This window comes from Sodalis sp. RH22 (genome assembly GCF_047324165.1).
GTDB lineage: Bacteria > Pseudomonadota > Gammaproteobacteria > Enterobacterales > Enterobacteriaceae > Acerihabitans.
In genome coordinates this window covers 460,017-515,695 of the sequence record NZ_CP178731.1, presented here as the reverse complement: position 1 = coordinate 515,695, position 55,679 = coordinate 460,017, and the positions used below count along the sequence as shown (strand labels likewise).

Here is a 55,679-nt window from a genome sequence, read left to right as displayed (position 1 = left end):
CCTCAAAAGCGCCGTAGGCAGTACCGATGCGGTCTCGGCCATCGAGCAGGCCGAATCCAGCAAGGGCAACAGCGGCGTGCCCTGGGTGGGCGGCAGCAACGCCGGCGGCTCCGGCCAGAACGCCATCAAGGTGGCCAGCGACGTTACCCGCGCCGGCTACAACCTGCTCAATGGCCGCAGCGTCACCGACACCGCGTCCATCAGCCAGGACGACTGCGGCGAACGGCTCACCTGCCAGGCCTGGACCTCCCCGCAAGCCGCCGCCGACTGGGCCAACCGGGTGCTGGGCGAGCGCGAACAACAAACCTGCGAATCCTGCACCAAGACCCAGACCACGCCCGGCGTGGGCCTGACACCGCTTATTCAAGAAGAATTCGAGACCAAGCTGCAAGCCCTGCAAGAGTTGGTCTCGGGCGCCAAACCCACGACCGCCGAGAACCTGGACGCCGCCGGCAGCAACTCGCTGCCGATCACCCGCGGCGTGATCGAGGCACTGCGCGACGAACCCGATCAGGACCTGCTGGGTAAGCGCCTGGCCTCGGAAGCGGCGCTGTCAAGCGTGCTGGAAAAAGCCCTGCTGCTGCAACGCACTCTGCTGACCGGCAGGCAAGAACCCAACATCGCGGCCAATGAACTGGCGGTCAAGGCGGTAGAGCAGGAAAACAACACACTGGAGCAGGAGATAAACAACCTCAAGACCGAGCTGGAACTGCGGCAAACACTGGCCAACAACTCAGCCATGGCCATTATCCAGCGTCATGGTTCGAGGGCCGCGGGCTCACGCGGCATCTTCGAAGACGACACCTTGCGTAACCGCCTCGATGAAGTTCAGAAATCGCGCAGCGAGACACAATGAGCGTCCCAGCAAGGACATGGATTTTGCGGCTGTTCAGCCACCGGATCATTCTGGCGCTGGTGGGTTTGCTGCTCGTTATCGGTACCGCCCTGTCCATCCACTTTTCCGGTGGCCGCATCGTAGATAACATTGCTGATGGCGAGCGCTGGTTGTGGGCTTATTCCGGTTATTTTTTCGTCTGGCGCCTGCTTCTCTATATGGTTATAGCCACAGGCTGGCGACGGTTACGTACATGCCTGCGACAGCAGGACCCTTCAAAGGAATTCTCCCAACGCATAGGGAGAATTGAAATTTTCACAGTGATGACGATTATTTTACTGGAAAGCCGGTATTCGCTTTCTTAACGCGAATACTTTCTAAACGGTAGTACTCGCTGCCTGCTGCCAAAAGGAGATGCACAAAGGGCCTGGAAAGGGCAAGGGAATAGGGTTCAAGGGGAACGGGCCTACCTGGAAATAATTGATTTTCTCCAAAAGAAAAAGGAAAAGGCTCACCGCTAATCGTACTTTCAGGGGGGGTTATGCTTGCTCTGTTCCACCGAAAATCCGCCACACGGGTCACAGCATCCACGGCGGCAAACAGCAAAGGGCTGATGCGGCCGGAGCCAGCCGACACGCTGCTGGCATCCCCTCGCCGGAAGAAGTTACTGGAGCATATCTGGCAACGCACGTCACTCTCGCGCAAGCAGTTCGCGGCACTGTATTTGGTCCCGTTGGAACGCTATGCCGAACTGGTCCAGCTTTTCCCGGCCTCGGAAAGCCACCACCATGCCTATCCGGGCGGTATGCTTGACCACGGTCTGGAAACGATTGCCTACGCGCTCAAACTGAGGCAGTCCCATCTGTTACCTTCCGGCGCAACGCCAGAAGACCAAGTCGCACAAGCCGAAGCGTGGACGGCCGCCACGGCCTACGCCGCGCTGTTGCACGATATCGGCAAAGTGGCCGTGGACCTGCTCGTTGAGCAGGCCGACGGCAGCATCTGGCATCCCTGGCATGGCTCGTTGCAGCAGCATTATCGCTTTCGCTACCGGCCAGAGCGCGAGTACCGGTTGCATAGCGCGGCCTCCGGCCTGCTCTACAACCGCCTGATTGATAACTCGGCCCTTGACTGGCTCAGCAACTTTCCTGCGCTTTGGTCGGCGCTCATCTACGTTCTGGCAGGGCAATATGAGCATGCTGGCGTACTCGGTGAGCTGGTAATTCAAGCTGACCGCGCGTCCGTATCACAGGCGATGGGAGGCGATCCGGCCAAGGCACTGGCAGTACCGAAACACGCGTTGCAACGCAAACTCCTGGAGGGTTTGCGCTATCTGCTTAAGGAAGAGTTTAAACTAAATCAACCCGGTCCCTCGGATGGCTGGTTAACCGCTGATGCCCTTTGGTTAGTGAGCAAAACCGTTGCCGACAAGCTACGCGCCCATCTCCTGTCCCAGGGCATCGAGGGCATACCCAGCAACAATACGGCGGTATTCGACGTGCTTCAGGACCACGGTATCGTCCAAGCGACGCCCGATGGCAAGGCCATCTGGCGGGCGACGGTTTCCAGCAACAGCGGCTGGTCGAATCCCTTCACCTTTCTCAAAATGTCACCTTCGCTCATCTGGGAGCCGGCAAACCTACCCGCACCGTTCGAGGGCTCGGTCGAGACTGAACCGGTGGTTGAAAACGCCCCCCAGACGATTTTGGCAAGCGAAACGCCAGTGGCCGACAGCGCAATAACTACGGCTCCCCAACCCTCCAGCGAGACGATAGACAATCTCCTCGATCTGCTTGGCACGCCTAAGCCCGACATTATCGCGCCGACTGAGGAAGCCATTGTCCCTGTGGCTTCAGTACATCACCAGGACGCGCCACCGCTTGCTGAAATAGCATCAGAAAAAGGCGCTTACGACATGTCCCTTGCGCCCTCCGGTCAGCATTTCGTCGCATGGTTACAGCAGGCCATCCAGTCGCATAAACTGATTATCAACGATGCCAAGGCGCTGGTGCATACCGTGAACGATACGGTCTACCTTGTCAGCCCGGGGATATTCCAGCGCTATGTGCAGGAGTATCCCCAGATCGCAACCTTTGCCAAGCAGGATCATCTGGCCGCCTGGCAATGGGTGCAAAAGCGCTTCGAAAAGCTGCAACTGCACCGTAAGCAAGACAATGGCCTGAACATCTGGACCTGTGAGGTAATTGGACCACGCAAATCCCGGCGTTTGCACGGTTACCTACTTCAGGATCCTTTTACAGTGTTCGCCGATAAACCGCTCAACAACCCTTACCTCACGCTCACCCGTGACCAATGAAATGGCGGGCTAACCAACATCTTTTGACTCAACGGCGAAGCACTGGTGGCCTGTCGATTTAGTTATACTTATTTAGTTTTCGCTTTCATTATCAGAGTGATGATGACAAATCACGCTAAGCCTGGCGCTGACCTAGCATGGGCAGGCTGCGGGAAGGTGATTACACACGGGGAATGTTAGATTTATTTCAGAATTGAAGGATATAAACACGATCAATCTTGGTATTATTTATTGTGCATCACTCTGTACAGTATTTTCTGACTCGTATTCGGCCCGATTGGAATAACAACGCGAACATTTTCCAGCAAAGGTAAGCTTAATAGCCTATCAAAAAGATGATATAGCATATTCCAGGCAACCTGGATAATCAATAAATTTCAAATTATCACCTGAGTGATTAACACGTATATTTTATCAACATTAACACTCATTATTGTTTATTTTTTAGAATAGTGTTACCTTTATTTATTTTAATAAATTTGAGTAAACCAACATAATAGCAAATTCGCTTTATCCACTTGATTTTTGAAAAAAATATTTAGACCATCACCGGCCTAAAAAAATAATTTAATATTTATCTATTACTTTTTTTAATTCCCCGATGGAATAAAATTAATTTATTCCAGCATATAAGTTCTGATACATTACAAAATTTAACCATTTTAAGCACGCAATGCTAATTAATAACCCCTAAAAAGGGTTTAAAACAATCAAAATTGCATTTAATTTATGATAACAACAGGTGATAGCTTTGGTCAAAAAAATAGGATTAGGGAAAAGCGTCCTTGAGGCTGCCCAAGAGAGGATAACTTGGGTTTTCGATACATTTCAGCGCATTAGCGTGTCCTTCTCTGGGGGTAAAGATTCAACGGTCTTACTGCATCTGGTGGCTGAAATCGCGCGTCGAAAAAAACGGTCATTTAGTGTGCTATTTATTGACTGGGAGGTGCAGTTTACTCTTACTATCAATCATATAGAGAAAATGAAAGCCCTGTATGATGATTGTATCGATCGCTTTTACTGGGTGGCCCTTCCCATGACTACCGTGAATGGGGTCTCTCAATATCAACCCGAATGGGTGGCATGGCAACCGGACACTGACTGGGTGCGCCAACCCCCTCCCGATGCGATCACCGACCCTGCGTTTTTCCCTTTTTACCGGCACGCCATGACCTTTGAAGAATTTGTACCCGCTTTTGCCAGTTGGTTTGCGCAAAAAAAGAGTGCAGCGATTTTAATCGGCATCCGTACCGATGAATCGCTTAATCGCTTTGCCGCGATCAGTTCTTATTCTAAACTTCGCTACGCAGATGATAAACCCTGGACAACGGCATCATCAGAAGGTTTTGTTTATAATGCCTATCCTATTTACGACTGGAAAGTGAATGACATTTGGCTTTTTTTTGCCAAATTTAAGCGTATTTATAATCCACTTTATGATCTTATGTACCAGGCCGGCGTGCCGTTGAGCTCGATGCGCATTTGCGAACCCTTCGGCCCCGAACAACGCAAGGGATTATGGCTTTACCACGTGCTTGAGCCGGAAACATGGGAGAAAGCTTGCCGACGAGTGGCGGGAGCGAATTCCGGCGCACTGTATGCCGACCAAACCGGGAATTTTTACGCCAATCGGAAAATAACCAAACCGGTTCAGCATAACTGGAAAAGCTACGCTTTGTTCTTATTGGACAGCATGCCATTGAAAACAGCGGAACATTACCGCAATAAGATTGCCATTTATTTAAAATGGTACCAAAGCCGGGGTTTCCCTGTAGATATCCCCGACGAACAGGACAAGGATTTAGGCGCAAGAGATATTCCTTCCTGGCGCCGTATCTGCAAGACACTAATTCGTAATGATTTCTGGTGTCATACGTTATCATTCAGCCCCAATAAGGCTCACCATTACAAAAAATACCTGCATCGTATGCAGGAGAAACGTAAAGAATGGAGGATTTTATGAATATCGAGGAATTATTTAAGCCCATTTCTGAAGCGCTCAGCGCTATGACCTTCGACGAACAGATCGCAGCCATCAATTCACTAAAAAAGTTTTTACATGAGCAAAGCCCTTTCCGAGAAGAGCCGGTGGACTGTGTCCTCTGGATAAAAGCTGAAAACGTGCTGGCAAATGATTATAACCCCAATAATATGGCGCCCGCCGAAAAAAGATTACTGCTTACCTCCCTGGATAAGGATGGCTATACCCAACCTGTGGTGGTGTGCCAAGAAAAGGAGCGCTATATTGTGGTAGATGGGTTTCACCGAAGCCTGTTGGGGAAAGAAAAAAAGATCCTTCGCAGCCGTTTAAAAAATTATCTTCCTGTTACCTGTATTAGAAACAGCCAGTCAGGAAAAACCGATCGCATCGCGGCCACTATTCGCCATAACCGCGCCCGTGGGAAACATCAAATCATGGCCATGTCAGATATCGTGAGGGACCTGGCGCGATTAGGCTGGAAGGACGAGAAAATAGCCAAGGAATTGGGTATGGATGCGGATGAAGTGCTTAGGCTCAAGCAGATCACCGGATTAACGGAATTATTTGCAGATAGTCACTTTTCTGAAGCATGGACGGTGAAGTAGACTCGTTTTTACAAAATCATGTCCCACCACCGCATCAATAATTATTTATGAGGAGGTTGATATTCCATGGTGGTTCTCATAGAACACGAGGCTTGATATCGAAAAGCGTCCGCCACGCTTCCGATGTCCCGTGGGACCTCAGTAAGGGCCGGATTAGTGAGCAAACGCAACAAGATATTCATCGCATTGCTGGTGTAATGAGAGAGGATATCTAGTGCGCGGTTAGATAGGCAGCTTTTGTGCGGTCAGGTTTAGCTGTAATGAAATGAGGTCGGTAGCATGTCATGGGGTAATACCCTATAAACTTAAAATTTTCCCTGAAATGTGGGTGCTTAGCGTGCGCCCGTGGGCCAGTTTATGCCCAGGCGTACGGCCAGGATGGCCAAACGTCTGTCCAACGTCCACAACCGAGCGTTGGGAGTGATCAGGGTGGAGGCCAGTAGGGTCATATCAACCAGACCGCAACCTTGGCCATAAAGGCCCTCCTGCTCAATCAAGTTCCTGACCTCGGTCTGGTTGGCAGAATGACAGGTACGTAGCAGAGCTAAATCGCCCAGCGTTCTCCCGCGGGGCGCAGGGGGGGTGCCGCACGCTAATTCCGTCAGTACAAACGGGTGGATAAGCACTCTATCCTGCATCATCAAATCAACCAATTCGGTTTTATTTTGGCGAAAATGCTCAATCCAGACACTGGTATCGACCAACACGTCCTGAACAACGGGCATCAGCGGCTCGAATCTTGACGACGGCGCGGCACATTTGACATAGTCGGCGCGCTACCGCCGAGGGCGGCAAGACGTTTGGCGGCCTGAACACGGACAAAGGTGTGGATGGCCTCGCGGAAAAGGTCTGCTTTGTCCATGTCCGGACCAGCCAGTTCCAGCGCCTGCTCATACAAATTGTCATCAATGGTGACGGTGGTACGCATTTTATGACCTCTTTGCGGTGACGCATCTAAATTGATTCTATTTAACATCAATTCACGCATCAAAGCAACACATCAGCACAATTTTGATACCGTTTTTCTTAGAAATGGTTTTGTTTATAGCAGCCTGGATGACCAGAGGCAGCCGAGAAAAACTATATGGGGCGCATCCGTTTCGCATTGTTCATCGCCTTTTCATCGTTGCTGAGATGAACTCGAACGATGTTAATCTGGCGTGGAGAAACGTCTATGCTCTCCTTTAGTTCTGAAATACGCACCAGGCAAAGGCCTTTACTGCTGTTGCTGGGGATATTGGTTCTACTGTTCTTTGCCGCACTGGTTGCCAACCTGCTGGGCATTTACCTGTGCGGCGGTATCGCCGATTGGCAGCAGTGGCTCAATGCCCATAGCGTCCATTTCCTCGTCTGGCGCCTGTGCCTGTATCTGACCTTGCTGGCCGTCTGGCCCTGGGCGCGGCGGCGCAGGCTCCAGCGCGACCCAAATTCAGCCCGGGCGCTCCACATCCTCGAAGCCCTGAGCGTGGGAGCCATCGTGTTCTCCGAAGCCTGCCAGTGGCTGCGCGTAGTATAGGAGACGGTGATGACCTTGCAGACCACCGACTATCTGGAATACTACCTGACGCTGGTCGCCTGGCTCGTTAACAACGGCGTCTGGAACATCCTCGTTGCCAGCGGCCTGTTCGCCCTGCCCTTTGCCGGGATTTTCATTCAGGAATGGCTGCGGGCGCGAACTGAGGGGGCCGACGAGGGCAATAAAGGCGTGTTGTCCTCGATGCGTATCGAGAACCGTATCTGGATGGCGATAGTGGCCATCCTGTTTGGTTGTGTGCCGTATATCGACGTCGACCTGTCCACCATCAAATTTGACACTACACGCTCTACGCAATGCCAGGTCAGCGTACCACTGCCCACGGAGACCGGTTGGGAAAAATCATTTACCTCGCTCAATAACCAGAGCGCGAAAATCCCCCTCTGGTGGTTTTTCATGCATGCCATCTCCAAAGCCGTAACCAGCGCGGCGGTAGCCGCCATCCCCTGCGGTACTGACCTGCGGCAAATGCGCATGGAAATAGACAGCACGCGTATCGACGACCCGGTCCTAGCACAGGAGGTTGCCGATTTCACACACGATTGCTACGGCCCGGCGCGGGCAAAACTGTTTATGGGACGCCCAGAGCTCAGCGAGGCTCAGATGTATGACGTCACCTGGATAGGCTCAAATTTCTTTCTCAATACCAGCGGTTACTATGACAGTTATCACTCAAAAACACCGCGCACAGCCTGGCCCTATGATGCCACACGCGACGCGGGCCTGGCGCAAGTGGACAGCGGAGGCGGCTACCCAACGTGTCGACAATGGTGGTCAGATGCGGACACTGGACTGCGCGCCCGACTGCTGGCCGTGGTCAATCTAGACCTGATGACCCGGATAGCAAAGTGGGCAGGATTCATCTCACGTACTGAACTGGACGATTCGGTGATCCGCGCGATTGCCGCGCCGCGCCAGCAGAAGATGAACCAAGGGGCCGTCTATGCGGACTACGGCGGGCAGGTCGATATGACGTTGCCCAACGTCGTCACCCGCGCCGTGGCGGACGCCGGCGTGACCGTGGGTGCCCTTGCCTATTTCCCGGCGATGGATGCGGTGCGACAGGCCCTCCCAATGGTACTGTCACTGCTGAAGATGGCACTGATCATCTGCATCCCCCTGGTATTGATGCTGGCGACCTACGATCTGAAGGCTTTCGTGACGGTCAGCTGCGTGTTCTTCGCGCTGTATTTTGTGGAATTCTGGTTCCAATTGGCCCGCTGGCTGGACTCTACGATCTTGGATGCGCTTTACGGCTGGGGGCTGGGTGCGGATCGGCCACAGGTGAACTTCGATCCGTTGCTGGGGCTCAACAACGCCTTCGGCGATATGCTACTGAACTTCGTTATGGCGACGATGTTTCTTGTGTTGCCAACATTTTGGGTTACAGCATTAGGATGGGCCGGTGTTCGGGCAGGAAACATGCTACAAGGCTTGACGAATGGCTCCCGGGACGTGGGACAAGCCGGGAGCAAAGGCTCAGGTATACTGATCAGCACAGCAAAGAAGTAGCCTTGGTTTCAGTCGTCCTCGAACCGAGGGTCGGGGTCATCGTTGTAGTTGTACGGATTATAAGAGAGGCTATCGCGATGATCCAGTTCTTCTGCCTTACGCCCCAAGAAGTCGGATTCATCTTGCCCCATTGAATGTTCGGCCACCCAAGCTGCGGCTACCGCAAACACCAGTAGCAAAGCCAACCAGAACGCAGCATACAGAAGCAACCCAAGCAGTACGAGTTTGATGAGCCAAATCAACACACTGGCGCCCACCGCAGGAACCCCCCGTGAAATGATCCAGTCAGCTACATGACGCTCGCGAGACACATACCCACGCCAGGTCCGTCCCATGCTCCGGCCAAGTCGGTAAGTCCATCGTTTCGTGTGTGCGTGTGTAATCATAGCCATACCTCGTGCCTCAATTCTCCATTAAATGGATAGCTGCTCCCAAGGTGTGTCCTGCAATTAATGTTGTTCGAGTTCCATCGCATCATGCAGAACACGGCCAACGGCCATCAAATCCTCAGCGTCTATCCGATAAATGAGAAAATGACGCGGCCGATGAACAACCCCATCCTTCGATTTGGCGCGCTCAGCACTTAACTTAAGATGCCATTACCTCGCGCCTTTGCCGAGTTCTTTTCGCGCCACACTACCGAGCCGACCAGGGTCCGAAGCTACGTCCCGCAACGCTTTAGCTCATAACGCCTACCTGCAGCCTCACCGAACTGAATATGAGTCCATTTAAGTATATTAATTATATCCGATTGGGCGACGGCCGATAGGCGATAGCGCATCATTTGCGATGTTGATTCTGCTCACTGCCAGCGGCGCGAACGCCTAACTCACCGATGAAATCTTCGAGCTTGTCATTCTGGACATCTGTAAAACGGCCATCATCGATTTCTCTCCAGCCTACTTGCGCGGCCGCTTTCAGGGCATCAAGTTTGGCCTCCTCAACGTCCTCTCGTTGCTCGAGCAGGCGTAACCCGTCACGCAACACTTCGCTCGCATTCTGATAACGGCCTGAATTAACAAGCCTTTCGACCATCTCGTGCTGATGGTCAGTCAGTACCACATTGCGTGTGTGCATGGCTTCAACTCCCCAAATAACAGTCTGTTCTCAGGATATCATCATTGGCAGATTATGCCAATGATGCCAGTGGACGTCCACAACTGCGGTTTCATGGCTCCATCGAAAGAACTACCGCCTCACGGTTCAGGCGGTTCCACCTTTTCCAGCCGACTCATTAACCCTGCGCGAAGGATTCCTGATCGTAAGGCTGTCCTCCAGGATCCGCCCGTGGCTCAGGTCCTCGGTGTACAAGATCTGGCAACCAGCCGTCGCCGCGGCTGCGAAGATACAAGCATCATTAAACGAGATCTGGTGCCGTTCCGCAATCTGTTGTGCGCGGCCATGAACATCCACCGTCAGCGGTACGACATTGCAGAAGCTACGTACCAGCACCAGAAAAGGTCCAATATCTTCCCAGCTCATCGCAAGCTTGCAACGACACACGCTCGTCACCTCATTAAGGACCTGTACACTGATCACTGGATTGGTTTTCAACAATGCTTCAGCATTGTCAGCTTTAGCTTTAGCTGAATCTGCAGACAGCAGACAGCAGACAGCAGACAGCAGATAATAGGCCAGGAGTGTCCACGATCCTAAAGACAGTCCAACATAAGCTATGGCCGTGCATTAACGCCATGCGTGTTCGCCTGCTGCGGCTAACGAGCTGGGTTATGCGTTCGCGGGTGCTCCACTCGAATTATCGGCAAGACCAAAACGGAAGCTCGATACCGTAATGCTGCCAAACATGGTGTCGTCGTTATAAACGCACGTCCCGGGCTCATCGAGCCCGGCACCGACGGCAACCATCAGTGGCACAAGGTGGTCTTCACATGGATGTGCGATACGGGCAGCCGGCGCGTCGGCCCAGTGTGTCAGTTGCTTTTCGCGCTCGGCGGGGGAACTGGCGGTCAATGTCTTTTGCAGCCAGGCATCGAACAGACGTGATGGAATCGTTCCCTCGGGACTGAGTTTTCCGAAGTTGTGGAAGCTGACACCGCTGCCAATGATGAGGATACCCTCGTCACGCAACGGTGCGAGCAGTCGGCCGAGGGCAATGTGCGCCGCAGGGTCGTAGCCGTGTCGCAGCGACAACTGCACGACAGGGATGTCGGCTTCCGGGAAAGCAACAGCGGCGACCGTAAAGGTGCCGTGGTCAAAGCCACGGTTCGGATCAAGCTTCGCGGCGATGCCACCCGCGGTCAGTAATGCACACACGCGCTCCGCCAGTTCGGGGGAACCCGGTGCCGGGTACTTTACGCGATAGGTGTGTTCCGGAAAACCTTCGTAGTCATAGTACATGGGGGGATTGGGGCTTGAGGACAGGGTGAATTCGGGATTTTCCCAATGCCCGGAAATCATCAAGATTGCCTTTGGACGTTCCGGCAGACTTGACGCCAACTCCTGAAGCGACTTCTCGAGCCGGTCAAACATCGGCCCGAAGCGATCTTTCATCCACGGCCATGGACCGCCTCCGTGAGACAGGTAAAAAGTGGGCATGCGTTTCATTTTAATTGCCTCCAAACGTAGACATCAGCGCGGCAAAATGGGGGCCTTGCGGGCACGCCCCCACAGCACGAACAGTGAAAGCGACAGCATGACGACGTTCCGGGGGATCACTGACGCCTCGCCGCGCGAAACATGGAAGACCATCGCGAACACCTGAAGCACTGAGCAGCATAGCGCCGCCAGCACGGTAAGCCGCGGCAATATCCGGGTCAGAGAAGGGAGCAATAGGCCAAGCCCGCCCGCCAGATCTATGAAGCCCATGATGCGCACGAACGTCTCCGGGAGAACCCCTGTCCACGGCATCATCTTCGCCAGTTCGGGGATGGGCGTGAGGAGCTTCATGTAGGCAGAAAAGAAGAAAAGTACGGCCAGAAGACCCTTAGCCACCCATACGCCGACCCGCAGGGAGCGACTCGCCGTGGGATTGGGAAGGACACTTGTCATGATGGTTTCCTCATTGCTGATTAAACGTTGGTCTGCGCGTTGCGCGACCGAATTACTGCCCGATAACCTCAACCAAGATCAATAATGGAATCTATTACGCGAGGTTAGGGTTGATGCCCCATTGAATACCGTCATGCTGGTCGTGAAGTCGCCATCACACCACGGTCAGCGTTGTGTTTTTGTTGCACTATGAAGCGCCTAAGGAAAACATGGTTGAAATTGCGGAGCTAAGGCAGCACAGATGAGATTTCCTGGACTGCCTCAGTACCGCTTCTGCTCGGCGACTGCCGGTCACCACAAAATGAGGATGAACCGACTACTGGCATCACGCATGGAGAGCCGCGATCTTCTCTTCAGCTTGTGTGATGGCAACCTCTCGTGCCTCGGGTCCAACCGCGATACCTTCAACTGCCACTACATCGATGTTGTCGATACCGAAGAAAGCAAAGATGCCCCGTAGGTAGCTCTCGGCATGCTCAAACGACGCAATGGCCGTACCCGGACCATAAAAACCACCGCGTGCAATGGCAATGACCACGCGCTTCCCACCGGCAAGCCCGACTGGCCCTTGCTCGGTATACCGGAAGGTCTTGCCGGCAATTGCCAGCCGATCGACCCACGCCTTAAGCTGGCTTGGAATGCCGAAGTTGTAGAAACCAACGCCCAACACAACGGTGTCGGCCCCCAGGAACTCCTCGAGCACCTCACTCCCCAGCGCGAGATCGGCTTGCAGCGCGGTATCGTGCTGTATTTCGCCCACCTGGCCGGCCGCCAGGTAGGCGCCGGACAAATGCGGGATCGGTACGGCGGCCAGGTCGCGATAAGTGACCTGTATTGCAGGATTGGTCTCTGTGAGACGGGCGACAACGGAAGCGGAAAGCTCGCGGCTGACCGAATTCGCGCCAAGGATGCTTGAATCAAGGTGAAGTAGTTTCATGGACGTCATCTTCCTGTTGGTATAAAGTAGGTACCAGCTATTCTTTAGTAACTGAGATGACTCGTCAAGACGGCACAATTTTGTTGCATAGGAACAAAGAGGGAACCATGGCTGCTATGTCGCTACTGAACGAACCGGAGCGCTCGATGGCGCTGGACTGCCCGCGGGTCAGTACACTGCTCTCGCGTATTGGCGACAAGTGGACCGTGCTGGTGGTGATGCTCCTGCGAGAAGGTCCACGGCGATTCAGCGAACTCAAGCGCGAGATTGGCGGCATCTCGCAGCGCATGCTCACGCTGACGCTCCGTGGCCTCGAGCGCGATGGCCTGGTGGTCCGCACCGTGTATCCCACAACACCTCCGCGTGTGGACTACGAGCTCACGCGACTCGGCCATGAGTTGCGTGAGCCGGTCGAGGCGCTCGGAAAGTGGGCACTCGCTCATCTCGATGTTATCGATCAAGCCAGGCACGATTTCGACGCCCGGGCTGAGGCGAGTACAACGACGACGCCCCCGCAGGCGTCTCACGCGTCGTCAGCCAGATCGGTGGGCCGCGGCTGAAAAATTGCAGACCTTGCGAGTCTGTACATAAGATTGTGTAATCGCCTGATTTTGATATGTTCAATCCATCATTAGAATTAGGTGAATTTATGGACGAAAAATTGCTACAGGCTCTCGCAACTGAGCTGGCTAAAAGTCTCAAAACCCCTGAGGATCTGAGCCAATTTGATCGGTTTTAAAAAAAATTAAGTGTTGAGGCTGCCCTTAAAGCTGAACTGACCCACCATTTGGGGTATGAGAAAAATCAGCTCAAATCGGGTTCCAACTGATCTCTTCCCATTAAGCAAGACCAAGCTAAACTAGAGTTTCCTGTCGCCCGTCGGCACGCCAAAAAAGTGCAATAGAGACGCAAACGCACCGACTGCGTTAAAACTTTATCGTTGATGACGGATTAGCAGGCTTGTGAAAAAAATATAATAAATTGATATTTAACAACTTTTAAGAAAAATTGTTATTCAGGCATGTTTATTGCCTAATCCTAAGTATGGTTCGGCGTTTTGTAGACCCTCTGAAGTGGAAGGCAGGACGTCATAACACATGAATCTGGCAAAGATGCCCTATCAACTGTTGTAATGGTTGATGGGGCTTTTTTTTACCCAATGAGAGAGTGAGAATGATCAATCAACCGGTTTGCGTCGCGGCAATTCAGTTTGAACCTACACAATTCCGTAAAGAAGACAATATCCTCAGGCTGCTAGCCCTGGCCGGGGAGGCCGCGGCCGGCGGCGCGCGCCTGATCGTCATGCCCGAGATGGGCACCACCGGCTATTGCTGGATGGATCGTGAAGAGGTCGCCGATTACGTCGAGACGGTGCCCGGCGCCACCACCGATCGTTTCGTCCTGCTGGCGGCGCGCTATCAATGTTACCTGGTGGTCGGTTTGCCTGAAGTGGATGCGCGCAGCGGGCTATATTACAACAGCGCGGTGCTGATCGGCCCCGACGGCGTGATCGGCAAACACCGTAAAACCCATCCGTATATCTCGGAGCCAAAATGGGCGGCGAACGGCGATTTGGGGCATCAGGTATTCCCTACCCCGCTTGGCAATATTGCGCTGCTGATTTGCATGGATATCCATTTTATCGAAACCGCCCGCCTGGCCGGCTTACAGGGCGCGGACGTCATTTGCCATATCAGCAACTGGCTGGCCGAGCGCACTCCCGCGCCTTACTGGATTAATCGCGCCTATGAAAACGACTGCTACCTGATTGAAAGCAATCGCTGGGGGCGGGAACGCGGCGTCCAGTTCAGCGGCGGCAGTTGCATTATCGAACCCAACGGCCATATCCAGGCCTGGCGCGATACCGGCGACGGCATCGTTTCCGGGGTTTTGCATACCGGCGCCCGCCGCCGCGTGCTGGCAGAGCGCAGGCCGGAGCTGTACAAGGAATTGATGACAAATACCTTTATGTGGAATCCGCTGGATTTCTTCGGCCTGTACGCCACCAAACCCCTGCCGGAGGGCAAACGCTCGCATATTGCCGTCGGGCAATTCGAACCCGACGATGATATCAACGTCAATCTCAGGCATATCGGACAACTGGCCGCCAGGGCAAAAGCGCAGGGCGCGGAGCTGCTGACGCTGCCCGAGCTTTGCCTCACCGGCAAATACCGGGCCCCCGCCGGCGCCATCACCCCGCGGCACGCCGCCGTCAGCGCCCTGATGGATCTGTGCGCCCGCCTGCGGCTCTACCTGGTGGCGGGCATGGTGGAGGACGGCGGCGACGGCAACCGCTATAACTCGGCGGTATTGATCGGCCCGGACGGCCTGCAGGGGATGTATCGCAAAATTCATTTAACCGCGGAAGACAAGACCTGGGCGACGCCCGGCAGCGCCTGGACCACCGTTGATATTCCCTGCGGGCGCATCGGCCTGCTGATCGGCCATGACCTTGAATTTCCCGAGGCGGGACGGATCCTCGCAATGCGCGGCTGCGATATTATCGCCTGTCCGGCGGCGCTGGATCTGCCGGGGCCGATCGATCATCCCGGCACCGCCGTGCCCCACGACTACCCTATTGCCACCGGAGCATCCCGCCACCACTGGCTGTTAACCCGGGTACGGGCCGGGGAAAACAATGTCTACCTGAGTTATGCCAATGCCAATCTTTCGGGGCTAAGCGGTATTTTCGGGCCGGATACCTTTGTCTGGCCCAGGCGCGAGGCGCTGGTCACCGAGGTCCAGGGCCTGGCCGTGCTGGACATCGATACCAGCAACCTGGACTGCGCCTATCCCACCAATGTGGTGCGGCGCAAAGATCTGGTCGCCATGCGCCAGCCCCATTATTACCAGCCGTTGATCCAGGTTGCCGGCGGCGAATGAGGTAACACGAGGTGAATATGTTTTCAGCAGATAACCGCCTGATCCCGGGCGGGAGCCGCTCCAAGGCCATCATTCCGGTGGGCGTGCTGTATTCGGTATCCGGTCATTATGGCGGCATCGGGCGGGAAATGCTCAACGGCATTATGCTGGCCATCGAGGAAGTAAATGCCAGCAAAAGTTTTAACTTTACCCTGGCGCCGGTTATCTACGATCCCGGCTGCAACCTGGATAATTATTATCGCCATTGCCATGACCTGCTGTACCAGCACGGGGTAAAACATATCGTCGGCTGTTATACCTCCGCCTCGCGCAAGCTGATTTTGCCGCTGGTCGAGGGCGCCAACGCCCTGCTCTGGCATAGCGCGCGCTACGAGGGCTTTGAAAGCAGCAATAACGTCATGTACCTGGGCGCCGCGCCCAACCAGCATGTGCTGCCGATGCTCGACTATGTCATCAATCACTATCCGGCCGAGATATACCATGTCGGCTCTAACTATATCTGGTCGGAAGAGATCGATCGCATTATCCGCGACGCGCTGGACGCCCGGGGCGGCACCCTGGTACAAAGCCGGTTCCTGGCGCTCGGCGACACCGGCGTGGAACAGGTCATACTGGATATCATCCGCCGCCGCCCGCCGGTGGTCATGGTCACGCTGGTCGGCATTTCGGCATACCGTTTTTACCGCGTCTGGAAAACCATGGAGCAAGAGCATGAATTCCTGCGTTCGTCATCTGTCGTGCGGCTTAGCCTGACCCTGTGCGAGTCGGAGGTGGCGATGGTGGGCGCGGACGCGCTGGAGGGATATCTGGTTTCCGCCGTGTATTTCCAAAATATCGACAACGAGCAGAATCGGCGGTTTATCCAGCGCTACCGCAGCCGCTTCGGCGAAAACGCCACCACCACGGTGGACGCCGAGGCCGCCTGGATGTGCGGACACTTTTTAGCCAAGGGAATTAATCGGTGCGGCAGCGACGAGACGTCGGCGGTGCGGGAGGCGGTGTACGCCGAAAGCCTGTCGGCGCCGAACGGCATCACCCGCATCAACCGGGAAAATAACCATGCCAGCCTGACGCCGCGCCTGGCGCGACTCGGCGAGGATGGGCGCTTTCATCTCCTTTGGCAGTCCCCCGGCCCGGTAATCCCAGACCCCTGGTTAACCTGGTCCGATTTTTCGTTATAGCGAGCCGTGCGAGGTGTTAAGTGCAAGAGGCTAAAAAACGACTGATGGTGCGAGGGATGAAAATTGCGCTGTTCGGCTGTGCGCCTCGTGACGAAAAGAACCTGCTGCTGCAGTTTCTGCGTCTCGGCGTCCAGGGCCACAGCTTTGTGGATTTTCATGATGACGTATTCCGCGATCGTTATGACAGCGTGATTTTTGATTCCGACAACAGCGTCCTGATCAAACAAATCAGCCAGGGCACCTGGCCGTCTTTGCCTAAAATTGCCCTGATGGGACTGGAGACCCCGTCCCGCTTGTCCTGGGTCATCGATCAGGAAGTGGACGGCTGCCTGCGCAAGCCGGTAAAGACCGACGGCATTTTATCCACCATCATCCTGGCCCGGCATCATTTTGAACGCCATCAGGCGCATCTGGCGGCGCTCAGGCAACAGGACATTCGCATTCGTTCGCGTCGTTTCCTGTTGTCGGCGCAGCTATTATTGATCCAGGAATTCAACTACAGCGAGCAGCAATCCTATGAATTATTGCGGCGGCTGGCGACGGAACAACAGCAAACGGTGGAGGAATTCTGTATCGTTTTTTTATCGCGCCAGCAGGAATGGTTACACATGTTGAAAACGCGCCATATGCAATAGATGCATTACGCGGCCCTCCCGGCATACATCAGCCCGGGGCCGATTAAGACAACGCGCACCACGTTGGTGACCGGACTGCACTTAAACAGCACAAGAAGGTAATAAGCTCGGGACGAGCGGAGGCACCGGTAACAAAGGTAAAATTCAATAGGCTGTTTTATAACAGTAAAAACACAAGTCACACATTGGCATCTATATTGCTTAACAAGATTATCATGTGAATGTTATTTTTCCGCCGTCCAGGCCCGTTGATATTCATTATTGTTAGTGTAGTAGAGTAAACATAACGCCGGCAAAGATGCCCCCGCAGCTCGCAAGAGTTGCAGGGGCTTTTTTTTTTGCGCGGTATTTCCCGCGGCCCACGCGCGTTACCAGGCGTAAGGGCCGCAAAACAAAGCAAGAGGAAAGACAATGAGCGATATTTTGGAGCCAACCGCGCCACCCAATATTCCAACGTTACGGATTAAAGCCATTCAGTCCTTATTGATTGAAAAAGGCTACCTCAAGGCGGAAGCGGTGGATGAAATCATCGATATCTTTGAACATCGCTTCGGTCCGAAGAACGGCGCCAGGGTGGTAGCCAAAGCCTGGAGCGATCCGTCCTATAAGCAACGCCTGCTGGATGATGCCACCGCGGCCATTGCCGAACTGGGTTTTACCGGCCTGGAAGGCGCCCATATGTTCGTGGCCGAAAATACCGCGACGGTCCACAACATGGTGGTGTGCACGCTGTGCTCCTGCTATCCCTGGCCTACCCTGGGCCTGCCGCCCACGTGGTACAAAGCGCCGCAGTATCGCTCGCGGGCGGTCATGGAGCCCCGCGCGGTGCTGGAGGAGTTTAACGTGCGGCTGCCGGATAGCGTTGAAATCCGGGTGTGGGACAGCAACGCCGAGATCCGCTATATGATCCTGCCGCTGCGGCCGGCCGGCAGCGAAGGCATGAGCGAGGACCAGTTGGCCGCCCTGGTCAGCCGCGACTCGATGATCGGCACCGCGGTGCTGCCCCCCGTAGGCCAGGCCTGATAACCCAAGCACGAACAGGAGAGAACGATGAATTCAATTCATGATGTAGGCGGCATGCATAACCTCGGCCCGGTGGCGATCAACCCCGGCGAACCGGTCTTCAAAGCCGAATGGGAAAAGCAGGTCTTTTCCACCATCGGCCTGTATTTTGCCGGCGGCCTGTGTCCCATCGACGAATTCCGTCACGCCATCGAGGTGATGGATCCCGCTGAATACCTCAGCACGCCCTACTACGTGCACTGGTATCACGCGATGGAAACGTTGGGCATCGAAAACGGTTTATTTACCCAGGAAGAACTGGAAGACAAGGTACGGCAGTTAGCGCAGCAGGAGAAAGCATCATGAAGATCCTGGAAAAAGAGCAGGTTTACGCCGCGGTGACAACCAACCCGGTCTATGTGCGTCCTACCGATCTGCCGATCCGTTTCGCCGCCGGCGATCGGGTTCAGGCAAAAAACATTCATCCCCTGGGCCATACCCGCCTGCCGCGCTATGTTCGCGGCAAGACGGGTACGGTGGTGCGCCACCACGGCTCGTTTGTGTTCCCCGATACCTTTGCCCACGGCAAGGGAGAAAAACCGCAGCACGTCTACAGCGTGCGCTTCGAGGCGCGGGAACTGTGGGGCGAGGAGGCCGGGGGGCATTCCGCCGTCTATCTCGATCTTTGGGATGACTATATTATTCCGGCCACCTGAGGGGAGCGCAGCATGACGACGATAACCACATCCTCCCCCGCCACGACGGCCGGGGACGAGCCGGAAATGGCGTTCGGCGAGCCCTGGCAGGCCGAAGCTTTCGCCACCGCGCTGCAGCTGTCGCGCAACGGACTCTACCGCTGGAGCGAATGGGTAGAGGTGTTTGCGCGCATCATCAGGGAACAGCCGCAGCGGCCGGACGAAAACCCGGGGGAAGCCTATTATCGCCAGTGGCTGGGCGCGCTGGAAACGCTGCTGCAAGGCAAATCGCTGCTGTCCGGCGAGGATGTCGACGCGCGCCAGGCATTGTGGCACCTGGCCTACTTGCATACGCCGCACGGGCAGCCGGTATCGCTGCAGCGCGTAGCGCATATCATCGATCCGTGCGCCGCCCTGGATCGGGTCGCCGACCCGCATGCGGCGCATCACCATCACAGCCACGCGCATGGGGGCCGCCCGATCCCCACGCCGATTACGGTGGTCCCGGGAGCAGGCTGACCAGGACATAACGCCAGGGAACGGCGTAAACCGCATGGAAAACACGATGGCACAGAGGACACCTTGGCGCGGGCACGATGCTCCTGCCGGCCGTCCCGGCTGACCATCCGGCCCCAACACACACAGGACGCTCGACTATGAGTGATGTATCGCAGGGTCTTCCCCGGAAGCCCCCGGGCTCCCCTCGGCCCGGAAAAGGTCAACTCCCGGCGCTGCGCGGCGCGGCGCTGGCGATGGTGGTGTATATGATCATGTATCTGCTGTATGGCTGGTCGGAGCCCGGTGCGTTCAGCGCCTACGCCGTCGCTGACCTGATCAATAACGCCGCCCCGCTGGCGCTGGCCGCCGCCGGGCAAACGCTGGTGGTGCTGACCAGGGGATTCGATTTATCCCTGGTGGGCGTCATTTCCATTGCCAACGTACTCACCGCCATTGCCCCGTTCGACGGGCCGGGCGGCGCGCTGTTCAGCCTGCTGCTCTGCGTGGGGGCCGGCGCGCTGATCGGCCTGCTCAACGGCTATCTGGTGGCCTATAGGGGCATCCAGAGCATCGCCGCGACGCTTGGCACCATGATTATCGGCCAGGGTATCGCCCTGCTCCTGCTGCCGGTGCCCGGCGGCTCGGTATCGGAGTTTATCAGCGACGGCCTGACGGGCATGCTGTGGCAAATCCTGCCAGTGTCCGCCCTGGTGCTGGCGTTTTTTGCCCTGATCTGGCTGCTGATCAAACGTACCGACACCGGCGTCGCTTTTTATGCGGTGGGCGCCGATGAAACCGCCGCCGGGCTGTCCGGCATCTCCGTCAAGTGGAAGCGCTGCCAGGCGTTTATCCTGGCCGGCTGTTTCTACGGCGCGGCGGGATTTATGCTTAGCGCCCAAACCGCCACCGGCGATCCCAACTCGGGCCTGCCGTTTCTGCTGCTCTCCTTTGCCTCGGTGGCGCTGGGCGGCACCAGCCTCAGCGGCGGGCGCGGCGGCGCGTTCGGCTCGATGGTGGGCGCGGCGGTGCTGCTGTTAATGCAAAAAATGCTGTTCGCCATTGGCGTCTCCTCGTTCTATATCGGCTTTTTCCAGGGCGTACTGCTGGTGCTGTCCATCGTATGCGAGAAGGTGCTTAACCGTTCGCCACGCACAGGAGCACATTCATGAACAAAATCTCCCTGGCGGCGCCGGAAGCCGGACGTATCGACCGGCGCGCCAACGGCCGGATGAGTCCCGAGGCGGTCGCGCCGGTATTATTACTGGGCCTGACGGTGATAATGATCCTGGCCTCCCGCCTGATAAGCCCGTCCCTGGGGTCCTGGTCGCAGGTGCTGATGATCGTGACCCTGGGCTCATTCCTGCTGGTGGTGGCGTTCGGCCAGGGGCTGGTGGTTCTGTCCGGCGGCATGGATCTGTCAGTGGCCTCGCTGTTTATGTACGGCGGCGTGATGTCGGCGGGCATGATAGGTGCCGGCGGCGACAATATTGCCTATATGCTGCCGTTGATCCTGCTGTCCGCCGCGGCCATCGGCGCGTTCAGCGGTCTGGGAATCACCCTGCTGCGCATCCCGCCGTTTATCATGACCATGGGCACCGGCATCATCGTCGCGTCGCTGGCGCTCGGCGCCACCGGCGGCAGCACGCTCGGCGCGTCGCCCCAGCTGTTGGCTGACATCGTCAAGGGCAGCGTATTCGGCATCCCCTGCATCGTTCTGTTCACCCTGGTTTTCAGCGTGCTGGGGATCGTGATCCAGACGCGCACGGTGTTTGGACGCAACCTGTACGCGCTGGGATGCAGCCCGGGCGCGGCCAAGGTCGGCGGCATCCCGGTCGGCGCGGCCACCGTTGCCGCCTATGCCCTGAGCGGGCTGTGCGCGGCCCTGGGCGGCGCGCTGCTCACCGGCTATTCCGACGGCGCCACCCTGCGCATGGGCGACCCCTACATGCTGCCCTCCATTGCCGCGGTGGTGGTAGGCGGCTCCTCGATACTGGGCGGCAAAGGCACGTTTATCGGCACCATCGCCGGGTCGCTGTTTTTAACCACCGTGGACTCGGTGATTGCCGCCACCAGCCTCGGCCAGGGCTGGCGGCTGATTGTCTCCGGGGCGATTATTACCGTCGCCCTGTTATGCCAGTCCGGCTCGGCGAATTCACTTATTTTATTATCAGGAAAGACCAGGGCTTTATTTAAACGTTAATTAACGCCAAACATGTGAAATCAACTTAACAAATCGATCGGGAGTGACTATGTTAATGCAAACACGTCTTAAAAGATGTGCGGCCGCAGCCGTCATTTTAATGGGGTTATCAGGTTATTTTTCAGCGGCGCAGGCGGAAGACGCACCGAAAAAATATAAAATATTCCTGAGCCTGAGTTATAGCGGAAATAACTGGATGAGCGAGACGGCGAATATTATCAAGTCGCTGGCGAAAACGCCGCCCTATGACAAAATGGTGGATTTGCAAGAGGTGATTTCCGGTACCGATCCGCAGGCGCAGATATCGGCTTATGAAAGTATGATTGCCGCCAAAGCGGACGGAATCATCAGTTTCCCGATATCGCCCACCGCCTTGAACCGGGTGATCCGGCGCGGCTGCAGCCAGGGCGTGAAATTTTTCATGTTTGATTCCACGGTAACGGAAAAATGCGCCTACAACATCAGTTATATTTCAGCCGGCGCGGGGGAAAACATGGCCCAGCAATTAGTGAATGAACTGGGCGGCAAAGGAAAAATATTTATGAATCGCGGCGTGCCCGGCACCTCGGTGGATAAACGCCATTTCGACGGCGCCATGCATATATTCAAACAGTATCCGGGGATTTCGGTGGTCTCGGAATATTATGGCTATTGGGACGACCGCATCAGCCAACGGGAAACCGCCAAGGCCCTGGCGGCCCATCCGGATGTGGACGGCATCTGGTCCGAGCTGGGCGAAGCCGGCGTGTTAAACGCCGTAGCCGACCGTAAAGGCCGGATGATGCCCATCATGGGGGAAAACATGAACGGCTTTCGTCTTGGTTTCCTGGATGCCGATTACCGCAAGCGCGGCCTGAGCGGCGTCTCCGCCGGCTCGCCACCCGCCACCGCCGGCTACGCATTTAAGCTGATGATGGAGGTCTTGACCGGTAAACGCCAACTGGAACCGACCAATATCGAATATCCGCTCCCCTGGGTCACCGCCGACCAGATGAAACTGTGCCAGGGCGGCGTCATTGCCGACGGCTGTAATGTGTTCGCGGCCAATCTGGTGCCGGAGGGTTTCTCAACCGAGATCTATCACCCGGAATTCCTGCCGGAAATCACCCTGGATTCGGCGCTCAAGGGCGTGCCCACGCCGGGAACGACCATCCAGCCTTTGCCGGCGGAAATAATCAGGGCCGCGGATGAACCCGGCATCAACTGCGAACGCTGCCAGGCGGCGCCGGACCAGTACAAGCTGACCAAGGTCCAGCCCACGGTCAAGCCCTAAGACGTCCCGGGCGTAACCCCGGCGTGTCAACGGGAGTCCGCACCGGCTCCTCGCGTAAACACGGCGTGTTGCGCCCGGGTGGCGGCAAGATTGGCCAGCACCTTCATACCATTTTACCGGTGGCCGCGCGCCATCGGGACAGGAGACCGCAATCCATGCAACCATCCCTCACTCAACCGGCAGCAGGCGCGCAAGGCATGCGCCTGTCCTCGGTATCAAAATCCTATGGCGCCACCGTGGCGCTGGAGAGCGTCTCATTGACTATCGAACCCGGGCAGGTACAGGCCATCCTGGGGGAAAACGGCGCCGGGAAATCAACGCTGGTAAAAATCCTCTCGGGGGTGGTGACGCCCAATACCGGCACCATGAGCCTGGAGGGACGGGACTATGCGCCGAGTTCACTGCTCCAGGCCCGTCATATCGGCGTCAGCACCGCGTTCCAAGAGCTCAGCCTGTTGCCTAATCTCAGCGTCGCCCAGAATTTTTTCCTGCCGAGCTCCCTGAAACAACGGTTTTTTCTCACTTCGTCAAAACTGATGGCGCGCCGCGCCGAAGCCATTTTGGCCGATCACGACGTACAGGATATTTCGCCGCATGCCAACGTTGAAACGCTCTCCCTGGCCGCGCGCCAGCGGGTGGAAATCGTTCGCGCCATGCACTATCGCCCCCGGCTGCTGCTGCTGGACGAGCCCACCGGCGCCCTGGCCGACGTAGACTGGCTGTTTCGCCTGGTGCGCCGGCTCACCGCCATGGGCACCGCCGTACTCTATATTTCGCACCGGCTGGCGGAAATCCGGGAAATCGCCAGCCATGCCATGGTACTGCGCAGCGGTAAAACCATCTCGACGGTGGATCTGAAACAGGTGACCAACGCCGATATTTTCGAGATGATGGTGGGGCGCCGGGCGACGCACGAGCGCGCGCGCGGGCGCGCCGCGCCGTCGCACCCGCAGAGCGCGGCGCTTACGGCCAACGATTTGGGCGGGCAGAATTTCAGCGATATTTCTTTTGAACTGCGGCGAGGGGAAATTCTCGGCGTGGCGGGCCTGGAAGGCCAGGGACAGAGGGAACTGTTCCGCACCCTGGCGGGCCTAATGCGCCACAGTGCGGGACAAATGCTGCTGCGCGACCGCGAGGTGATATTGCGCAGCCCACGCGATGCGCTGCGTAAATACGGCGGCATTGCCTTTGTGCCGGAGGATCGCAAAAGCGAAGGCATTTTTCCTACCCTGTCGGCCGGCGCCAATATCACCCAATCCGTGCTGCACCGTTTTAGCCGGCTGGGGCTTATCCGCCGGGACCAGGAGCGCCAGGCGGTCGGGCGCGTGGCGCCGCAGGTGGAACTGGACGAGCGGTATTTATCCTTTAAAATCAGCGCGCTCTCCGGCGGAAACCAGCAAAAAGCCTTGATTGCCCGCGCCCTGCTGACCGGCGCCAGCACGCTGCTGCTGTTTGATCCCACGCGCGGGGTGGACGTGGGTACCAAAGAGGTGATCTACCAGGCCATTAAGGCGTTCGCGGACCAAGGCGGCGCAATCCTGATCTACTCCACGGATCTGGCCGAGCTGCAAACGCTGGTCGATCGGAGCCTGGTTATGTATCGTGGCCGTATCGTGGCGGATTTGCCGCGCGACCAGCTGGATGAAGGCGAGATGGTCGGGCTGATGACGGGCAACGCCGCCGGATAAACCGGCGCTATGCCGGTCCGATGGGCTGAAAACCCGCGACGTCGCCAGGGTCGCGTTATTTTTTTAACCAGAAGAAAAATATTCATGCATAATACGCCCATGAGTAATGATATAACATCACAATTAAACCTGGGCACTCCGCTGCTTGAGCTGCAGGACGTTACCGCCGGAGCCCACGGCTGCCCGGCGGCGCTGCGGGGCGTGAGCCTGACGCTTAACCATCATCACTGCCTGGCGGTGATCGGCCCCAACGGCAGCGGCAAATCCACGCTGCTGCGCGCCATTATCGGCGAAATCGGGTTGGCGTCCGGGCAGATCCTGCTCGATGGTCGGCCGCTGGGCAGCTTGTCCAGGCAGGCGCGCGCACGCAGCATCGCGCTGCTGGCGCAAAACGATACGCCCGACCTGCGGCTAACGGTGGCCGAATACGTCGGGCTGGGGCGATTGCCGCACTATGCGGATTTTAGCGCGCGGCAACATGAGGAGATCGTTAACCAGGCCATAGAAGACACCGGTTTACCCACGCTGCGCCGCCGGCTGCTGGGCACCCTGTCGGGCGGGGAGCTTCAGCGGGCCGGACTGGCGCGCGCGTTCGCGCAAACGCCCCGGGTGCTGCTGCTTGATGAGCCGACCAATCATCTCGATCCGCTGGCCCGGGCCCAGCTGCTCGGCCTGGTGCGCGCACGGGGCATCGCCACCATCGCCGTGCTGCACGATCTTACGCTGATTGAATCCTTTGCCGAGCGGGTGGCGGTGCTGCAGCACGGACGCCTGGTGTGCTGCGATACGCCGGAACGGGCGCTGGTATCGTCTTGTATCGAACCGGTGTTCGGCATGCGCAGTTTTACGGTGGCGCACCCCGCCACCGGACAGCCGTTAAAAATTTTCGAAGCATCATTACGCGCGTAACCGCCTGGTTAACCTGAGGACAACTCTGTATGAAGAAGTATCCGAACAAGTCTCTGCTTTCGGCCGCGTTGAGCCTGCTGGTGACGGCGGCGGCGCAGGCCTCGGGTTTCCCGGTCACGGTCTCCAGCTGCGGACAACCGCTGACCTTTACGCAGGCCCCGCAGCGTGCGGTCATTCATGATTTGAATATGACGGAAATGGCGTTTGCCCTGGAATTGCAACCGCACATCCGCGGCGTGACGGGGATTACCGGCTGGTATAAGGCGACGCCGGAATTCACCCGCCAGCTGGGCGGCATTCCGGAGCTGGCGCCCAAATACCCTACCCTGGAAAACCTGCTGGCGGTCAATCCCGACTTCTTTTTTGCCGGCTGGAATTATGGTATGAAGGTAGGCGGCGAGGTGACGCCGCAATCGCTGGCCCGTTTCGGCGTGCCGACGCTGGTGTTGACCGAAAGCTGCGTGCATATCGGCCGGCAAAAACAGAAAGCCACGATGGATCTGTTGTACGGCGATATACTGAACCTGGGCAAGATTTTTGGCCAGGCGGAGCGCGCGCAAACGCTGGTCGACGGCTGGAAAGCGCAGCTCGCCGCGCTGCGGCAAACTATCGGCCAGCGCCCGCCGTTAAAGGTGTTCGTGTATGATTCCGGCGAGGATAAACCGTTTACCAGCGGTCGTTATGCCATGCCTACCGCGCTGATCGAGGCCGCGGGCGGACGTAATGTGATGGATACCCTGGACACCAACTGGGGCACCACCTCCTGGGAAAGCGTGGCCACCGCCGAGCCGGACCTGATCGTTCTGCTGGATTACCAAACGGGCGGCGGCGCGCAGACGCTGCGGGACTTCCTCGAGCGCCACCCCCTGATGAAGCACACCCCGGCGGTGATGAACCACCGCTACCTGAAGTTGCAATATGCGCAGCTGACGCCGGGACCGGCCAACATCGAAGCCATCAGCCAATTGGCCCGGGCGCTGTATCCCGACCGTTTTCAGTGAGAAATGGCGTTTTATGCGAGACAGTATTTAATGAGAGACAGTATTTGATGAAGGATAGCCGTTCATGAAGCAACGGAGCCGCGGATTTGCGCTAATCATGACGGCGGCATTGCTGACCTTGGTCATCATGGGCATGGCCAACGTGGTGTTTGGTAGTACTTCGCTCACGCCGGATGAAATACTGTCGGCGCTGGGAGCGGGAACGGGACGGGCCGAGCCGATGGTGTCGCGGATCGTGCTGGAAATCCGCCTGCCCAGGAGCCTGCTGGCGATGTTAACCGGCGCCGGCCTCGCCATGGTCGGCGCGTTATTGCAAACCACCACCCGCAACGATCTGGCCGATCCCTTTTTGTTCGGCCTCTCCTCCGGCGCCTCCGCCGGCGCGGTGGCGGTAATGACCCGCCTGGGCGATCGGCTGGGAGACTGGGCATTGCCGGTGGCGGCCTTTGTTGGCGGCATCGTGTCGGCGTTGGCCGTCATCTTGTTGTTTTTACAGCAGAAGTCGCGCGGCGCGGCGCGGCTGGTGCTCTCCGGCCTGGCGGTCTCGTTCCTGTTCGGCGCCCTCACCAACTTCCTGGTGTTCTCAGGCGACCAGCGGGCGGCCAGTTCCATCCTGTTCTGGTCCCTGGGCGGGCTGGGGCTGGCCCGCTGGGACAATATCGGTTTTGCGCTGGCGGGGTTATGCCTGCTGGGCGCGCTGGCCGCCCTGCGCTGGCGCTCGCTGGACGCCCTGCTGGCCGGGGAACAAAGCGCGGTGTCGATGGGCATCAACGTCACCGTATTGCGCATCGAAGTATTTCTATGCTGCGCGTTCGCCACGGCCCTGTTTGTCGCCCTGACCGGCGTCATCGGGTTTATCGGCCTGATGGTGCCCCACCTGGCAAGGCCGCTGGCGGGCGTGCGCCACCGGTGTCTATTGCCCCTGGTGGCAGTGCTGGGCGCGGTGCTGATGTCGGCGGGCGATTTGCTCAGCCGCTGTCTGTTAGCGCCCCAAGAGCTGCCTATCGGTATTATTACCGCCGGCGTCGGCGCGGTGTTTGTGCTCGCGCTGCTACTCAGGAGTGATTAAAAGTCCTAAAGATCCCGTGCAATCGATGACGGAATCCTTAAAAAAATGTTTTATTGATAAATAGTGTTAATTTGTATCAGTTATGTTTAAATTGCCTAAGAAGAATGGAAGCAACGTATTAGATGGGACAAGATAAAAAGATAATTCTTCATGGCCGAAATATCTACATTGCGAAAGTTTACAAAAAGAACGGTGATTTACTTTAGATTGAGCAATAATCATTCCTTTGGTTAGCCTTCCTGATGTGCAAACGGCAATCACTGATTCTTTTAACAAAATAAATAAATTTATTACTGATGACCATTCTACTAACCATATGCCTCGTTTTTTTGAAAACATCAGTAAAGTCGAAGCTGTATTAAACTTGCCATAAATGACTGTAATAATGATTTTTGCTTTTCGGATGAAAAGCCATTTTTCTTCTAAATTTTTCTACTAAGTTACCAATAATTCGACGAATTGCCTACAGAGAAAAAGATTGATTTAAAAATATTGTACTTTTTTTTATAAATATCGCAAAACTAAAATCATTTGACCTGGGGGCTTTAATCGGGGATTAATACAAAACCTGATGAATAAATTTCCATATTAAACAATATTTTAACATCACCATCAATTCCGGGACCACCTCTCATGCAATATCGCAGAGTATACCGCAAAAAAAATAGCGGCGCTCATAAATCCAATCTGGCCGTCCCAGGTGACCGTCCCGATGCGACCCGGTGCCCAGCGTCTGGATGACGTTGCTTATTGCCCCGACTTTGATGATCTGAACGCAAAAACCGCGCTTTCTCCATGTAATCGCTCGCTATAGTACACCACATATTTTTTGCCGGTCTTGCTGACCATGGCTTTTGCATGTTCGAATTGTTCAAGCGTGGTCACTGGTGCTTTATCCGTAAAGTAATCCCTGCCTATCGTAATCCTTGCCTATCGCCATGACTTTCAGACCCAGCTCATATCTCTATAACGGAATTACCGCAGCGGCAACAAGCTTAATTTTTCATCGGCAAAGATCTGCGCCAGCAATTCAGCGGCCTCGATCTGCGGATAATGCCTCACAATTTTTTTACTTTCTCCGCACCAGGATTGTAAACATATTTGAGGGCCGAGCTCGCCTCAATTAAGCCATTTCTCATACCGTAAACATGTCCGTATACTAATGCAGCGACGACAAATACGAATTCTCCCGCTTTGACAACCGTCTGTGCTATTCCACCAGGGACATAATTCATTCAATCATTCTTTTGTATTTTCTTAACCTGCTATGTTATCTAACTCTGCAATAATTCCTATCTGTGATACCGGGGCAGGCCTATTTTTATCAGCCAGTATTTACCAAGTGCCATCAACATTGGTTCCATATTACCCGTATAGCACTAAAAGATACCGTACGACTTCCTTGCTCATTTTCTTCTGAATATTCCAGAAAAGATGAGTACAGAAAAAAAGACAAAGCGAATCTGTATGTTCCCACGTTCGCGGACCGCGCTACTCTGGATTCCTTCTTCAAGGGATGGCGACAGAGACAAGCGTGGCTGCCGTCCGTCTCATCGCTGGATGAGCCAGATGAGTGTCCAGATCATCTTTATAGAGGCCCCAGGTGATACAAGTACAGATTAGATGTGTTTTGCGACCCTATATCCAGCGCCATTACTGGGTTAAATAACTCGCACCATGATTTCATCTGAACCCTTTTTCTTTATCACGACACCGGTATCAGGTTACTCAGGTCAACTTCAGGCTTTCAGAAGGACAGTATTGCCCAACCGCCTGAACACAATATATCTAACAAATTCCTCAAGAAAAGGGCTTTGATATGCACAATTTTTTCCATCCAGGGAAGAATATTCAGATTGGTGGTTTATCCTTGCCTTACGTCACCGTACACTACCTTATTAGAGAGAATCAATTTATGATGAGTTGAGTTAAGGAAAAATATGCCACCTTCACAGAACCAGGAACTAACTGAAGAGGTTGCCGGTTTTTTAGCTCATTTTTCATTTTTGCCCTGGTGGCGCTGAATTTAGCACGGCAGGATGGGCGCGCGGGTAATGCCCTCACGGACCATCTTTTTTTGATGCGCTGGCTTGACGGCGCGCAGCGACAAAAACGCTTCCCCAGGGGGTCGCCGCCGAAATACTGTTGCTGCAAAATTTAGGCAAAAAAAATGGCCCGATGTCCAATCTGCCTAAAAAATTGCAAAACTTATGGGAAATTTGTTCTGACTTTGGACCGGAACTCAGCGATGTAGCCCGTCTGAATGCGGCCATTGCGCAATTAAAAAAACCGGCTGGCACAATGAATTACTCAGCCTAGTGGAGTGGCGCCAGGGTATTCCGACGGATATTGTTCATGCAGGCATCAATGCCATCCTGGCCGAACGCTTGGCGATTGAATCGGCGTTCAATGAAAATGGTGTTCTTAAATCATCACTGGAGTTTTTGATTTTTGGTGACGATACTGCAGCCACCGCTGCTTTTGCTGATGCTTCATTGATATTATGTGCCACCTCAGAACCACAAAAATTTCAACTATTACCATCTGGAAACTATTACCGTCTGGAGTAGTAGCAAAGACAGCGTGAAGCAATTAGGTCGTTTTATCGCTATGCAATGTTAATCAAATAAAAATTGCCTGTTTTGAGAATCGAGCGAATGCCAAAAACGGCTATAACAATAGATAAGCCAAGGTATCACAGCCATATAACCAATCAATACCTAAAGCTCAATAAACACCTGAGCTCGCGCATTCATAAAAGGTTGAAGCTACCATTCACTTGGAAATTGCGTCATACCGGACCCCTGAAATTCATTAGGGCGACGGTTGAATCCATATCGAGTATAAAACGCATCTTTCCCCAGCGCCGCCATTAACCCTATCACGGAGCCTGACTGCGCCGTGCCATGTAAGAACACCATGACTTCATCCATTAATCGTTTTCCGTATCCTTGTCCGCGCAGACGTTCAGTAACTATCACATCCTGGATATAAAAGGCTAGGCCACCGTCACCGATCACACGTGCCATACCGACCAGTTGCCCGGACTGCCGCAAAGTGACCGAGAAAAGCGAACGTTGTAAAGCTAAGATGGTTATATCTGGCGCTGAACTTCCCCACCCCAGAGCTATCCGCAAGGCATTGTATTCATCTGCGCCAGGAATTTCATGGTGGAGTGTGACCTTCATTTATCGACTCCTTATAATACTGATTTTTTCTGAGGAAATTAATACTCATTATTTTTATTTGTTGTCTTATATAACATAGTGGGAGTTACCCTCCTTTCGGACCCTACGGTTGAGGCATTGTTCTTTACTTCACACATCATATGATGGGGGTAAAAAATAACGCACCCAGATTATCGCTGTCAATACTCCCTTTTGATATTGCATCTATAAAGAAAGCATTAGTTAACGATTTATTCTCGCCGACTGGGCCTGTGACTACCCCGCATACTCCCGCAGCGGCAACTGGAAACCTTGGGCCATAATGAAATGAGTAATCATCAACGACCGATCGCCGCAATGAGATAATCTGGTTGGGTTCAGGCGAAAACCGCTTGTTTACAGTGCATGTCCCGTGTCAGATTGCCTGCAGGATACAGATCATGAATATCAATATGCCTCAGTTATGATAATGTGTTTTGATGTCACCTTGTCGATATGGCCGGAAAGCATCGATTTTTTCCAATAAAACAAAACCCACAGATATCTTCGTATCGGCTGGCGCTACCCGGGCCGGTGCTGTTTCATGTTTTCCGCTGGTTATTCTTAACGCCGGGACACGCGGCCGGTGCAAGGGAAACGCAGTAGGCGACTCATGAGGTGCCACCGGCGCCGTGAGTTGAATAGGCAGGCTTATAAGCTGTACGGCCTTAGTTTTGCAAGCAACTCATATTCAGTTGTCTGCAAAGCCCGGAAGCCTAAAGGCCGTGACATGGCGCCATGATTCCGTTATCCGCCATAAAACGACACCTGAAACAAGCGAGGCAACAATGCTACTACCCCTCTCTACCGCCCCAGCCGATGCATTTCGCTCGGTACGTTTCATCCTGACTGATATGGATGAAACGTTGATTTACCGGGGCAGGCTAGCCGCAACGCCCTATGCGGCGCTCGAACGATTACAGGCGATGGGGGTAAAAGTTATACCCGTCACCACGGCGCCTGCGGGCTAGTGCGATCAGATGGCCAGGATGTGGTCGGTCGATTGCGTGATCGGTGAGAACGGTAGCCTATTTTCCCAGCGCGCATCGAATGGCCATGGCGTAATGCGCGAATTCTGGCACGCAGCGGAAGACCTGCCGGGCATACGCACCCGGCTGGACGACATAGCCTTAAAGGTGAAGGATGCAATACCGGATGTCACTTTCGCCGACGATCAGCTATTTCGGTTGACCGGCCTGGCGTTTGCGCGGCCGGGTGACAAGGCTACTGCCCACCGTCTGGCCGATCGCTTGCGGGCCGTAGGTACGCATACCACGATCAACAATCTGTGGATACTGGGCTGGCTGGGTGACTATGACAAGCTGGCCATGACACGACGCATACTGGCCGACATGTCCGGCGTGGACATCGACTCCCGGCCGGAGACGGTTCTCTACACGGAAGATTCCACCAACGACGCCCTCATGTTCAGTTTCTTCCCACATTCGGTGGGCATCAGCACCGTGCGCCAATACCTGCATGAGATCCCCACGCCCAGCACCGGATCACTGAGGGGCCTGGAGGCGCCGGTTATATCGAAGCAGCTGACGCTGTCATTGCTGCATATGAACATTGAATTCAACAGGAACCAGGCTGAAGGTCGACTGGCCGGAAATCTCATTGGCTGTGCGCTAAATCGGGGACTGCGCTAGCGTTGGCCAATTCATTTTGATTTGATACTGTTGGCTTGCTAAAAGCTTGATATAAAGGAATTACAGGTACTTATGCAAGACCTTCAACAAAGCGGGAAACTGGCAAAAACCATCCCGATCCCTGAAATGTCCCGCCGCAGGAAAGCTATAAAGCTCGGCAGAGAGTTCGCGGCTCAGTGACAGTGTGAAGTCAGGCGGGACCATATCATCATTCATCGACCGCAACGTAATAAGATGGTGAACGTTCTCTTTGAGTTGCCTATAATCAATTCTTTGCCGGGTAAAATCATTCAGTTCAGGCAATAAAGGAACCGGTTCGGCAAACCCCGCCACCAGGATGGCTCCCCCAACGACTCTCCCTTCGTTTAAAGAAGCAAGATAATGCATCAAGGGAATACACCCCAGGCTATGGGCGATAAACCAGGTATGGCATGTGGGTGTAGGGACACTGTGTGTTAAATGGGACAACCATTGTTCTGGCTTGGGTGTCCGGGGAGCAGGCATTCGAGGCAGGATAACCTGGGTTCCCTGGTTTTCGAATTGCGCTTTCAGCCAGCGAAACCAGTGATGGCGAGGCGTTGACAGGAATCCATGAACAATCACCAGCCGATCAGGCATTTTCATTAATTTTTCCTCACTCAGAGCCTTTTATTACGGCCAACCGAACCAGAAACGCGAAGAAACAAAGGGTAACCCCAGCGGATGTCACGCTGTTTACAACGCATCCCGGAGTGAGACACGGATGGTGATCATCACATCTTTTACCGTACTGCAAAAAATCGATGATAACAATCCACCACAACCCCACCTGTTCTATGAGAAAGGAGCCAATTGTTTCCGTACTGGGACCGGTTGCCGCCGCCTATCGTCTAACTGGCCATGTTCCCGAACGGCGTGGCAACCGCTCGCCGAACAATGCGCCGCGCAACATCTACCTGACACGGGATGATCGATGGGTCGTCATTTCAGTGTCCACGCCCGTGATGGCCGAAAAATTTTTCCGTATCTTCGGGCTCGGGCATCTTCTTGAAGACGATCGGTTCGCCAGCCATGAAGCGCGTGTGGAAAACGGCGATGCGATTGACGCCATTGTGGCCGACAAACTCGTTTCATTCACTTTAGCTGAACTTATGGGCACCTTCGAGACCGAGGGGATTGCCGGCGCGCCGGTCTATGACATCGCCCAACTGCTCACCGATCCGCACGTAACCGGGCGTGGCGTGATGGAAAGTGTGGAGGACCCGGAACTCGGCACTTATCCGATGCATGCCGTCGTCCCGCGTTTTTCCCGTACGCCCGGTCGTATACGGCGTATTGGGCCGCGTGCGGATCAGGATCGTGACGATATACTTGGCGAGATTGCGGCTGAAACTGCTTTATCACAATCGACGAAAATTGAGCGGAGGGCCTGATGAAAAAAGCGGAAGAACTGCAACACACCGCCTGGCGTACGGGGATCACGGATTTTGGCAATGGCCGCCTGGCTGTTCGCGGCGTGCCTATAGAAACGTTGATGCAATGGGGTTCTTTTGGCGAGGTTGTCTATCTCCTTTTCACCGGACATCGTCCGTCCCCGGCGGAAGCCGCGCTGTTCAATGCCATTATTATATCCACCTGCGACCATGGTCCCACATCGCCATCAATGTTGACCGCCCGCGTCATTGCGAGCGGCAATCGCCGTGCGCCGGAGGCGGCGGTGGGGGGCGGTTTGCTCGCTATAGGTGACGCTCACGGCGGAGCAGGGGAAGCGTCCATGGTGATGCTGGCGGACACCTTCAAAGACGTGACATCGCCGGACGATATGGCAAAGCGGGCCGCCGGGCTGGTCGCGCAATCAAAGCGGGAAAAACGCCGGCTTCCCGGTCTTGGACATCGCTTTCATACCGAAGATCCCAGAACGCGTGAGCTTTGGCGTCAGGCGGAGACGCTGGGTATTTGCGGCCAGGAGATCGCCATGATGCGTGCGCTTAAACGGGCGCTGGAAGCCGAGCATGGCCGCAAATTTCCGGTCAATGTTGACGGTGCTATCGCGGCGATACTGTTGGGCATGGGCTTTGAGCCATTGATCGGCAGGCTGATCTTTATCATCGGCCGTTGCGCCGGGGTTGCCGCCCATGTACGTGAGGAATTGACGCGCGAGAAACCCATGCGGATCCGTTTTCCTTTTGCTTATGATGGGCCGTTCACTTCACCAGCCGCTATCGATGAGGCTGTCAAATGACGCTACTTGATATGCATCTCTTGCCGGAGGAACGCCGGCCACGATTAAAGCACAGTCTTACTTCCGGTCATACGCTGCGCTTCATGGAATGCCATAACCCGCTCTCCGCGCTGGTGGCATCGGAAGCAGCAGTGGAAATAGCCTCCGGCAAGACTGCGCGTTTCGACGGACTATAGATTTCGGGATTCAGCATTGCGACTTCCCGGGCGCTTCCCGACATTGAACTGGGTCAGTTGGAAAAGCGTCTTGAAACGGTTGAGGAAATAGCATCGGCGACAATGTTACCTTTGATCGTTGATGTTGATACGGGCGGAGAGCCTGTTGCCTGCCAGCATTTTTGTGCCCGGTTGGAAGCGTTAGGGGTGTCGGCGGTCGTCATCGAAGATAAGGTTTTTCCCAAGCGTTCAAGCCTTGCCGCCAGTGTCAGCCATAATCTGGAAGATCTTGAGGTGTTCGTTGCGAAAATTGCTGCCACTAAACGAGCGATTCAAAGCCCCGATTTCATGATAATTGCACGAACTGAGGCGCTGATCGCCGGCGCGGGAATGGCGGAAGCAGTGAGACGAGCCTAACGTTACTTGCACTCTGAATCCGATGCCATTTTGGTACATTCGAAAATGTCTTCCGGGCAGGAGGTGCTTGAATTCGCAGCGCATTACAGCGAGCTTAGCGCTTCATCTGGGATCTTGAAACCGTTATATGCCATTCCGACCGCCTACCCGCACCTGACGGAAGACGAACTGGGGCTGGCCGGGATCACAGATGTCATCGATGATAACCACCAGATAAGGGCGGCCCATGCGGCAATGACGAAGGTATGTAACATCATTCTTCGTACCGGGCGATTCCTGGAAGCGGGCCAGCATATATTCCGTGTCGAAGACATATTCCAAATGTTGGCTACAGGGTGTTTAAACAACAGATAGCCCAATGGCAGAAAAATAATTTAATGATTCATTTCATGTTATTTCCGGCCGAATTCATCCATGACTGAAAGAGGAAACTTATGAGATCCAGTGAGTAGGTCAAAGACAATTCCGCCCCATTTTTTCGATTGTAACGCTGATTTTAGCAAAAATATCAATCACCAAATGCGTGAATTCGCATTGATCAATTGCTTATTTGGTAATTAACGCATTAGGATCGCCATTAATTTCGCTAAAAATTACTTTACCTCAACTGTCTGGGGCATTTGATGCCATTACCGCCTATTTTAAGCGCTGAGCAGGATCGGCAGATGTTCAGACACACGGCATTGCGGATTTCTCGTCTTAAATTTGAATACTTTTAATTTATACACTGGTTAGATAATGATATAAATCACTGCTCAGAACGCCTTATCGTACGCGTGCGCGCCAAATTACAGCAAGCATTCATTCAGTAACCAATTCCAGTTTTACGATATTGATCCAATAGCCGATCCCGAACGACAGGATATCGTCATTAAAATCGAAGCGCGGCGTGTGGACGTGATGAAACGTGCCGTCGGCCTCTACGCCATTGCCTATCAGCATAAACGCTCCCGGCCGCTCCTCCAGCATGTAGGCGAAGTCCTCTCCTGCGGTGATGGCCGGATAAAGCGCTTCGACCCGCTCCTCACCCACCGTGCGTACGGCGGCGGCGGCGGCGAGTTGCGTTTGCTCCGTGGCATTGATTAGAGCGGGATATCCCCGCTCATAGCTGACCACAGCCGTGCATTCATGCGCGGCCGCCAGATTGACCGCCAGTTCGGAGAGACGCCGTTCCAGTATATTTCTGACCGATGGCTCATAGGAGCGCGCGGTGCCTCGTACCACTATCTCACTGGGGATGACATTCGTGGAGCGTACATGACCCGCCGCGATATAACCGGTACTGATAACCGCGGTCTCGCGGGCAGGAACGTTACGGCCGATGATGGTCTGCAGGCCAAGCAGAAAATGCGCCAGCGGTAGGCTGGGATCCACGGCGCGATGTGGCACCGCGCCGTGCCCTCCGGTGCCTGCGAACCTGACAGCCCAGGTATCGACATTGGCCAGCATTGGACCCGGCCGGATGCCAAACCGGCCGGCCGGCAGTCCCGGCTCGTTATGCAAGCCATAAACGGCGTCGCAAGGAAAGCGCTCGAACAGGCCTTCTTCGATCATCTTGCGCCCTCCCCCTCCCTCCTCCTCCGCCGGTTGAAAGATGAGGTGGACCGTACCCGCAAAGTCGGGATCCCCGGCAAGATAACGGGCTGCGCCCAATAGCATGGCCGTATGACCGTCATGGCCGCAGGCGTGCATCTTGCCTGGGTATCCTGAGGAATAGGCCAGGCCGGTCGCTTCCTCAATATTGAGGGCATCCATATCCGCCCTGAGTCCTATACTGCGTATCCCGGGCCGACGCCCACGGATTGTGCCAACCAGGCCCGTACCGGCGATCCCGCGCGTCACGGCGATCCCCCAGCCTTCAAGCGTTTTGGCGACCAGCGCTGAGGTTCGCCGCTCTTCGAACGCCGTTTCAGGGTGCTGGTGAATATCCCGCCGGATGGCGATCAATTGGGGAAGGTACTCGCCGATCTTTTTAAATAGGGTGTTCTTCATTACCGTATATTCCAAATCTTGTTTAATCATTGAGCGCTGTATGCCGCGTTTCACGCATCATCAGCATGGCAACCACGGCGACGGCATTGGCGCCGACCAGGTACCAGGCCGGCGTCATCGGATTGCCGGTGACGGCGATAAGCCAGGTGACCACAAACTGCGCCGTTCCGCCGAAGATCGTGACGGCGACGGCATAGGAAAAAGACAGGCCGATGCTGCGCACCCGGCTCGGAAAGGATTCCGGGATCATGCCAAGCATCACGCCGGCATTGAGGGAATGCAACGTCACGAGCAGCGCGACCATCAGGAGCAGCATGGTCCCCGTTTGTTCCCGCGTAATCAGCATGAAGGCGGGATAGGCCGCTAGGACCAGCAGCATGCGCGGGATGATCATGACCGCTTTGCGGCCAAACCGATCCGACAGCCATCCTCCCAGCAGGCTCATTATCGCCATGGTCGCGCCGGTCACCAGTGTCGCAAGCATCGAGACCCCGGCAGGAAGCCTGAGCGTTGTCATCGCATAGGTGGTCATATAGCTCGAAATGTACATGGTGACGGCGCCGCCCGCGATGGCGAGGCCCGCCAATATCACTGTACGGCCATGGCCGGCGAGCAAGTCGGTAAGAACTTCCCTGGTCGAACCGTACGTCCGCCCGCTTTCCAATGTTTCGGGAAGGCGATTACGGATATACATGCCGACCGGGGCGATCAGGACGCCCAGCAGGAACGGCAGCCGCCATCCCCAGGCCTCCAGGCTCTCTTTCGGCAGGATTTGCGTCATCAGATAACCGATGATGCCGGCTAGCAGGAATGACAGACCCTGACTGGCTGACTGCCAGCTGGTATATAGCCCCCGCCGGTCGGCAGGCGCCCGTTCCAGCAGATAGGTGGTGGCCGGTCCCATTTCGCCGCCGGCGGAAAAGCCCTGGATGAGGCGGGCCAGTACCACCAGACAGGGCGCGGCGATGCCAATAGCCGCATAGGGTGGAATAACGGCGAGCAGACCCGTACTCAGCGCCATCAGGGCGATGGTCAGGGTCATTGCGGCTTTCCTTCCCTTGCGGTCGGCATAAGCTCCAATCAGTATCCCTCCCAGTGGACGCGTCAGGAAACCGACACCGAACACCCCCACCGACAGCATCAGGCTACCCAGCAGCGTATCTGCCGGAAAAAATTGCCGGGCGATGATAGCGGCAAAAATGCTGTAGAGGGTGAAATCATAAAATTCAAGCGCATTGCCGAGCGTTACTGCCGCAATACTTGCCGCTTTCCCTGGCGTGCCGGTCTTAGCTTCATCCTGTTCGCCGGCGGATACTGCCGTCGTGCTTCTTGCCATTTCCCTCCCCCCCTGGTGCCGATTGGTTTGTTGATTACGGGACCAGCGTAGCGAAATTACCTCGTTGGAGAAAATGCATTAATAATGCGCAATACGTACAAAAAATGTATTCTATCCATTGCCTGTCACCGTGATAAATCCGGGAAATGCGTGTCCTATTCGATCAAGCAGCTGCGCTACGTTGTGGCGGTAAAACAGACTGGCTCGCTCGCTAAAGCGTCCGAGCGCATGTCGGTCTCGGTCTCCTCGATACGGGAGGCCATTCGCCTTATTGAGGACCGGCTCCATATCAGCCTGTTTGTCGGCGAACCGGCCAAGGGCATGAAACTAACTCGGGACGGTGAGCGTTTTACGGCGCTTACCGAAGAGTTTCTCGGGGCCTACCGCGGCTTTGAACAAGCAGCGGCACATATTCCCTTGGATTGGGCGCGCGACATTTCGCTGGGTGTGCTTGCCAGCGCGGGCGCGCTCATTATGCCGTCTCTGATAGCGCGGTTGTCCCAATCCATGCTGAACGGGCATATCCAGCTCGTTGAAGAGAGCTCGCAGGGGCTGTCGGCAGCGGTCCGCGCCGGAAAACTGTCGGCGGCATTCACATTCAATGACGATATTCATCCCTCGCTGGAGTTTATTGAACTGTTCAAGTCACCTCTCCACATCGGCTTGCATCCCACTCATCATCTTGCGGGAAAGAAGGAAGTTCATTTATCAGAACTGAAGGAAGAGCCGTATATCCTGCTCGATTTCGATGGCGCCCGGCGTTATTACGCCGGCCTTTTCGATCATCATGGCGTCAGGCCGCGTGTCGGCTATACGGTCGGTTCGCGCGAAATGGCGTACAACATGGTCGCCGCCGGTCTCGGTTATTCTGTCTTTAACCTTTATCCGCTCCCGACTAAGGGTGGACTACCCCCCGCAGATATTGTGCGTATCCCACTTGTATCGGATTACTGGAGCCCTGCCTTCGGCATGATCCATGTACGCGGCAGGGCCGGCGGCCTGATTGACGGACTGCGTCAGGCCTGTCGTTCAATATCGCTCGACGCCGCCTTGGACATTCCCCCTGCTCAAGCGGACGTAAGATCATCATCAGACGAGTCATCAACGTAAACGATCTTGTTTTGCGGAGCGACACCATCGTGCACGTCTGTCACACCCCGAAGATAAATGGTACTGCCGTTGGCTACTTTAACGGGTAACAGACCGAGTTGAGCAAGGGACGAAGGAGTACTTTTTAACTACATGTATATTCGAGCTCACCCATTTTTTTCTGGCGACCATTGGACCCTAGATTATGGGCTGCCGAGCGTAGCGGTAACGTCCCGCACGGAAAAACCTATTAACTGCGGCTCAAATGAATTCATGTCGAATCTGCACCTACACTATTGAACCGCCATAAGGCATTGGAATTATCGCTCCTGATACCGTAATATCGAACCTCAAATCCGTGACAGCTGCGCCAGCATCACGCGCGTGAATGCCGATAAGGGCTTGCCAGCACCAATCCATTCTATCAAATACTTAGTTATCAAAGGCCGGCTTCGTGGATATCATGCATACTGATGGAGCCGATAAGCCGAGAGTCAACAGAGAGAACGGGGGCAGCTGATATTTTCTTTTCGTGAAACAAAGCCAACGCTTCAGACGCCAGCTGCGTTGCGCTCAGACTGACTCCTCCTGCCGTCATCGCATACGACACCGCCTCGTTGAGTTGACCGCCTTTTAACAGCCAGCGGCGCAAATCGCCATCAGTAAAAACGCCGCAAAGCGCCTCATCACTGTTGATCACAGCTACCAGCCCTAGCCCGGTTCGGGTCAGCTCAAACAAGGCATCAGTAACCGTGGCATTGTCCTTGACCTGAGGAATTTTATCATTGGTCCGCATGATGTCGCCTACACGGCTGAGAAGACGCGTGCCCAGGCTACCAGCGGGGTGGGTGCGCGCAAAATCCAGTTCACTGAAATTTCGTGCCTTCATTAGCGCAATCGCCATGGCATCACCCATCATGAGGGTACAGACTGCGGAAGAAGTGGGGGCAAGGCCTAGCGGGCAGGCTTCTTGCGTGACGTATGTTGTGATAACGTGATCTGCACTGCAGGCCAGGGGTGAATCAGGATTACCGGTAAAAGCGATAACGCCGACAGGCAATGCACGTAACAGCGGCATCATTCGACGGAATTCAGCCGCATGTCCTGAATAGGATATCAGTATCACCACGTCGCCCGCCGCTATCATACCCAGATCGCCATGCAGCGCCTCAGCCGGATGAACATAAAAAGCGGGCGTACCGGTGCTGGCCAGCGTGGCCGCAATTTTTTTGCCGATATGGCCTGATTTACCGATCCCACTGACGATCACTTTTCCACGACACGTCAGTATCAGTTTACAGGCATCAACGAAGGGATCATCAACTCGTTCAGACAGGCAAATGATTTCATTAATCTCAGTTTGCAGCGTTTCTCTGGCGGCGTTCATCAAGATTTCGCGCATGGCTTTACTCTTCTTTTCCGGCAATGATGACCTTTATACCCCGTGCACGCAGTTGCGCAGTAATATCGTCTGAGATGCCGCTGTCTGTGATCAGTACATTCACCGACTCAAGGGAGCAAACTACATTCGGACTTCTACGGCCGAATTTTGAGGAGTCCACAAGGAGAATGATCTTTTGGGCAGCGCGGCACATAGCCTGGCTGACGGCAAACACCTCATTAAAGGTAGTGACACCCGCATTCAGGTCAACGCCATCCGCGCCGATAAACAATTTATCGAAGCTAAAGTGGCTGAAAGCCGATTCAGCAAGACTTCCATGAAAAGAGGCGGAAGTACTGCGGTATGTCCCGCCGGGCATCAGGATGACTTGATCATTATTCAATTCGACCAATTCATTCACGATGCTCAGACTGTTGGTCATGACAGTGATATTGTTAAATTTTGCCAGGTGCGGCACCATCTGTAATACCGTGCTACCGGCATCGAAAACCAGCGAGTCGCCTTCAGAGATAAGTCTCGCGGCACACGCAGCAATCTGCTTTTTCTTTTCAATATTGATAAACGTTTTTCTGTCAATGGGCTGGTCTCCCTCATCACGGGTAAGCATTACGCCACCGTAAGTCCGGATAACCGCACCTTGTTGCTGTAAGTGAGTAAGGTCTTTGCGAATGGTGGTCCCAGTCGTAGTGAAGCGCGCTATCAACTCTTCGACCGTGGTATGCCCTTTACCGTGAAGGTATTCGATTATCTGAGTTTGCCGTTGTTTTGGTTTCATCCTGGTTTCCCTGTCTGAGCCCCTATTGATTCCATTCACATTCGCACAACCATATTCGTGATGGGAAGGGATATCTTTCGATTTAAAAGATATCACCTTTTATTTGAGATAGCTAATCCCAGTGCAGCTCGCATGGCTTTACTTTGCGGATAGAGTTGCTCTGGATTAATATGCTCGAGCCGCATACCTTGAAGTTTATCTTCCGCCACCGGGCGGGAAAAAACCGTTATCCCCTTCATAATAAAGGATTGGGTTACAATATTATTGCTGTCCACACTAAGAACCAGGACCAGCCGCGGCATAAAACGGCCCCCCGAGCGTCCGATCCCGACCCGATTTTCTGCCGGCAGTTGCGCCAGAGCTTCATTAAATTTCCGCATCTGCAGCCAGCCGAGCACTATCTGTCCGGCCCAAGCAAGTCCCGCCAAACATATCAGCATATTAACTGAGTTCATTCTGAAACCTCCCGGTAAAAGCCGGCAGCGCAGGCTGCCGGCCTTATGTCAGAACATGACCTGTCCGCCGGTAATGTTGATAGACTGGCCCGTACAATAGGATGCTTTGTCACTTGCATAAAAAATTAGCACATCGAGGACGTCCTGATAGTCGCACCCCCGTTTGAGCGGCACCTTGTCAATATAGAACTGCTCCACCTCATCTGCCCGGATACCCAGCTTTTTGGCATATTGGGGGAGGAGTGACTGGAACATGGGTGACTTGAGCAGATTACCCAGCATCAGGGAATGAACAGTGATACCGTACTCCGCTAAATCGAGTGCCAGCGACTGAGTCAGCCCCACACCACCGAATTTGGCCGCACTGTAACCAGAATTATGTTTACTACCCACTTTGCCGGATTTTGAGTTAATTTGGATAATCCTTCCTGGAATAGTATCGCGGATCATCAGTTTTGAAAATTCCCGGGCGCACAAGAAATATCCCACCAAGTTAACCTGAAGCGACAGGTCAAAATCGTTGAGAGCAAATTGGGTGATAGGTGCGGCTTTTGCGATACCCGCGCTGTAAACAAGCAAATTTGCAGCACCTAAAAATGTCTCATCAATAGCCTTAGCCAGCGCGATAACGCTTTCTTCATTGGTGGCGTCCACCTGAAATCCGGACGCCTGCCCCTCCCCATGAGATTGGTTAATCTCCGCCGCCACCGCGTCGGCGTTGCCGGCATTGAGGTCGGCTACAGCAACTTTATAACCCGCCTCGGCGAGTCCCTTACACAGGTAAGCGCCCAGTGTCTGACCACCACCGATAACTACAGCAACCTGATCCATTTTATTCTCCTGTTTACTCATTTAATACACGAAACTTCTGACCGGGTTCGATTGATGTAGGCGTTGGGCCTTCGACATGAACCGTTCCCGGAAACTCAGCCTTTATGGCTCCGTCAAATCTCACAGTGATATGGCCTAATTCACGTAGGTTGGTTTCTGCCACTTCCCCAACAGCCGTGACCAGCCAGCTTTGCTCACCAATTGTTATCAAGGAGCCCGGGTTGAAGGGGGCCTCCAGATTAATATTCGGACGATGAATAAAGCAGTATTCGGCTACTTCAGCCGGTGCACCTTCTGCAAAAGTGATAATGAAATTATCCTCGAAGGATTCCGTGGCATTTGCGCCAGCTGAAACGAACGTAGATTCATAAATAGTTTTCATAACCCTTTCCATTGCTTACTGGTAAATAAAACCGGACGCAGCCCAGGCCAAGAGAACAGTCGGCGCACCGGTCAGGAAGCGGCCAACCAGTACCGACGGCACACCCACCCGCACGGTGTCTTGCTTGGCCTCAGCCAGCGACAGGCCGACCGGGATAAAATCGGCAGAGGCCTGCGCATTAATGGCAAATAACGCTGGCAACGCCAGATGGGGGGGGATAAGGCCCTGACCAATTTGCACGCCGACCAGGACACCGATGACCTGCGCGATGACCGCACCTGGGCCAAGAAAAGGCGACAGGAGCGGAAAGGAGCAGATCAATGCTAATGTCACTAAACCAATGGGACTGTTTGCCAGCGGCGTCAGACCGTGTGCGATAAAATCCCCCAGGCCGGAAGCGATGATGATGCCAATAAGCGCGGAGACAAAAGCCATAAATGGCAGGATGGTCTTGAGTACAGTGTCAATGGTTTCCCGGCCGGCCTGAAAGAAGACGGCGACTACTGAGCCCATTCCCATCCCCACTTTTGCTAATAAGCCGTCGCTTTGTTCGGTGATTTTTTTGCTGGTATCGTAATCACGACCTTTAGCGCCAGCCCCGGCGGTTGCGCCAGTTTGTTTATCGTTTTGTGGCTTAAGTGCTGAAGGTATTGAAAGTGCTTCATTATCATTGGCGGCACGAATGTCACCCACTCTGACACCGGAGACGTAAATATCTTCCGTAATGAACTGCGCCAATGGACCGGATTTACCGGTGGCATGGATATTGATGGTGGGGATTTGGCGCTTAGGATATAACCCACAACGCAGGGTTCCGCCACAGTCGATGACAGCAACACCAATCTCGTCTGCCGGCGGTTCACCCTCTTTAAAGCCATCAACCGCTTCCCAGCCGGTCAGCTCTTTTAGCCGGTCAACAATTGCCGGGCGGGTGCCTGCGGTAATATAAACAATTTTTTTGCCTGCCGTGGCTGTCAAAAACAGCGGCCCACCCCAGCCACTTTCACCTTTATGAACTTCTATTATCTTAGACATTTTGGACTCCGCCCGTTAAACGAACCTGACTATCAAGCTGTATGTGCATTTTTCTTTCGAAAATAGCCGTGGTAAGGTCCGTTACCCAGCCCCGAACAAAATTCGTCGCCATGCCGACCAACAGATAGCTGACGGCGAGCGGTCCCAGTGGAAGGTGAAGCGTGGTGAGCCCGTTAGCGATACCCAGATAAACGAACAACTCACCCGGGTTAATATGGGGGAACAACCCGTTCATGGAATGACAGCTGTAGGACGCCGCAGCGTAATAGCTGGGTTTGTACTTCTCGGGCATGAATCTACCCAGGCTCAGCGTCATCGGATTACAGAAAACAAACGTTCCGATAACAGGCAATAACAGATAGCGTGAAACAGGGTTGCCAGCACAACGTTGCGCCAGTGCTTCTATCCGCTTTTGTCCAACAAAAACGATTAACGCATTCATTACAACCAACAGACTGATAAGTAAAGGAAGAATACCGGTCACCATGCCGACAAAAGTCTTCCCGCCTTCCTGAAAGAGCCCGATAAACCATTCGGCTCCATGGGTAATAATTTCAATCATTCTGAAACTCCTTTGCGTGGGCACACCTTGTAATATCGTTTATTTCGAAAGAAATATAGATCTAAATAGTGCACAAAAAAGCGTCTTTCATCACAAAAATGATCATTATGATTAAAATAACAGATCTAAATGAAAGATTTTATCTTTTACTTTAGCTTTGACAGCTTTGACCTCGCCAAAAGTTAAGATTGGACGGGGGAGATAGCAAACTGAAAGAAATTGGCTTGGGGACGAAGACCCAAGAGCTTGAAAACTATGGGAACCGAAAAAACGCTGCCCTGAGTGGATTTTTGTGGTGAAGACTCCATGCATGATGGCTCCGAGGAATTAAGGTTGCCAAGTGGCAACCTTTTCCCTGCGGACTTATACAAATTATTTGCAAAATTTACCTGCATTATCCCGTTTTTTCCTTATAGTCCCGTCGTCGTTCCGACTATTGTGTTGTGTGCTACCTTCGGACTTAGGGATGGATTTTTCGGGATTGAGAGGGTTTCTATTTGCCATTGTTTTCTCCTTATCAAAAATGAAACTGTAAAGTAACCAAACACCTAATTACGCCTTCTCTGTGTTTTTTCCAAGCATCCTTATGGCTGTTTATAATTACTTGTATGTATAAATGTTATTTTAATATTAATTTTTTTCGCAAATTCGGCGATATTATCCGCTATCAGACATTCATGTTAGCGCTGATACCGCACCTGTTTTTGAACATGGCCGTTCTATGCTGTATGTATAATCGAAGTTTTTAGAGGCCATAAATCAAATGAGCGTAATGTGAACTATGAACATATCTAATATTCAGAGGTCGTTATGATTAAAAAAATAGGTGTGCTGACAAGCGGTGGTGATTCACCAGGTATGAATGCGGCAATCCGGGGAGTGGTCCGTGCCGGTCTTTCCCAAGGGCTAGAAGTCTATGGCGTCCATGACGGCTTCCTCGGCTTGTTTCAAGATCGAATAAGTAAACTGGACCGTTATAGCGTTTCAGATATGATTAACCGTGGTGGTACCTTTTTGGGTTCTGCCCGCTTTCCTGAATTCAGAGAAGAAGGAACCCGCGCCATTGCCATTGAAAATATGAACAAACGCAGAATTGATGCATTAGTGGTTATCGGTGGCGATGGATCCTATATGGGTGCAAAACGGTTAACTGAAACGGGATTTCCCTGCATCGGCCTACCCGGCACCATTGATAATGACGTTGCCGGTACCGATTACACTATCGGTTATTTTACCGCACTGGAGACCGTGGTAGAAGCGATTGACCGACTACGTGACACGTCTTCTTCCCATCAACGTATTTCTATCGTTGAAGTGATGGGGCGTTATTGCGGTGACTTGACCCTGGCGGCGGCCATAGCCGGTGGTTGTGAGTTTATGGTATTGCCTGAGGTAAAATTTAATCCGGGAGATTTGGTTGCCGAAATCCAAGCTGGCATTGCCAAAGGCAAAAAACACGCCATCGTCGCTATTACAGAGCATGTTTGCAATGTCAGCGATTTGGCGCGATATATCGAAAAAGCGGTCGGTCGAGAAACCCGCGCCACGGTTTTAGGACATATCCAGCGCGGTGGCAGCCCGGTTGCCTATGATCGAATTCTGGCCTCCCGCATGGGTGCTTTTTCAATAGAATTGTTATTAAAAGGCTATGGTGGACGCTGCGTTGGCGTGCAAAACGAAAAGCTTGTCCATCACGATATTATCGATGCTATTGAAAATATGAAGCGCCCTTTTAAAAGCGATTTGTTCAAAACTGCCAAAACGCTGTTTTAACCAGCTCAAGCGCCCTACTTACTTCCCAGGATGCGTCCCGGTCAGGAACGATTACTCTTACTAATCGGGCGCTCATTCCATAACTTGAGTGAGATCACCGTAAGTGCCAACATAGCGGTGATTCCGTTCGATATCATAATGGGGAAGTCCCCCATGCGAAAACCATAACCAGCCCAACAGGAAACGCCCAGGAATAGCACTGCCCACATTCCCAATGAGAGGCTGCTGGTGTCTTTGTTTTTGATGATATGCATAACCTGCAGGAAAAACGAACCAGTGGTTACCCACGCCGCAAGCGTTCCCTGCCAAATTGGCCACGGCGACAGGAGCACAAACGACAGCAGCGCCAAAATTATAGTCGCTGCGACAATCATCAGATTCTTCATATCATACCTCGTATCTTCGTTGTGATAAACTGGTCTTAGCTACCTCTGCGACTCTGCTATATCCTTATTTAATAATGCCTTAACTTTACAAATAACATTGTGTTGCCTAAGGAGGAAAGGGGGAACAACGGGTCATATGAGCCCGAAAATGCAATTCAGTGGCTTTCTCAGCTACATAGCATCCTGATGTCAGTGCAAGCCCTACTTGCCATACAAAAGACAACCCCTCTCTTATACGAATTTTTCGCCACTACCCTTCTCTATTTTTTCATGAATGCTCACCTTACCCATGCGGCGAATAGATCGATGTTGGAGTTGGCCTGCGGGAGAGAAGATTTTTTGTTTGAAGCGAAACATTAAGGTGACGAAATATTGTAAATACGCGTGCAATACGGGGGGTTGCGGATCTTAAGGAAGCGGGATATCCCGCGATGGTGTCCTTCAGAGTTGAATGAACTCGTGCATGAACGCTGTAGAGCGCCAGCGCCAGCATCAACACTAACACTTACCCATTTTGAAATTTTTTCTTTTCTTTTATGCAAATCTTAACCTTTGACAAATAGTGTCTGCTTGATAATGTCAATATCTATAGTTCAATTACCATAGCATAAAAATGTAACTAAATGAAATGAACATTACAGACTGGTTTTGGATTGCGTATTTTGTTGTTTAATGGCCGCGCAGCTATCACATCAATTAACAGAAGCTGGGGCACTACGTCAAGACCGCTTTTCTTGTAAACCTGAGCGGACTGAAAGGGGTTACCCAGATGCGTTATAAGACTACCGCAAACCGTAAGCGGGATTTTTCAGCTTAATTTGACAAAGAGACACAAATGGCAAGCATCGCAGACATAGCTAAAAAACTAAAGCTGTCGAACTCTACAGTATCAAGGGCATTAAGAGATTCAGACCTGGTGACGAGAAAAACCCGCGATGAAGTTCTGCTTGCGGCGCAAGGAATTGGATATGAAGTCAATACCATCGCCAGAAAACTTCGCAGTGGGAATCGAAAACTATCGGTGTAATAGTTTCTGATATAATTAACATATTTCACGGCGAGATTATTACCGCAATCCAGAAAATTGCAATAGATAAAGGCTATACCGTGATCTTTGGAACGTCCTCCGAAAATGAAGCGATTGAGCGCCAAATTATTCATCTTCTGAAAAGCAATATGCTGCAAGGCTTGATTATTGTTCCGACTGCTAACTCAATTAATAATATAGAAAAATTAAACCATTTGCCTATTGTTGAAGTAGATCGATTATCAGGATTCCCATCCAGCGACCAGGTATTAATTAATAATCATGAAAGTATGAAACTTGCAACAAATTATATGCTCAATCTAGGGCATAGAAATATATTATATTGTACGGGCAACTTGCGATTACCACATTCAAGGAAAGACTCGATGGTTTCAAAAATGCCATCATGGAGAGTGCGTCAGTAATAAAAAATAATATTATTTTGATAATGGAAACTGACAAATTACAGGAAAGAGCATGCAGTGAAGTCATGAATTACCTGACCAGAAAACCAATTCCCACAGCCATTATTGCTGCTAATGATTTCATAGGAGAAGGTGTTGTATCTGCTATCTATAAATGTGGCCTTTCCCTGCCAGATGATTTATCTTTTCTTATGTTTGATGATCCCAAATGGGCAAGTTTCTTCCCCACACCATTAACTGTTATTAAACAACCTGCCTATCAGATGGGATTAACAGCGGCGAGCATGTTGATAGACAAGATAGTGAAAAAAAATCGTACTGAGAAAATTATAAAGAGATTGAGCGCCGATTTAATAGTCAGGCAATCAGTGATAAATATTGTAACATTCACTCAGATATTTATTTGCAGAGGATATGAAAAAGGAAGTATCCATGACACTTCCTTTATAAAAACCGCATAAATTCTTCAGTGTACTTCAAGGTTCCCATACGCATTTTTCCAATCATTTTGGAACTGAAGAACAGCAGCTTCCACAAGGGCATTGTCCAATAATTTGCCCGCAAGATCCGCCGGCAAAGTAACACATTCGCAACCTGCTAACAAACATTCAAGAAACTGTCGGTTATTTTTGAAGCTGGCACCAAAAACCTTGCAATGCGGAGCATGCATTTCCAAAAGTTTGACCAATGAAGTGACCGTCTCGATGCCGTTGCCAGAAATTGCCTCAATACGATTAAAATACGGGGCGACATATTCAGCGCCCGCTAGGGCTGCCAGCAAGCCTTGGGTGGCGTTATAGACGGCGGTTCCCAACGTTTTAATATTCGCCTCTTTCATTTTTTTAATTGCTTGTATACCTTCTACCGTCACAGGGATTTTGACGACGATTGCATCGTCCAAACGACTAAGACGTTTAGCTTCTTCAATTATGCCATCCCTATCTGAGGCAATGACTTGAGCAAAAATCAGCTTATTGGGTCCCAAAATGGCGCGAATCTGGGGAATTAACACTGACATTTTAACCGCTGATTTAGCCGCTATACTTGGATTCATCGTTACTCCGGCAAGAGGTAAACTGGCTTCAAGATTTTTAATTTCATTCAAATTAGCGGTATCGACATAAATTTTCATCCAATATACCCTCTTATAGTGTTATCACTCGTGAACGACAACATAACCCAGCTTGACTCCCTCTCTCTCTGTTCTGCTGTTGCATCCACAAAGCTTCAGTTCAGTCACATTTACTTGGCTATGAAAAAGAAGAAAAATGCCAGGCAGTAGTGGTAAAGATCACCCTCTAATCAAATGAATGGAGATTGCATAACCAACAAAGGCCAACATTGGCCTCACGGTAAGTTCCAAAAATTTTTAGAATGAAATCATTTTTATTTTTATAGTTGGTTCACAAAACAAACAATAATTTATTTAATAGAATCAATAAATTAATATTGTTATTTAACTACCTCAAAATGACAACGTTGTCATTTATGGGTATGTTATTCACTTGGACAATTCGCTTAAGTGATATTGATCACAATTTCTCAGTTATGATTTTTCACCTTCGTCGAAAATATAATGTTCCTTCCTGTCAGGCATCGGAGGAATCAGCCATATCATCGACGCGTCCGAAGAGAAATGATCAATGCACCCCGCCTGCGATATGCAGCGCGGGGTATCAGGTTAATCTTGGTTGATTTCCTGTTCATGAGCTAGTAGATACTGCTCCGCTTCGCCGGACCAGATACCTTTATGACGATCCAAAATTGCCACCAGCTCCGGATCTTGGATCTGAGTGAGGGCAGTCAATGCCAAGTATTTCCCAGTATAGACCAGTTTTTTTCCGCCACCGACAGCCGGCAAATCCAGCGTCGTCTCCCCTGCCGCATTCAGCCCAAGGATATGCGTAACAACTTTTGCCGCCTGTACTTTTTTCTCTTCTATCAGTTTTACCGCAGTACGCATATCGTCGGTATTGCCGCCGGAAGTGCCCACATAATGGGTAAAGGCATAGTGCACATCATAAAAGTTAACCGGCGCGGTAAACTGTTTATCCTGCGGCCCGGCGAAGAAGTTCAGACAGCCATCCGGAGCCAGCAGCGAGGACGCCTTAGTGACAAGCTCCTCTTCAGGCACGAAAACAAAAATATCATCAAAGCCGTGCCCGTCGCTCAGTGCTAGCAACGCATCGTACGTCGCCTCCCGCGCATTCAAACAGTGGATTTGTGTTTGCGGCTCTGAGGGATAATGTTTACAGGCGTAGTTCAATTTGTCTTCACGCGTGCCTGTCACCACCAGTAAGGAGGGGTTTACTGGGCCATGCAGCGCGTAATCAATCGCCAGTAATCCCATCGGCCCGGTACCGCCGAGGATAAGCGTTCGTCCTTGCGGACGAATACCCATTTTGTGATTGTAGGTGCCCTCCTGCAGATGATAGTTGGCGTTGAACGCACCGATAACGCAGGACAGCGGCTCGACCAGCGACCCTTCAAAATAGGTTTCCCCCTCATATACCAACAGACAATCCTGCTCCATTACTTCATTGGGGATCACCACATGAGTGGCGTCGCCACCCACCCACCGGAAAGAATATCCGGGGCAATCCGGACGATCAGGTAATTGTAAATTAGCCTGAATGACATAGCGCTGGCCTGGCTTGAATTTATGTTGCCATTTTTTGCCCACCGCGATGATATCGCCGCAAAATTCATGGCCGATAATAATGGGGTTTGTTGCCACATCATCGGGCACCTTTTTATGGTTTTCGCCTTGATTGGCCTCTTTCCAGGAGGAGAGGCACAGGCTGTCGGTGACTACCGCCGCTAGGACTTCATCATCTTGCATATCAGGAAGCTCAAAAGTTTCCAAACGCAGGTCGCGTTTGCCGTACAGGCGTAAAGCCGTCGTTTTCATAAACCACCTCGTTGTTAAGGTTTTCCCGGCATCGCCGGGGTATAAAATTAGGACAAAAAGCCCAGCGCGTTACCCAGTATCCCCAGGCCGAACAGAGCGAAAATCAGCCATACCGGATTGATTTTTTTGTTGAGCAACCGCACCATCAGCAATGTCAGTCCTAATGCCAGCAGGCCGGGACACAGCTGGTCGAGGATATTCTGCACCGTCATGGTGATGGTCGCGCCATCCGGCCCGGGCGTTTTCGATACCACCAATGGCACATTGATGCTGGTCCATTTCGTCACCAGCACGCCCATCACGAACAGACCGAGAATGGAGGCGCCTTCGGTCAGTTTTTGCAGTAGATTGCCGCCCATATCGCTGACGATATTGACTCCTTTACGAAAGCCGTACTGCAGGCCGTACCACTTCATCGCCAGGCGCACCGCATTGAAAATAAAGAAAAACAAGAGCGGCCCGATAATATTGCCGCTGAGCGCCAAAGACGCGCCCAGCGCGGCGGTAATCGGTCGCAGAGTTCCCCAGACCAGGGGATCCCCGACGCCGGCCAGAGGCCCCATCATGCCGACTTTGATGCCGTTGATGGCGCCATCGTCAATCTGCGCGCCATTGGCGCGCGCTTCTTCCATCGCTGCGGTTACCCCTAACACCGGGCCGCAGACCGCAGGCGTGGTGTTAAAGAACACCAAATGTCGTTTAAGTGCTGCTACCTGGTCTTCCTTGCGGGGATAGAGACGTTTGATCGCCGGGATCATGTCATAGCAGAAGCCCAGTCCATGAATGCGTTCAAAATTGAATGACGCCTGTTGCAAATTTGAGCGTAAAAACATGTTGAACAAGTCAGCGCGAGTAAGTTTTTTGGGTTCCATGGCGGGCTCCGTTAGTCATCCAGTTGGTCAAGCGCACCCGATTCGGCAGGGGCGGATTGCGGTTCGGCTTTACGCCATTGAGGGTTAAGCTGGATATAGACCAGCGCAATGATCACGCCCACACCACCGAAGGCCAGCAGGCTGAAGTTGAGATAACCGCCGGCCAGGAAGCCGAGGAAGAAAAAGGGCATCAGGTATTTCACGCTCATCATGCGCAGCACCATAGCGTAGCCAACCACCACGATAAAACCGCCGGCAATCTGCAGCCCACGCGTGACGAAGTCCGGGATTGAGTTCAACATATTGCTGACCATATCGGCGCTGACGAACAGCGACACGACTAGTGCTGGAATGGCGACACGCAGCGCCTGTACGCCTAGAGCTGAAACGTGGAGGATGTCAATGGTGCGAAAGCGCGCCTGTTCGGCGGCCTTATCGGCGGCATGTTGAAAGACGACGGTGAGCGTGCGGGCGAATACCGTCAACACCTGTCCCGCGGCGGCCACAGGCAGTGCTATGGCAATCCCCGTAGCAATACTTTGATGGCCGACGATCACCAGAATGGCGGAGATGATACTGGCGAGTGCGGAATCCGGTGATTGCGCCGCGCCGACATTCATCCACCCGAGCGCAATCAGTTCAAGTGTGCCGCCCAGCATAATGCCGGTTTTCACATCGCCGAGAATAAGCCCGATAACGGTACAGGCAATCAGCGGACGGTGGGTCTGAAATTCATCCAGCACGCTGCCCATGCCGGCAATACACGAAAATATAAATATTGCTATAATTTGTAGGGTACTGATTTCCATAATATCACCTTTCAGGTATAGTCATCCCTGCCTGTTACGGCATAAAACAGGCGACTGTATTACTAGACGAAAGACTGTTCTTTTATTTTTTCTAGAATATTAACGGACGGGTCTGAAGCGACTATACGCAGATCCAGTTTCACTCCGGATTTATCCAGCTCACGAAACGCTTCAATATCCTGTTCATCCAGAGAAACAGCTTTGGTTAACTGTCTTTTCCCGGGTCTCCAAGCCATGCCGCCAATATTCACAGTTCCGATATTTACACCTTGCTTGATCATGCTTAATACATCCTGCGGATTGGTGAAAAGGTAAAAAACGGTTTCATCTTTATATTGCGGATTATGATATACGGCGACGGCCTTTTCGATATTGACCACATTGACTTTCATTCCAGGTGGTGCGGCCTGGCGTAATAAAGTGCGGCGGACCTCATCGTTATAAACATCGTCATTGCAGATAATAATACGCTGTGCGTTAGCCACTTTTGACCAGACGGTCGTGACCTGGCCGTGGATTAAACGGTCATCGATACGGGCAAGAGTTATCTTCATCAGAAATCTTCCTCTAGGGTTTTTACCTGTTGCCAGACCACGCAACATTGGCTTGCGACAGCCGTCAGGTGTGCGCAAAGCGCATCGGCGGCCATATTCTGCTGGTTATCGACCAACTCCAGCGCCAGCGGCAATGACAGGCCGCTGATGAGATGCAATTTCGCATTTTTCATCGCCAGGGAGGCCGCCGCGTTCCAGGGGCTGCCGCACTGTAAATCGACGGCAACCAGCCACTCTTCATCCGGGTGAGGAGCGATGATAGCCGTCAATTTGGCGACAATATCCGCCGCGTTTTCACCAGGAACAAATTCCACCGCGGTCACATTGGTGTCGCCATACACCATCTGAACGGATTCAAGCATCGCGCTGGCGAGCTTGCCGTGAGCACAAAAGATTGCATTAGCCATCATGCTTCCCTCTCGTCTTGTGTCGCCGTCATTTTTGTGCGCCATCTGCCCTTGACACCCGGTGCCGATAGCTGCCCGACACCCTTATTCATACCGCTGCCGGATGCGCCGCCGATAACAATAAAAACGTTACTGGCCAGTTTTAACCACGTTTGCATAATAGACTCCCGTTTCTCGGATAAAATGGTCCCGCCGCAGATAAATTCCGCGTTAATTTTTATTTCTTTTTGTTACTTAAGTAATAACTCAGCCGTTTCCCGATTAGTTACCAGACAATTGATATAATTTCCATGCAAGGCGCCAAGAATGCCTGAATATTTTTCTTCACCTATCGCAATGCCGATGGAATACCGCGCCTTTTTAATACGCGGCATTTCAATGGCCAGCGTTTTTTCACTCATAGTGGTTTCAACAGCGTTGCCGTTAATATCAAAAAACCGTGAACAGATATCCCCTGCAATCGGGTGGGAGTTCAGATCGTCGTTCTCTTCGCTGCCGTAAAAAGCATGCCAGTTGACGCCATCACGGATCGCCGGTGAGCCGATCCCTACCAGTGCAATATCCAGGTTATCCCAAAAAGCAGAGATGGTTTTAAAATGCTGGGATTGCATAATGCCGTTTCTGATAAACGGGTTATCCAGCAAGGCGGGAAAATCGGCCAGATGTGACTCCGCCTTCAGTTTCGCGGCCGCGCCATAGGTAAGCGTATTCACATGGTAACGGCTCTCAAGCTTACCGGAGGGGCCGCCGATAATTGGCACACAAATCACCTGGCGCGACTGACTGGCCTGAGGCAGATTTTCGACCAGCGCCCGCACGGCGCGCCCCCACGAAAAACCGATGATATCACCCGGCTTCAACAACCGGTCAACCAACTGAGCGCCGTGCAACCCCATCACGGCAAGCTTGTCTTCTTCCTGGTCCGCGTCACTGGACGCGACCACCGCCTCCCTCAGGCCGAATTTTTGCTTAAGCTGTTGTTCCAGCCATAAATTCTCGTTATGGTCGTAATTAATGGCGATCGTGATAATGCCTTGCTCGCGGCCACGCTTTAATAAACGACTAATGGTGGTGCGATAAATACCAAGTTCACGGGCAATCTGTACCTGTGTCATGTCCTGCCCATAATAAAGCTGGGCAATTTTCACGATTAGACGGACATCATCGCTGTTTTCCATTCCCGCTCACTTGCACATATGTGCAAACTCCGTTATGACTTGATTACTTTGATATAACAAGTT

The 55,679-nt window shown here is 53.2% G+C and carries 61 protein-coding genes and 2 pseudogenes (1 of these 63 only partly in view); 34 read left to right on the top strand and 29 right to left on the bottom strand.

Translation table 11 applies throughout. From position 1 onward, the window contains the following. From ACL2XN_RS02385 to ACL2XN_RS02365, 5 genes are all read left to right on the top strand, one after another. Positions 1-856 carry the 3' portion of an integrating conjugative element protein gene (locus tag ACL2XN_RS02385; RefSeq protein ID WP_413730111.1) on the top strand. It extends 545 nt beyond the left edge of the window, so the window shows 856 of its 1,401 coding nt (coding positions 546-1,401); its start codon lies off the left edge, out of view; its stop codon occupies positions 854-856. Further along, on the top strand, positions 853-1,200 hold the full coding sequence (locus ACL2XN_RS02380; RefSeq protein WP_413730110.1) for a hypothetical protein: 348 nt from the start codon (positions 853-855) through the stop codon (positions 1,198-1,200). The genes ACL2XN_RS02385 and ACL2XN_RS02380 overlap by 4 nt, the downstream gene beginning before the upstream one ends. Before the next feature lie 176 nt (positions 1,201-1,376). After that, the gene (gene mobH, locus ACL2XN_RS02375; protein ID WP_413730109.1) at positions 1,377-3,152 is read left to right on the top strand and encodes a MobH family relaxase; all 1,776 of its coding nucleotides are present in this window, start codon (positions 1,377-1,379) and stop codon (positions 3,150-3,152) included. Positions 3,153-3,903: 751 nt separating this feature from the next. Beyond that, a complete protein-coding gene (locus ACL2XN_RS02370) occupies positions 3,904-5,115 on the top strand; it encodes a phosphoadenosine phosphosulfate reductase (RefSeq protein WP_413730108.1) in 1,212 nt (403 codons plus the stop codon). Beyond that, positions 5,100-5,738, top strand: a complete 639-nt coding sequence (locus ACL2XN_RS02365; RefSeq protein ID WP_413730107.1) for an IbrB-like domain-containing protein — start codon at positions 5,100-5,102, stop codon at positions 5,736-5,738. Before ACL2XN_RS02370 ends, ACL2XN_RS02365 begins: the two co-directional genes overlap by 16 nt. Positions 5,739-6,070: 332 nt before the next feature. On the opposite strand, the gene ACL2XN_RS02360 is transcribed toward ACL2XN_RS02365, so the two are convergent. Both ACL2XN_RS02360 and ACL2XN_RS02355 read right to left on the bottom strand, forming a co-directional pair. After that, on the bottom strand, positions 6,071-6,463 hold the full coding sequence (locus ACL2XN_RS02360) for a type II toxin-antitoxin system VapC family toxin (RefSeq protein WP_413730106.1): 393 nt from the start codon (positions 6,461-6,463) through the stop codon (positions 6,071-6,073). Then, on the bottom strand, positions 6,463-6,666 hold the full coding sequence (locus ACL2XN_RS02355) for a type II toxin-antitoxin system VapB family antitoxin (protein WP_413730105.1): 204 nt from the start codon (positions 6,664-6,666) through the stop codon (positions 6,463-6,465). Before ACL2XN_RS02355 ends, ACL2XN_RS02360 begins: the two co-directional genes overlap by 1 nt. Positions 6,667-6,912: 246 nt before the next feature. Between ACL2XN_RS02355 and ACL2XN_RS02350 the strand changes: the two genes are divergently transcribed. Both ACL2XN_RS02350 and ACL2XN_RS02345 read left to right on the top strand, forming a co-directional pair. Next, positions 6,913-7,254 (top strand): hypothetical protein, encoded by a 342-nt coding sequence (locus ACL2XN_RS02350; protein WP_413730104.1) that lies wholly within the window; start codon positions 6,913-6,915, stop codon positions 7,252-7,254. Between the two features lie 9 nt (positions 7,255-7,263). Beyond that, positions 7,264-8,784: a conjugal transfer protein TraG N-terminal domain-containing protein gene (locus ACL2XN_RS02345; protein ID WP_413730103.1), complete on the top strand. Its 1,521-nt coding sequence runs from the start codon at positions 7,264-7,266 to the stop codon at positions 8,782-8,784. 8 nt (positions 8,785-8,792) lie between these two features. On the opposite strand, the gene ACL2XN_RS02340 is transcribed toward ACL2XN_RS02345, so the two are convergent. The 6 genes from ACL2XN_RS02340 to ACL2XN_RS02315 form a co-directional block, all read right to left on the bottom strand. After that, on the bottom strand, positions 8,793-9,119 hold the full coding sequence (locus ACL2XN_RS02340) for a DUF3742 family protein (protein WP_413731047.1): 327 nt from the start codon (positions 9,117-9,119) through the stop codon (positions 8,793-8,795). Positions 9,120-9,564: 445 nt separating this feature from the next. Beyond that, positions 9,565-9,861, bottom strand: coding sequence for a type II toxin-antitoxin system ParD family antitoxin (locus ACL2XN_RS02335; protein WP_413730102.1), 297 nt, complete (start codon positions 9,859-9,861; stop codon positions 9,565-9,567). A gap of 126 nt (positions 9,862-9,987) precedes the next feature. Beyond that, on the bottom strand, positions 9,988-10,323 hold the full coding sequence (locus ACL2XN_RS02330; protein WP_413731046.1) for a PIN domain-containing protein: 336 nt from the start codon (positions 10,321-10,323) through the stop codon (positions 9,988-9,990). 189 nt (positions 10,324-10,512) lie between these two features. After that, positions 10,513-11,349: a DODA-type extradiol aromatic ring-opening family dioxygenase gene (locus ACL2XN_RS02325; protein ID WP_413730101.1), complete on the bottom strand. Its 837-nt coding sequence runs from the start codon at positions 11,347-11,349 to the stop codon at positions 10,513-10,515. A 24-nt stretch (positions 11,350-11,373) separates the two neighbouring features. Beyond that, positions 11,374-11,793 (bottom strand): DoxX family protein, encoded by a 420-nt coding sequence (locus tag ACL2XN_RS02320; RefSeq protein WP_413730100.1) that lies wholly within the window; start codon positions 11,791-11,793, stop codon positions 11,374-11,376. A gap of 325 nt (positions 11,794-12,118) precedes the next feature. After that, the gene (locus tag ACL2XN_RS02315; protein WP_413730099.1) at positions 12,119-12,730 is read right to left on the bottom strand and encodes an FMN-dependent NADH-azoreductase; all 612 of its coding nucleotides are present in this window, start codon (positions 12,728-12,730) and stop codon (positions 12,119-12,121) included. 116 nt (positions 12,731-12,846) lie between these two features. Between ACL2XN_RS02315 and ACL2XN_RS02310 the strand changes: the two genes are divergently transcribed. The 16 genes and pseudogenes from ACL2XN_RS02310 to ACL2XN_RS02235 all read left to right on the top strand — a co-directional run bounded on the left by ACL2XN_RS02310 (position 12,847) and on the right by ACL2XN_RS02235 (position 27,764). Beyond that, complete coding sequence (locus ACL2XN_RS02310) at positions 12,847-13,290, top strand: winged helix-turn-helix transcriptional regulator (RefSeq protein WP_413730098.1); 444 nt, start codon at positions 12,847-12,849, stop codon at positions 13,288-13,290. 89 nt (positions 13,291-13,379) lie between these two features. Beyond that, a pseudogene (locus ACL2XN_RS02305) lies at positions 13,380-13,556 on the top strand (IS256 family transposase); the annotation flags it as partial. 347 nt (positions 13,557-13,903) lie between these two features. Beyond that, a complete protein-coding gene (locus tag ACL2XN_RS02300) occupies positions 13,904-15,613 on the top strand; it encodes a nitrilase-related carbon-nitrogen hydrolase (protein WP_413730097.1) in 1,710 nt (569 codons plus the stop codon). A 17-nt stretch (positions 15,614-15,630) separates the two neighbouring features. Then, on the top strand, positions 15,631-16,794 hold the full coding sequence (locus ACL2XN_RS02295) for a transporter substrate-binding domain-containing protein (protein WP_413730096.1): 1,164 nt from the start codon (positions 15,631-15,633) through the stop codon (positions 16,792-16,794). Positions 16,795-16,850: 56 nt separating this feature from the next. Further along, a complete protein-coding gene (locus ACL2XN_RS02290; RefSeq protein ID WP_413730094.1) occupies positions 16,851-17,429 on the top strand; it encodes an ANTAR domain-containing response regulator in 579 nt (192 codons plus the stop codon). Between the two features lie 411 nt (positions 17,430-17,840). Further along, positions 17,841-18,452 carry a nitrile hydratase subunit alpha gene (nthA, locus tag ACL2XN_RS02285; RefSeq protein WP_413730093.1) on the top strand — a complete coding sequence of 204 codons (612 nt, stop codon included), beginning with the start codon at positions 17,841-17,843 and terminating at the stop codon, positions 18,450-18,452. 27 nt (positions 18,453-18,479) lie between these two features. Further along, a complete protein-coding gene (locus tag ACL2XN_RS02280; protein WP_413730092.1) occupies positions 18,480-18,797 on the top strand; it encodes a hypothetical protein in 318 nt (105 codons plus the stop codon). Further along, positions 18,794-19,147: an SH3-like domain-containing protein gene (locus ACL2XN_RS02275; protein WP_413730091.1), complete on the top strand. Its 354-nt coding sequence runs from the start codon at positions 18,794-18,796 to the stop codon at positions 19,145-19,147. The genes ACL2XN_RS02280 and ACL2XN_RS02275 overlap by 4 nt, the downstream gene beginning before the upstream one ends. Before the next feature lie 12 nt (positions 19,148-19,159). Beyond that, positions 19,160-19,645, top strand: a complete 486-nt coding sequence (locus ACL2XN_RS02270) for a nitrile hydratase accessory protein (protein ID WP_413730090.1) — start codon at positions 19,160-19,162, stop codon at positions 19,643-19,645. A gap of 137 nt (positions 19,646-19,782) precedes the next feature. Further along, positions 19,783-20,793 (top strand): ABC transporter permease, encoded by a 1,011-nt coding sequence (locus ACL2XN_RS02265; RefSeq protein ID WP_413730089.1) that lies wholly within the window; start codon positions 19,783-19,785, stop codon positions 20,791-20,793. Further along, positions 20,790-21,824 carry an ABC transporter permease gene (locus ACL2XN_RS02260; RefSeq protein WP_413730088.1) on the top strand — a complete coding sequence of 345 codons (1,035 nt, stop codon included), beginning with the start codon at positions 20,790-20,792 and terminating at the stop codon, positions 21,822-21,824. Before ACL2XN_RS02265 ends, ACL2XN_RS02260 begins: the two co-directional genes overlap by 4 nt. A 196-nt stretch (positions 21,825-22,020) precedes the next feature. After that, a complete protein-coding gene (locus ACL2XN_RS02255) occupies positions 22,021-23,097 on the top strand; it encodes a sugar ABC transporter substrate-binding protein (RefSeq protein ID WP_413730087.1) in 1,077 nt (358 codons plus the stop codon). A gap of 155 nt (positions 23,098-23,252) precedes the next feature. After that, positions 23,253-24,785: a sugar ABC transporter ATP-binding protein gene (locus ACL2XN_RS02250; protein ID WP_413730086.1), complete on the top strand. Its 1,533-nt coding sequence runs from the start codon at positions 23,253-23,255 to the stop codon at positions 24,783-24,785. Between the two features lie 99 nt (positions 24,786-24,884). Beyond that, on the top strand, positions 24,885-25,694 hold the full coding sequence (locus ACL2XN_RS02245; RefSeq protein ID WP_413730085.1) for an ABC transporter ATP-binding protein: 810 nt from the start codon (positions 24,885-24,887) through the stop codon (positions 25,692-25,694). Positions 25,695-25,723: 29 nt separating this feature from the next. Next, positions 25,724-26,695, top strand: coding sequence for an ABC transporter substrate-binding protein (locus ACL2XN_RS02240; protein ID WP_413730084.1), 972 nt, complete (start codon positions 25,724-25,726; stop codon positions 26,693-26,695). A 64-nt stretch (positions 26,696-26,759) separates the two neighbouring features. Then, on the top strand, positions 26,760-27,764 hold the full coding sequence (locus ACL2XN_RS02235) for a FecCD family ABC transporter permease (protein ID WP_413730083.1): 1,005 nt from the start codon (positions 26,760-26,762) through the stop codon (positions 27,762-27,764). 637 nt (positions 27,765-28,401) lie between these two features. Here ACL2XN_RS02235 and ACL2XN_RS02230 read toward each other — a convergent pair. Beyond that, positions 28,402-28,999, bottom strand: a pseudogene (locus ACL2XN_RS02230) (gfo/Idh/MocA family oxidoreductase); the annotation flags it as partial. 1,083 nt (positions 29,000-30,082) lie between these two features. Between ACL2XN_RS02230 and ACL2XN_RS02225 the strand changes: the two are divergent. After that, positions 30,083-30,334, top strand: coding sequence for a hypothetical protein (locus tag ACL2XN_RS02225; protein WP_413730082.1), 252 nt, complete (start codon positions 30,083-30,085; stop codon positions 30,332-30,334). Between the two features lie 198 nt (positions 30,335-30,532). Here ACL2XN_RS02225 and ACL2XN_RS02220 read toward each other — a convergent pair whose 3' ends face one another. Beyond that, positions 30,533-30,952, bottom strand: a complete 420-nt coding sequence (locus ACL2XN_RS02220) for a GNAT family N-acetyltransferase (RefSeq protein WP_413730081.1) — start codon at positions 30,950-30,952, stop codon at positions 30,533-30,535. A gap of 1,007 nt (positions 30,953-31,959) precedes the next feature. Between ACL2XN_RS02220 and ACL2XN_RS02215 the strand changes: the two genes are divergently transcribed. After that, positions 31,960-32,622: a hypothetical protein gene (locus ACL2XN_RS02215; protein ID WP_413730080.1), complete on the top strand. Its 663-nt coding sequence runs from the start codon at positions 31,960-31,962 to the stop codon at positions 32,620-32,622. 60 nt (positions 32,623-32,682) lie between these two features. On the opposite strand, the gene ACL2XN_RS02210 is transcribed toward ACL2XN_RS02215, so the two are convergent. Further along, entirely contained in the window at positions 32,683-33,246 is a 564-nt protein-coding gene (locus ACL2XN_RS02210) for an RBBP9/YdeN family alpha/beta hydrolase (protein WP_413730079.1), read from the bottom strand. Positions 33,247-33,404: 158 nt separating this feature from the next. Here ACL2XN_RS02210 and ACL2XN_RS02205 point away from each other — a divergent pair, with 158 nt between their 5' ends. Genes ACL2XN_RS02205 through ACL2XN_RS02190 form a run of 4 tightly spaced genes read left to right on the top strand, consistent with a single transcriptional unit; the run spans position 33,405 to position 35,415 of the window. Further along, positions 33,405-34,034 (top strand): CoA transferase, encoded by a 630-nt coding sequence (locus ACL2XN_RS02205; RefSeq protein ID WP_413730078.1) that lies wholly within the window; start codon positions 33,405-33,407, stop codon positions 34,032-34,034. Then, positions 34,034-34,843 carry a citryl-CoA lyase gene (locus tag ACL2XN_RS02200; RefSeq protein WP_413730077.1) on the top strand — a complete coding sequence of 270 codons (810 nt, stop codon included), beginning with the start codon at positions 34,034-34,036 and terminating at the stop codon, positions 34,841-34,843. Before ACL2XN_RS02205 ends, ACL2XN_RS02200 begins: the two co-directional genes overlap by 1 nt. Further along, positions 34,840-35,019, top strand: coding sequence for a hypothetical protein (locus ACL2XN_RS02195; RefSeq protein ID WP_413730076.1), 180 nt, complete (start codon positions 34,840-34,842; stop codon positions 35,017-35,019). Before ACL2XN_RS02200 ends, ACL2XN_RS02195 begins: the two co-directional genes overlap by 4 nt. Before the next feature lie 57 nt (positions 35,020-35,076). After that, on the top strand, positions 35,077-35,415 hold the full coding sequence (locus tag ACL2XN_RS02190) for an isocitrate lyase/phosphoenolpyruvate mutase family protein (RefSeq protein ID WP_413730075.1): 339 nt from the start codon (positions 35,077-35,079) through the stop codon (positions 35,413-35,415). 801 nt (positions 35,416-36,216) lie between these two features. Here ACL2XN_RS02190 and ACL2XN_RS02185 read toward each other — a convergent pair. Together ACL2XN_RS02185 and ACL2XN_RS02180 are read right to left on the bottom strand one after the other, a co-directional pair. Next, a complete protein-coding gene (locus ACL2XN_RS02185; protein ID WP_413730074.1) occupies positions 36,217-37,437 on the bottom strand; it encodes a M20 aminoacylase family protein in 1,221 nt (406 codons plus the stop codon). Next, positions 37,430-38,743, bottom strand: a complete 1,314-nt coding sequence (locus tag ACL2XN_RS02180; protein WP_413730073.1) for an MFS transporter — start codon at positions 38,741-38,743, stop codon at positions 37,430-37,432. Before ACL2XN_RS02180 ends, ACL2XN_RS02185 begins: the two co-directional genes overlap by 8 nt. 150 nt (positions 38,744-38,893) lie before the next feature. Here ACL2XN_RS02180 and ACL2XN_RS02175 point away from each other — a divergent pair, with 150 nt between their 5' ends. Beyond that, entirely contained in the window at positions 38,894-39,853 is a 960-nt protein-coding gene (locus ACL2XN_RS02175) for a LysR family transcriptional regulator (RefSeq protein ID WP_413730071.1), read from the top strand. 418 nt (positions 39,854-40,271) lie between these two features. Here ACL2XN_RS02175 and ACL2XN_RS02170 read toward each other — a convergent pair whose 3' ends face one another. From ACL2XN_RS02170 to ACL2XN_RS02140, 7 genes are all read right to left on the bottom strand, one after another. After that, positions 40,272-41,234: a KpsF/GutQ family sugar-phosphate isomerase gene (locus ACL2XN_RS02170; RefSeq protein WP_413730069.1), complete on the bottom strand. Its 963-nt coding sequence runs from the start codon at positions 41,232-41,234 to the stop codon at positions 40,272-40,274. 4 nt (positions 41,235-41,238) lie between these two features. Further along, entirely contained in the window at positions 41,239-42,009 is a 771-nt protein-coding gene (gene srlR, locus ACL2XN_RS02165; protein WP_413730067.1) for a glucitol operon DNA-binding transcriptional repressor SrlR, read from the bottom strand. 92 nt (positions 42,010-42,101) lie between these two features. Next, positions 42,102-42,464 (bottom strand): transcriptional regulator GutM, encoded by a 363-nt coding sequence (locus tag ACL2XN_RS02160; protein ID WP_413730065.1) that lies wholly within the window; start codon positions 42,462-42,464, stop codon positions 42,102-42,104. Positions 42,465-42,512: 48 nt separating this feature from the next. Continuing rightward, positions 42,513-43,295, bottom strand: coding sequence for a sorbitol-6-phosphate dehydrogenase (gene srlD / locus ACL2XN_RS02155; RefSeq protein WP_413730063.1), 783 nt, complete (start codon positions 43,293-43,295; stop codon positions 42,513-42,515). Positions 43,296-43,308: 13 nt separating this feature from the next. Continuing rightward, a complete protein-coding gene (locus ACL2XN_RS02150; RefSeq protein WP_413730061.1) occupies positions 43,309-43,677 on the bottom strand; it encodes a PTS glucitol/sorbitol transporter subunit IIA in 369 nt (122 codons plus the stop codon). Between the two features lie 15 nt (positions 43,678-43,692). Next, positions 43,693-44,712: a PTS glucitol/sorbitol transporter subunit IIB gene (locus ACL2XN_RS02145; protein WP_413730059.1), complete on the bottom strand. Its 1,020-nt coding sequence runs from the start codon at positions 44,710-44,712 to the stop codon at positions 43,693-43,695. Next, positions 44,705-45,274 (bottom strand): PTS glucitol/sorbitol transporter subunit IIC, encoded by a 570-nt coding sequence (locus ACL2XN_RS02140; protein ID WP_413730057.1) that lies wholly within the window; start codon positions 45,272-45,274, stop codon positions 44,705-44,707. The genes ACL2XN_RS02145 and ACL2XN_RS02140 overlap by 8 nt, the downstream gene beginning before the upstream one ends. Before the next feature lie 810 nt (positions 45,275-46,084). On the opposite strand from ACL2XN_RS02140, the gene pfkA reads away from it, so the two are divergent. Next, entirely contained in the window at positions 46,085-47,047 is a 963-nt protein-coding gene (gene pfkA, locus ACL2XN_RS02135) for a 6-phosphofructokinase (protein WP_413730055.1), read from the top strand. Between the two features lie 41 nt (positions 47,048-47,088). On the opposite strand, the gene ACL2XN_RS02130 is transcribed toward pfkA, so the two are convergent. Then, on the bottom strand, positions 47,089-47,433 hold the full coding sequence (locus tag ACL2XN_RS02130; RefSeq protein ID WP_413730053.1) for a SemiSWEET family sugar transporter: 345 nt from the start codon (positions 47,431-47,433) through the stop codon (positions 47,089-47,091). 835 nt (positions 47,434-48,268) lie between these two features. Between ACL2XN_RS02130 and ACL2XN_RS02125 the strand changes: the two genes are divergently transcribed. The 3 genes from ACL2XN_RS02125 to ACL2XN_RS02115 are packed head-to-tail and all read left to right on the top strand — an operon-like array spanning position 48,269 to position 49,346. Next, positions 48,269-48,460, top strand: coding sequence for a LacI family DNA-binding transcriptional regulator (locus tag ACL2XN_RS02125; RefSeq protein ID WP_413730051.1), 192 nt, complete (start codon positions 48,269-48,271; stop codon positions 48,458-48,460). Then, positions 48,451-48,885, top strand: a complete 435-nt coding sequence (locus ACL2XN_RS02120) for a substrate-binding domain-containing protein (RefSeq protein ID WP_413731045.1) — start codon at positions 48,451-48,453, stop codon at positions 48,883-48,885. Before ACL2XN_RS02125 ends, ACL2XN_RS02120 begins: the two co-directional genes overlap by 10 nt. Beyond that, complete coding sequence (locus ACL2XN_RS02115) at positions 48,867-49,346, top strand: substrate-binding domain-containing protein (protein ID WP_413730049.1); 480 nt, start codon at positions 48,867-48,869, stop codon at positions 49,344-49,346. Before ACL2XN_RS02120 ends, ACL2XN_RS02115 begins: the two co-directional genes overlap by 19 nt. A gap of 5 nt (positions 49,347-49,351) precedes the next feature. On the opposite strand, the gene ACL2XN_RS02110 is transcribed toward ACL2XN_RS02115, so the two are convergent. The 8 genes from ACL2XN_RS02110 to ACL2XN_RS02075 all read right to left on the bottom strand — a co-directional run bounded on the left by ACL2XN_RS02110 (position 49,352) and on the right by ACL2XN_RS02075 (position 55,616). Continuing rightward, complete coding sequence (locus ACL2XN_RS02110) at positions 49,352-50,017, bottom strand: transaldolase family protein (protein ID WP_413730047.1); 666 nt, start codon at positions 50,015-50,017, stop codon at positions 49,352-49,354. 549 nt (positions 50,018-50,566) lie between these two features. Then, positions 50,567-51,796, bottom strand: a complete 1,230-nt coding sequence (gene sorE / locus ACL2XN_RS02105; protein WP_413730046.1) for an L-sorbose 1-phosphate reductase — start codon at positions 51,794-51,796, stop codon at positions 50,567-50,569. 47 nt (positions 51,797-51,843) lie between these two features. Continuing rightward, on the bottom strand, positions 51,844-52,668 hold the full coding sequence (locus tag ACL2XN_RS02100) for a PTS system mannose/fructose/sorbose family transporter subunit IID (protein ID WP_413730044.1): 825 nt from the start codon (positions 52,666-52,668) through the stop codon (positions 51,844-51,846). 11 nt (positions 52,669-52,679) lie between these two features. Continuing rightward, positions 52,680-53,477: a PTS mannose/fructose/sorbose transporter subunit IIC gene (locus tag ACL2XN_RS02095; RefSeq protein ID WP_413730043.1), complete on the bottom strand. Its 798-nt coding sequence runs from the start codon at positions 53,475-53,477 to the stop codon at positions 52,680-52,682. Between the two features lie 62 nt (positions 53,478-53,539). Then, on the bottom strand, positions 53,540-54,031 hold the full coding sequence (locus ACL2XN_RS02090; RefSeq protein WP_413730041.1) for a mannose/fructose/sorbose PTS transporter subunit IIB: 492 nt from the start codon (positions 54,029-54,031) through the stop codon (positions 53,540-53,542). Continuing rightward, positions 54,031-54,438 carry a mannose/fructose/sorbose PTS transporter subunit IIA gene (locus ACL2XN_RS02085; RefSeq protein ID WP_413731044.1) on the bottom strand — a complete coding sequence of 136 codons (408 nt, stop codon included), beginning with the start codon at positions 54,436-54,438 and terminating at the stop codon, positions 54,031-54,033. The genes ACL2XN_RS02090 and ACL2XN_RS02085 overlap by 1 nt, the downstream gene beginning before the upstream one ends. Further along, positions 54,438-54,596, bottom strand: a complete 159-nt coding sequence (locus tag ACL2XN_RS02080) for a hypothetical protein (protein ID WP_413730040.1) — start codon at positions 54,594-54,596, stop codon at positions 54,438-54,440. The genes ACL2XN_RS02085 and ACL2XN_RS02080 overlap by 1 nt, the downstream gene beginning before the upstream one ends. A gap of 72 nt (positions 54,597-54,668) precedes the next feature. Beyond that, the gene (locus ACL2XN_RS02075; protein WP_413730038.1) at positions 54,669-55,616 is read right to left on the bottom strand and encodes a sugar-binding transcriptional regulator; all 948 of its coding nucleotides are present in this window, start codon (positions 55,614-55,616) and stop codon (positions 54,669-54,671) included. Positions 55,617-55,679: the final 63 nt, after the last annotated feature.

Excerpts from the sequence above, each read along its gene's own strand:
- ACL2XN_RS02380 (WP_413730110.1), top strand. The coding sequence starts at position 853 with ATGAGCGTCCCAGCAAGGACATGGATTTTGCGGCTGTTCAGCCACCGG.
- mobH (WP_413730109.1), top strand. The coding sequence starts at position 1,377 with ATGCTTGCTCTGTTCCACCGAAAATCCGCCACACGGGTCACAGCATCC.
- ACL2XN_RS02365 (WP_413730107.1), top strand. The coding sequence starts at position 5,100 with ATGGAGGATTTTATGAATATCGAGGAATTATTTAAGCCCATTTCTGAA.
- ACL2XN_RS02360 (WP_413730106.1), bottom strand. The coding sequence starts at position 6,463 with ATGCCCGTTGTTCAGGACGTGTTGGTCGATACCAGTGTCTGGATTGAG.
- ACL2XN_RS02355 (WP_413730105.1), bottom strand. The coding sequence starts at position 6,666 with ATGCGTACCACCGTCACCATTGATGACAATTTGTATGAGCAGGCGCTG.
- ACL2XN_RS02350 (WP_413730104.1), top strand. The coding sequence starts at position 6,913 with ATGCTCTCCTTTAGTTCTGAAATACGCACCAGGCAAAGGCCTTTACTG.
- ACL2XN_RS02345 (WP_413730103.1), top strand. The coding sequence starts at position 7,264 with ATGACCTTGCAGACCACCGACTATCTGGAATACTACCTGACGCTGGTC.
- ACL2XN_RS02340 (WP_413731047.1), bottom strand. The coding sequence starts at position 9,119 with ATGGGACGGACCTGGCGTGGGTATGTGTCTCGCGAGCGTCATGTAGCT.
- ACL2XN_RS02335 (WP_413730102.1), bottom strand. The coding sequence starts at position 9,861 with ATGCACACACGCAATGTGGTACTGACTGACCATCAGCACGAGATGGTC.
- ACL2XN_RS02325 (WP_413730101.1), bottom strand. The coding sequence starts at position 11,349 with ATGAAACGCATGCCCACTTTTTACCTGTCTCACGGAGGCGGTCCATGG.
- ACL2XN_RS02320 (WP_413730100.1), bottom strand. The coding sequence starts at position 11,793 with ATGACAAGTGTCCTTCCCAATCCCACGGCGAGTCGCTCCCTGCGGGTC.
- ACL2XN_RS02315 (WP_413730099.1), bottom strand. The coding sequence starts at position 12,730 with ATGAAACTACTTCACCTTGATTCAAGCATCCTTGGCGCGAATTCGGTC.
- ACL2XN_RS02310 (WP_413730098.1), top strand. The coding sequence starts at position 12,847 with ATGTCGCTACTGAACGAACCGGAGCGCTCGATGGCGCTGGACTGCCCG.
- ACL2XN_RS02300 (WP_413730097.1), top strand. The coding sequence starts at position 13,904 with ATGATCAATCAACCGGTTTGCGTCGCGGCAATTCAGTTTGAACCTACA.
- ACL2XN_RS02295 (WP_413730096.1), top strand. The coding sequence starts at position 15,631 with ATGTTTTCAGCAGATAACCGCCTGATCCCGGGCGGGAGCCGCTCCAAG.
- ACL2XN_RS02290 (WP_413730094.1), top strand. The coding sequence starts at position 16,851 with ATGAAAATTGCGCTGTTCGGCTGTGCGCCTCGTGACGAAAAGAACCTG.
- nthA (WP_413730093.1), top strand. The coding sequence starts at position 17,841 with ATGAGCGATATTTTGGAGCCAACCGCGCCACCCAATATTCCAACGTTA.
- ACL2XN_RS02280 (WP_413730092.1), top strand. The coding sequence starts at position 18,480 with ATGAATTCAATTCATGATGTAGGCGGCATGCATAACCTCGGCCCGGTG.
- ACL2XN_RS02275 (WP_413730091.1), top strand. The coding sequence starts at position 18,794 with ATGAAGATCCTGGAAAAAGAGCAGGTTTACGCCGCGGTGACAACCAAC.
- ACL2XN_RS02270 (WP_413730090.1), top strand. The coding sequence starts at position 19,160 with ATGACGACGATAACCACATCCTCCCCCGCCACGACGGCCGGGGACGAG.
- ACL2XN_RS02265 (WP_413730089.1), top strand. The coding sequence starts at position 19,783 with ATGAGTGATGTATCGCAGGGTCTTCCCCGGAAGCCCCCGGGCTCCCCT.
- ACL2XN_RS02260 (WP_413730088.1), top strand. The coding sequence starts at position 20,790 with ATGAACAAAATCTCCCTGGCGGCGCCGGAAGCCGGACGTATCGACCGG.
- ACL2XN_RS02255 (WP_413730087.1), top strand. The coding sequence starts at position 22,021 with ATGAGCGAGACGGCGAATATTATCAAGTCGCTGGCGAAAACGCCGCCC.
- ACL2XN_RS02250 (WP_413730086.1), top strand. The coding sequence starts at position 23,253 with ATGCAACCATCCCTCACTCAACCGGCAGCAGGCGCGCAAGGCATGCGC.
- ACL2XN_RS02245 (WP_413730085.1), top strand. The coding sequence starts at position 24,885 with ATGAGTAATGATATAACATCACAATTAAACCTGGGCACTCCGCTGCTT.
- ACL2XN_RS02240 (WP_413730084.1), top strand. The coding sequence starts at position 25,724 with ATGAAGAAGTATCCGAACAAGTCTCTGCTTTCGGCCGCGTTGAGCCTG.
- ACL2XN_RS02235 (WP_413730083.1), top strand. The coding sequence starts at position 26,760 with ATGAAGCAACGGAGCCGCGGATTTGCGCTAATCATGACGGCGGCATTG.
- ACL2XN_RS02220 (WP_413730081.1), bottom strand. The coding sequence starts at position 30,952 with ATGAAGGTCACACTCCACCATGAAATTCCTGGCGCAGATGAATACAAT.
- ACL2XN_RS02215 (WP_413730080.1), top strand. The coding sequence starts at position 31,960 with ATGTGGTCGGTCGATTGCGTGATCGGTGAGAACGGTAGCCTATTTTCC.
- ACL2XN_RS02210 (WP_413730079.1), bottom strand. The coding sequence starts at position 33,246 with ATGAAAATGCCTGATCGGCTGGTGATTGTTCATGGATTCCTGTCAACG.
- ACL2XN_RS02205 (WP_413730078.1), top strand. The coding sequence starts at position 33,405 with ATGATAACAATCCACCACAACCCCACCTGTTCTATGAGAAAGGAGCCA.
- ACL2XN_RS02200 (WP_413730077.1), top strand. The coding sequence starts at position 34,034 with ATGAAAAAAGCGGAAGAACTGCAACACACCGCCTGGCGTACGGGGATC.
- ACL2XN_RS02195 (WP_413730076.1), top strand. The coding sequence starts at position 34,840 with ATGACGCTACTTGATATGCATCTCTTGCCGGAGGAACGCCGGCCACGA.
- ACL2XN_RS02185 (WP_413730074.1), bottom strand. The coding sequence starts at position 37,437 with ATGATTAAACAAGATTTGGAATATACGGTAATGAAGAACACCCTATTT.
- ACL2XN_RS02180 (WP_413730073.1), bottom strand. The coding sequence starts at position 38,743 with ATGGCAAGAAGCACGACGGCAGTATCCGCCGGCGAACAGGATGAAGCT.
- ACL2XN_RS02170 (WP_413730069.1), bottom strand. The coding sequence starts at position 41,234 with ATGCGCGAAATCTTGATGAACGCCGCCAGAGAAACGCTGCAAACTGAG.
- srlR (WP_413730067.1), bottom strand. The coding sequence starts at position 42,009 with ATGAAACCAAAACAACGGCAAACTCAGATAATCGAATACCTTCACGGT.
- ACL2XN_RS02160 (WP_413730065.1), bottom strand. The coding sequence starts at position 42,464 with ATGAACTCAGTTAATATGCTGATATGTTTGGCGGGACTTGCTTGGGCC.
- srlD (WP_413730063.1), bottom strand. The coding sequence starts at position 43,295 with ATGGATCAGGTTGCTGTAGTTATCGGTGGTGGTCAGACACTGGGCGCT.
- ACL2XN_RS02150 (WP_413730061.1), bottom strand. The coding sequence starts at position 43,677 with ATGAAAACTATTTATGAATCTACGTTCGTTTCAGCTGGCGCAAATGCC.
- ACL2XN_RS02145 (WP_413730059.1), bottom strand. The coding sequence starts at position 44,712 with ATGTCTAAGATAATAGAAGTTCATAAAGGTGAAAGTGGCTGGGGTGGG.
- ACL2XN_RS02140 (WP_413730057.1), bottom strand. The coding sequence starts at position 45,274 with ATGATTGAAATTATTACCCATGGAGCCGAATGGTTTATCGGGCTCTTT.
- pfkA (WP_413730055.1), top strand. The coding sequence starts at position 46,085 with ATGATTAAAAAAATAGGTGTGCTGACAAGCGGTGGTGATTCACCAGGT.
- ACL2XN_RS02130 (WP_413730053.1), bottom strand. The coding sequence starts at position 47,433 with ATGAAGAATCTGATGATTGTCGCAGCGACTATAATTTTGGCGCTGCTG.
- ACL2XN_RS02125 (WP_413730051.1), top strand. The coding sequence starts at position 48,269 with ATGGCAAGCATCGCAGACATAGCTAAAAAACTAAAGCTGTCGAACTCT.
- ACL2XN_RS02115 (WP_413730049.1), top strand. The coding sequence starts at position 48,867 with ATGGAGAGTGCGTCAGTAATAAAAAATAATATTATTTTGATAATGGAA.
- ACL2XN_RS02110 (WP_413730047.1), bottom strand. The coding sequence starts at position 50,017 with ATGAAAATTTATGTCGATACCGCTAATTTGAATGAAATTAAAAATCTT.
- sorE (WP_413730046.1), bottom strand. The coding sequence starts at position 51,796 with ATGAAAACGACGGCTTTACGCCTGTACGGCAAACGCGACCTGCGTTTG.
- ACL2XN_RS02100 (WP_413730044.1), bottom strand. The coding sequence starts at position 52,668 with ATGGAACCCAAAAAACTTACTCGCGCTGACTTGTTCAACATGTTTTTA.
- ACL2XN_RS02095 (WP_413730043.1), bottom strand. The coding sequence starts at position 53,477 with ATGGAAATCAGTACCCTACAAATTATAGCAATATTTATATTTTCGTGT.
- ACL2XN_RS02090 (WP_413730041.1), bottom strand. The coding sequence starts at position 54,031 with ATGAAGATAACTCTTGCCCGTATCGATGACCGTTTAATCCACGGCCAG.
- ACL2XN_RS02085 (WP_413731044.1), bottom strand. The coding sequence starts at position 54,438 with ATGGCTAATGCAATCTTTTGTGCTCACGGCAAGCTCGCCAGCGCGATG.
- ACL2XN_RS02080 (WP_413730040.1), bottom strand. The coding sequence starts at position 54,596 with ATGCAAACGTGGTTAAAACTGGCCAGTAACGTTTTTATTGTTATCGGC.
- ACL2XN_RS02075 (WP_413730038.1), bottom strand. The coding sequence starts at position 55,616 with ATGGAAAACAGCGATGATGTCCGTCTAATCGTGAAAATTGCCCAGCTT.